This is a genomic window from Micromonospora sp. DH14, from assembly GCF_029809455.1.
GTDB lineage: Bacteria > Actinomycetota > Actinomycetes > Mycobacteriales > Micromonosporaceae > Micromonospora > Micromonospora parva.
On sequence record NZ_JARVKT010000023.1, the window covers coordinates 1 to 57,671 of the forward strand.

At 71.6% G+C, this 57,671-nt stretch carries 42 protein-coding genes (1 of these 42 running past the window's edge); 20 read left to right on the forward strand and 22 right to left on the reverse strand.

Annotation, left to right across the window (positions count from 1 at the left end):
• Positions 1 to 15 precede the first annotated feature (15 nt).
• Positions 16 to 2,721: a glucosidase gene (locus QCZ28_RS24640; RefSeq protein ID WP_279518880.1), complete on the reverse strand. Its 2,706-nt coding sequence runs from the start codon at positions 2,719 to 2,721 to the stop codon at positions 16 to 18.
• Positions 2,722 to 2,763: 42 nt separating this feature from the next.
• On the opposite strand from QCZ28_RS24640, the gene QCZ28_RS24645 reads away from it, so the two are divergent.
• From QCZ28_RS24645 to QCZ28_RS24700, 12 genes are all read left to right on the forward strand, one after another.
• The gene (locus QCZ28_RS24645; protein WP_279518881.1) at positions 2,764 to 4,707 is read left to right on the forward strand and encodes an amylo-alpha-1,6-glucosidase; all 1,944 of its coding nucleotides are present in this window, start codon (positions 2,764 to 2,766) and stop codon (positions 4,705 to 4,707) included.
• Positions 4,708 to 4,844: 137 nt separating this feature from the next.
• Positions 4,845 to 6,179, forward strand: coding sequence for a glycosyltransferase family 4 protein (locus QCZ28_RS24650; RefSeq protein WP_279518882.1), 1,335 nt, complete (start codon positions 4,845 to 4,847; stop codon positions 6,177 to 6,179).
• A gap of 83 nt (positions 6,180 to 6,262) precedes the next feature.
• Complete coding sequence (locus QCZ28_RS24655) at positions 6,263 to 7,936, forward strand: serine/threonine-protein kinase (protein ID WP_279518883.1); 1,674 nt, start codon at positions 6,263 to 6,265, stop codon at positions 7,934 to 7,936.
• A 119-nt stretch (positions 7,937 to 8,055) separates the two neighbouring features.
• Positions 8,056 to 9,681: a serine/threonine-protein kinase gene (locus tag QCZ28_RS24660; protein WP_279518884.1), complete on the forward strand. Its 1,626-nt coding sequence runs from the start codon at positions 8,056 to 8,058 to the stop codon at positions 9,679 to 9,681.
• A gap of 103 nt (positions 9,682 to 9,784) precedes the next feature.
• Positions 9,785 to 10,594 carry a metal-dependent hydrolase gene (locus QCZ28_RS24665; RefSeq protein ID WP_279518885.1) on the forward strand — a complete coding sequence of 270 codons (810 nt, stop codon included), beginning with the start codon at positions 9,785 to 9,787 and terminating at the stop codon, positions 10,592 to 10,594.
• Positions 10,591 to 11,499 (forward strand): amidohydrolase family protein, encoded by a 909-nt coding sequence (locus QCZ28_RS24670; protein ID WP_279518886.1) that lies wholly within the window; start codon positions 10,591 to 10,593, stop codon positions 11,497 to 11,499. The genes QCZ28_RS24665 and QCZ28_RS24670 overlap by 4 nt, the downstream gene beginning before the upstream one ends.
• 352 nt (positions 11,500 to 11,851) lie before the next feature.
• Positions 11,852 to 12,901 (forward strand): LacI family DNA-binding transcriptional regulator, encoded by a 1,050-nt coding sequence (locus QCZ28_RS24675; RefSeq protein WP_279518945.1) that lies wholly within the window; start codon positions 11,852 to 11,854, stop codon positions 12,899 to 12,901.
• 84 nt (positions 12,902 to 12,985) lie between these two features.
• Entirely contained in the window at positions 12,986 to 14,290 is a 1,305-nt protein-coding gene (locus QCZ28_RS24680; protein WP_279518887.1) for an extracellular solute-binding protein, read from the forward strand.
• Between the two features lie 67 nt (positions 14,291 to 14,357).
• Positions 14,358 to 15,326 carry a sugar ABC transporter permease gene (locus tag QCZ28_RS24685; protein WP_279518888.1) on the forward strand — a complete coding sequence of 323 codons (969 nt, stop codon included), beginning with the start codon at positions 14,358 to 14,360 and terminating at the stop codon, positions 15,324 to 15,326.
• Between the two features lies 1 nt (position 15,327).
• Positions 15,328 to 16,215: a carbohydrate ABC transporter permease gene (locus tag QCZ28_RS24690; RefSeq protein WP_210857897.1), complete on the forward strand. Its 888-nt coding sequence runs from the start codon at positions 15,328 to 15,330 to the stop codon at positions 16,213 to 16,215.
• Positions 16,212 to 18,443, forward strand: coding sequence for an alpha-xylosidase (gene yicI, locus QCZ28_RS24695; RefSeq protein WP_279518889.1), 2,232 nt, complete (start codon positions 16,212 to 16,214; stop codon positions 18,441 to 18,443). Before QCZ28_RS24690 ends, yicI begins: the two co-directional genes overlap by 4 nt.
• Positions 18,440 to 19,849 carry a GH1 family beta-glucosidase gene (locus QCZ28_RS24700; protein ID WP_279518890.1) on the forward strand — a complete coding sequence of 470 codons (1,410 nt, stop codon included), beginning with the start codon at positions 18,440 to 18,442 and terminating at the stop codon, positions 19,847 to 19,849. The genes yicI and QCZ28_RS24700 overlap by 4 nt, the downstream gene beginning before the upstream one ends.
• A 123-nt stretch (positions 19,850 to 19,972) precedes the next feature.
• Here QCZ28_RS24700 and QCZ28_RS24705 read toward each other — a convergent pair whose 3' ends face one another.
• On the reverse strand, positions 19,973 to 20,566 hold the full coding sequence (locus tag QCZ28_RS24705; RefSeq protein WP_279518946.1) for a nucleotidyltransferase family protein: 594 nt from the start codon (positions 20,564 to 20,566) through the stop codon (positions 19,973 to 19,975).
• 244 nt (positions 20,567 to 20,810) lie between these two features.
• On the reverse strand, positions 20,811 to 22,520 hold the full coding sequence (locus QCZ28_RS24710; RefSeq protein WP_279518947.1) for a bifunctional 3'-5' exonuclease/DNA polymerase: 1,710 nt from the start codon (positions 22,518 to 22,520) through the stop codon (positions 20,811 to 20,813).
• A gap of 120 nt (positions 22,521 to 22,640) precedes the next feature.
• Here QCZ28_RS24710 and QCZ28_RS24715 point away from each other — a divergent pair, with 120 nt between their 5' ends.
• Together QCZ28_RS24715 and QCZ28_RS24720 are read left to right on the forward strand one after the other, a co-directional pair.
• Entirely contained in the window at positions 22,641 to 24,416 is a 1,776-nt protein-coding gene (locus QCZ28_RS24715) for an ABC transporter ATP-binding protein (RefSeq protein WP_279518948.1), read from the forward strand.
• Between the two features lie 50 nt (positions 24,417 to 24,466).
• Positions 24,467 to 26,164: an ABC transporter ATP-binding protein gene (locus QCZ28_RS24720; protein WP_279518949.1), complete on the forward strand. Its 1,698-nt coding sequence runs from the start codon at positions 24,467 to 24,469 to the stop codon at positions 26,162 to 26,164.
• A gap of 47 nt (positions 26,165 to 26,211) precedes the next feature.
• On the opposite strand, the gene QCZ28_RS24725 is transcribed toward QCZ28_RS24720, so the two are convergent.
• The 5 genes from QCZ28_RS24725 to QCZ28_RS24745 all read right to left on the reverse strand — a co-directional run bounded on the left by QCZ28_RS24725 (position 26,212) and on the right by QCZ28_RS24745 (position 31,291).
• A complete protein-coding gene (locus QCZ28_RS24725) occupies positions 26,212 to 27,015 on the reverse strand; it encodes a carbohydrate ABC transporter permease (RefSeq protein ID WP_347815128.1) in 804 nt (267 codons plus the stop codon).
• Positions 27,016 to 27,180: 165 nt separating this feature from the next.
• Positions 27,181 to 28,122, reverse strand: a complete 942-nt coding sequence (locus QCZ28_RS24730; RefSeq protein WP_279518891.1) for a sugar ABC transporter permease — start codon at positions 28,120 to 28,122, stop codon at positions 27,181 to 27,183.
• Positions 28,123 to 28,153: 31 nt separating this feature from the next.
• On the reverse strand, positions 28,154 to 29,566 hold the full coding sequence (gene ngcE, locus QCZ28_RS24735; protein WP_279518892.1) for an N-acetylglucosamine/diacetylchitobiose ABC transporter substrate-binding protein: 1,413 nt from the start codon (positions 29,564 to 29,566) through the stop codon (positions 28,154 to 28,156).
• 25 nt (positions 29,567 to 29,591) lie between these two features.
• Positions 29,592 to 30,341, reverse strand: a complete 750-nt coding sequence (locus QCZ28_RS24740; protein WP_279518893.1) for an SIS domain-containing protein — start codon at positions 30,339 to 30,341, stop codon at positions 29,592 to 29,594.
• Positions 30,338 to 31,291, reverse strand: a complete 954-nt coding sequence (locus QCZ28_RS24745) for a MurR/RpiR family transcriptional regulator (protein ID WP_279518894.1) — start codon at positions 31,289 to 31,291, stop codon at positions 30,338 to 30,340. Before QCZ28_RS24745 ends, QCZ28_RS24740 begins: the two co-directional genes overlap by 4 nt.
• A 206-nt stretch (positions 31,292 to 31,497) precedes the next feature.
• Here QCZ28_RS24745 and QCZ28_RS24750 point away from each other — a divergent pair, with 206 nt between their 5' ends.
• The gene (locus tag QCZ28_RS24750; RefSeq protein WP_279518895.1) at positions 31,498 to 32,487 is read left to right on the forward strand and encodes a BadF/BadG/BcrA/BcrD ATPase family protein; all 990 of its coding nucleotides are present in this window, start codon (positions 31,498 to 31,500) and stop codon (positions 32,485 to 32,487) included.
• Positions 32,488 to 32,692: 205 nt separating this feature from the next.
• Here the strand turns inward: QCZ28_RS24750 and QCZ28_RS24755 are convergent, their stop codons facing one another.
• The 3 genes from QCZ28_RS24755 to ngcE (QCZ28_RS24765) all read right to left on the reverse strand — a co-directional run bounded on the left by QCZ28_RS24755 (position 32,693) and on the right by ngcE (QCZ28_RS24765) (position 35,977).
• Positions 32,693 to 33,592: a carbohydrate ABC transporter permease gene (locus tag QCZ28_RS24755; protein WP_279518896.1), complete on the reverse strand. Its 900-nt coding sequence runs from the start codon at positions 33,590 to 33,592 to the stop codon at positions 32,693 to 32,695.
• On the reverse strand, positions 33,589 to 34,497 hold the full coding sequence (locus QCZ28_RS24760) for a sugar ABC transporter permease (RefSeq protein ID WP_279518897.1): 909 nt from the start codon (positions 34,495 to 34,497) through the stop codon (positions 33,589 to 33,591). Before QCZ28_RS24760 ends, QCZ28_RS24755 begins: the two co-directional genes overlap by 4 nt.
• A 64-nt stretch (positions 34,498 to 34,561) precedes the next feature.
• Positions 34,562 to 35,977, reverse strand: a complete 1,416-nt coding sequence (ngcE, locus tag QCZ28_RS24765) for an N-acetylglucosamine/diacetylchitobiose ABC transporter substrate-binding protein (RefSeq protein ID WP_279518898.1) — start codon at positions 35,975 to 35,977, stop codon at positions 34,562 to 34,564.
• Positions 35,978 to 36,166: 189 nt separating this feature from the next.
• Between ngcE (QCZ28_RS24765) and QCZ28_RS24770 the strand changes: the two genes are divergently transcribed.
• Complete coding sequence (locus QCZ28_RS24770; protein ID WP_279518899.1) at positions 36,167 to 37,627, forward strand: acyltransferase; 1,461 nt, start codon at positions 36,167 to 36,169, stop codon at positions 37,625 to 37,627.
• Here the strand turns inward: QCZ28_RS24770 and QCZ28_RS24775 are convergent.
• Both QCZ28_RS24775 and QCZ28_RS24780 read right to left on the reverse strand, forming a co-directional pair.
• Positions 37,599 to 39,086: a CoA-acylating methylmalonate-semialdehyde dehydrogenase gene (locus QCZ28_RS24775; RefSeq protein ID WP_279518900.1), complete on the reverse strand. Its 1,488-nt coding sequence runs from the start codon at positions 39,084 to 39,086 to the stop codon at positions 37,599 to 37,601. The two genes, QCZ28_RS24770 and QCZ28_RS24775, sit on opposite strands and share 29 nt — an antisense overlap.
• On the reverse strand, positions 39,083 to 40,381 hold the full coding sequence (locus QCZ28_RS24780; RefSeq protein ID WP_279518901.1) for an aspartate aminotransferase family protein: 1,299 nt from the start codon (positions 40,379 to 40,381) through the stop codon (positions 39,083 to 39,085). The genes QCZ28_RS24775 and QCZ28_RS24780 overlap by 4 nt, the downstream gene beginning before the upstream one ends.
• 239 nt (positions 40,382 to 40,620) lie before the next feature.
• Between QCZ28_RS24780 and QCZ28_RS24785 the strand changes: the two genes are divergently transcribed.
• On the forward strand, positions 40,621 to 41,517 hold the full coding sequence (locus tag QCZ28_RS24785) for a glutamate cyclase domain-containing protein (protein ID WP_279518902.1): 897 nt from the start codon (positions 40,621 to 40,623) through the stop codon (positions 41,515 to 41,517).
• Positions 41,518 to 41,621: 104 nt separating this feature from the next.
• On the opposite strand, the gene QCZ28_RS24790 is transcribed toward QCZ28_RS24785, so the two are convergent.
• On the reverse strand, positions 41,622 to 42,617 hold the full coding sequence (locus QCZ28_RS24790) for a hypothetical protein (protein ID WP_279518903.1): 996 nt from the start codon (positions 42,615 to 42,617) through the stop codon (positions 41,622 to 41,624).
• Positions 42,618 to 42,647: 30 nt separating this feature from the next.
• Entirely contained in the window at positions 42,648 to 43,520 is an 873-nt protein-coding gene (locus QCZ28_RS24795) for a hypothetical protein (protein ID WP_279518904.1), read from the reverse strand.
• 89 nt (positions 43,521 to 43,609) lie between these two features.
• Here QCZ28_RS24795 and QCZ28_RS24800 point away from each other — a divergent pair, with 89 nt between their 5' ends.
• On the forward strand, positions 43,610 to 44,578 hold the full coding sequence (locus QCZ28_RS24800) for a hypothetical protein (RefSeq protein ID WP_279518905.1): 969 nt from the start codon (positions 43,610 to 43,612) through the stop codon (positions 44,576 to 44,578).
• A gap of 100 nt (positions 44,579 to 44,678) precedes the next feature.
• On the opposite strand, the gene murD is transcribed toward QCZ28_RS24800, so the two are convergent.
• Positions 44,679 to 46,025: a UDP-N-acetylmuramoyl-L-alanine--D-glutamate ligase gene (gene murD / locus QCZ28_RS24805; protein WP_279518906.1), complete on the reverse strand. Its 1,347-nt coding sequence runs from the start codon at positions 46,023 to 46,025 to the stop codon at positions 44,679 to 44,681.
• Between the two features lie 81 nt (positions 46,026 to 46,106).
• Here murD and QCZ28_RS24810 point away from each other — a divergent pair, with 81 nt between their 5' ends.
• On the forward strand, positions 46,107 to 47,456 hold the full coding sequence (locus QCZ28_RS24810) for a hypothetical protein (RefSeq protein ID WP_279518907.1): 1,350 nt from the start codon (positions 46,107 to 46,109) through the stop codon (positions 47,454 to 47,456).
• Between the two features lie 452 nt (positions 47,457 to 47,908).
• Here QCZ28_RS24810 and QCZ28_RS24815 read toward each other — a convergent pair whose 3' ends face one another.
• From QCZ28_RS24815 to QCZ28_RS24825, 3 genes are all read right to left on the reverse strand, one after another.
• Positions 47,909 to 49,627: a PucR family transcriptional regulator gene (locus QCZ28_RS24815; protein ID WP_279518908.1), complete on the reverse strand. Its 1,719-nt coding sequence runs from the start codon at positions 49,625 to 49,627 to the stop codon at positions 47,909 to 47,911.
• A gap of 65 nt (positions 49,628 to 49,692) precedes the next feature.
• Positions 49,693 to 51,144: an argininosuccinate synthase gene (gene argG / locus QCZ28_RS24820; RefSeq protein ID WP_030337757.1), complete on the reverse strand. Its 1,452-nt coding sequence runs from the start codon at positions 51,142 to 51,144 to the stop codon at positions 49,693 to 49,695.
• A gap of 47 nt (positions 51,145 to 51,191) precedes the next feature.
• Complete coding sequence (locus tag QCZ28_RS24825; protein WP_279518950.1) at positions 51,192 to 52,040, reverse strand: RNA methyltransferase; 849 nt, start codon at positions 52,038 to 52,040, stop codon at positions 51,192 to 51,194.
• 92 nt (positions 52,041 to 52,132) lie between these two features.
• On the opposite strand from QCZ28_RS24825, the gene QCZ28_RS24830 reads away from it, so the two are divergent.
• Positions 52,133 to 53,980, forward strand: a complete 1,848-nt coding sequence (locus tag QCZ28_RS24830) for a thiamine pyrophosphate-requiring protein (protein WP_279518909.1) — start codon at positions 52,133 to 52,135, stop codon at positions 53,978 to 53,980.
• A 134-nt stretch (positions 53,981 to 54,114) separates the two neighbouring features.
• On the opposite strand, the gene QCZ28_RS24835 is transcribed toward QCZ28_RS24830, so the two are convergent.
• From QCZ28_RS24835 to QCZ28_RS24845, 3 genes are all read right to left on the reverse strand, one after another.
• Positions 54,115 to 56,313: a transglycosylase domain-containing protein gene (locus QCZ28_RS24835; protein WP_279518910.1), complete on the reverse strand. Its 2,199-nt coding sequence runs from the start codon at positions 56,311 to 56,313 to the stop codon at positions 54,115 to 54,117.
• Between the two features lie 198 nt (positions 56,314 to 56,511).
• Entirely contained in the window at positions 56,512 to 57,279 is a 768-nt protein-coding gene (locus QCZ28_RS24840; RefSeq protein WP_279518911.1) for a hypothetical protein, read from the reverse strand.
• Between the two features lie 152 nt (positions 57,280 to 57,431).
• Positions 57,432 to 57,671, reverse strand: partial view of an SPFH domain-containing protein gene (locus tag QCZ28_RS24845; protein ID WP_030337791.1) — the end only. It continues 867 nt past the right edge of the window; 240 of the gene's 1,107 nt are visible here — the last part of the coding sequence; the start codon falls outside the window, past its right edge — the gene reads right to left on this strand; its stop codon occupies positions 57,432 to 57,434.

Consider the following 57,671-nt stretch of genomic DNA (forward strand, 5'->3'; position numbering starts at 1 on the left):
GGGGGCGGGTGGGGGTCAGCGGCGCAACGTGAGGATCAGGTCGGCGACCAGGGCCGTCCAGCCGGTCTGGTGCCAGGCACCCAGGCCCGCGCCGTTGTCACCGTGGAAATATTCCGGGAAGGCAATCAGGTCCCGCCAGTCCGGGTGGGTCTGGAACAACTGCGCGGCGCCGTAGATCGGGCGTCGACCCCAGTCGTCCTGGGTGAAGAGGGCAATCAGCCGGGCCGAGAGGTCGTCGGCGATCTCGTCCAGGGTGCGCTTCACACCGGAGCGGGTCGGGTACTCCACCTGGAGGTCGTCGCCGAAGAACGCCGCGTAGTCCCGCAACGCGCTGATCAGCAGGAAGTTCGTCGGCATCCAGATCGGACCGCGCCAGTTCGAGTTGCCCCCGAACAGCCCGCTGGTCGACTCGGCCGGCTCGTAGCCGACGGAGAACTCCTGCCCGCCGAGGGTGACCGAGAACGGCTTGTCCAGGTGCGCGCGGGACAGCGTACGGAGGCCGAACTCGGAGAGGAACTCGTCGGGGTCGAGCATCCGGGCGAGCAGCCGGACCACCTGCTCCGGGCCGACCATCGACAACAGCCGCTGCTGCCGGCCGTCGGGGCCCAGCCGGCGCACGCCGATCACCTGGGCGTACTCCGGGCGGTTGGTCAGGAACCAGCGCAGCCGGGCTCCCAGCTCCGGTAGGCGGTGCAGGGTCGCCGCGGTGAGCCGGGTGGTGGCGGCCAACGGCAGCAACCCGACCACCGAACGGACCTTCAGCGGCACCTTCGTGCCGTCGGCGAGGCGCAGCACGTCGTAGAAGAAGGCGTCCTCCTCGTCCCACAACCCCTGCTCGTACGCGGCGGCCGCGATGTAGGCGAAGTGCTCGAAAAACTTGGTGGCGGTGTCCACCCAGGTCCGGTCGTGTTCGGCGAGCACGATCGCGATGTCCAGCAGGTTGAGGGCGTACATGCCCATCCAGCCGGTGCCGTCGGACTGCTCCAGCACACCGGCCACCGGCAGTGCCGCCGAGCGGTCGAACGGCCCGACGTTGTCGAGCCCGAGGAATCCGCCCTCGAAGACGTTGTTGCCGCCGGTGTCCTTGCGGTTGACCCACCAGGTGAAGTTGATCAGCAGCTTGTGCATCACCCGGGCCAGGAAGTCGTGGTCCCGGCTGCCGTCGATCTCGAACACCTTCAGCGCCGCCCAGGCGTGCACCGGCGGGTTCACGTCACCGAACGCCCACTCGTACGCCGGGATCTGGCCGTTGGGGTGCAGGTACCACTCGCGGAGCAGGAGCAGCAGCTGATCCTTGGCGAAGCTCGGGTCGACCCGGGCGATGCTCACGCAGTGGAAGGCCAGGTCCCAGGCCGCGTACCAGGGGTATTCCCACGGGTCGGGCATGGAGATGACGTCGAAGCTGGTCATGTGCCACCAGGCGCTGTTGCGCCCGTGCCGACGCCCGGCCGGCGGAGTGGAGCCCGGGTCGCCTTCCAACCACCGCTTGACGTCGAAGTGGTAGAACTGCTTGCCCCACATCAGCCCGGCGATGGCCTGCCGGGCGACCAGCGCCTCGTCGGGGGTGGCGGCCGGCGGGATCACCCCGGCGAAGAACCGGTTCGCCTCGGCCCGTCGCGCCCACACCACTGCCTCGAAGCCCTCGCTGAGGTCGGCCGGGGGCGGCGGCGCGGCGGCCGGCGGCGACGCGGTACGGGTGAGTCGCAGCCGGATCTGGCGCTGCTCGCCGGCCGGCACGTCGAGCACGTAGTGCAGCGCGCCCTTGGTGCCCTCCCGGGCCGGGTTGACGGTGGCCGCGCCGTTGACGACGTGGTCGTTGATGCCGTCCTTCGGGTACTTCGACCGGCCGGGCAGGCCCCACAGCCGTTCGGCGTTGGTGTCGTTGTCGCAGAGCAGCGGCACGGGGCCGCCGTCGCCCTCCAGCAGCAGTTGGCCGAGCACCCGGTGCTCGCCGACGAGCCGGGTGCCCTGGCCGGTGAGCCGGGGGATCCGGTCGCCACCGGGCAGGCCCCAGGACCAGGTGTTACGGAACCACAGGGTGGGCAGGACGTGCAGGGTCGCCGCCTGGTCGCCCCGGTTGGCGACGGTCACCACCATGCAGAGGTCGGTCGGGGACGCCTTGGCGTAGTCGACGGTCACCGCCCAGTACCGGTCGTCGTCGAAGATCCCGGTGTCGACCAGCTCGTACTCGGTGTCGTCGCGGCCGCGCAACGCGTTCACCGCGACGAGTTCGTCGTACGGGAACGCGGCCTGCGGGTAGTGGTAGCGCCAGCGCATCCAGGAGTGGGTGGGCGTGGAGTCCTCGTACCACCAGTACTCCTTGACGTCCTCGCCGTGGTTGCCGCCGTCGCCGCCGAGGCCGAACATCCGCTCCTTGAGGATCGGGTCCTTGCCGTTCCAGAGGGCGAGGGCGAAGGCGAAGGTCTGCCGGTCGTCGCAGACGCCGGCCATCCCGTCTTCATTCCACCGGTAGGCTCTGGACCGCGCGTGGTCGTGCGGGAAGTAGTCCCAGGCCGTACCGTGCTCGCTGTAGTCCTCCCGTACCGTCCCCCACGCCCGTTCGGACAGATAGGGACCCCATGCACGCCAGTCCTGCTCCCCCGAGTCGGCCTGGGCGAGCCGGAGCCGCTCAGCGTCGGGTGGCGAGGCGTCGGAGGACGATCGGTCAGTGATCACGTGCACATCTTTGACGTCGCCGCGGTACTTGACCACAGCGGCCATTCTCGTCGTGGCGTGTTACACCTTGCCGCCGGTGGAGGAAACTTGATCGACATTCACTTCGGCCCGCAGGTCTGCGGCGATCTGACCAGCGCCGCGAGCCGGGAGTGGCTGGTCCCCGACGGTCTCGGCGGCTACGCGATGGGCACTGTCGGCGGGCTGCGGACCCGTCGCTACCACGGTCTGTTGGTGGTTTCCGGCGAAACGCCGGCGTCCCGCCAGGTGGGACTGGCCAGTCTCGATCCGGCGGTCACACTGCCGTCCGGCACGCGGGTGCGCCTCGGCGCGCACGAGTGGGCCTCGGGTGACGTCGACCCGCGCGGCTTCGAGCTGTTGGAGCGCTTCGACCTGGTCGACGGGCTGCCCCGGTGGCGGTGGCGGATCGGCGACGTGGTGATCGAACGGGAGCTGGCCATGCTGCCCGGCCGCTCCTGCGTCGCGGTGGTGCACCGGCTGGTCGCCGGTGGCCCCGTCCGGCTGGAGCTGTCGGCCGCCTGCACCTGGCGGGACGCGCACGGCGAACGGCGGGCCGACGGCCCGATCCCCCAGGTCGAGGCGGTTGCCGACGGCGCTGTGGTCGAGGGCGCGTACCGGCTCGCCGGCCCGGGTTGGGCCCCCGAGGGGCAGTGGTGGCTGGGCGTGCACCACCGCGAGGAGGCCAACCGGGGGCTGCACCCGGACGAGGACGTCTGGTACGCGGGCCGCTTCTTCGGTGAGCTGGAACGCCCCGGTGACACCGTGTCGGTGCGGGCCTGGGCCGGTCGACTCGACGAGGAGCCGCCCCCGGCGACGGAGATCGTGGCGACGGCCCGACGGCGCAACCGGCAGGTGGTGGCGGCGGCGAAGCCCACCGACGACGTGGCGGCGACACTGACGCTGGCCGCCGACGCGTTCGTGGTGCGCACCGAGCACGCGGCGGTGGACGTGGTGGCCGGGTACCCGTGGTTCGGGGCCTGGTCGCGGGACACAATGATCTCGTACGAGGGGTTGTTCCTCTGCACCGGGCGCGCCGACGAGGGGCGGGACCTGCTGCGGGCGTACGCGGCGACGCTGTCCGAGGGGATGCTCGCCAACACCGCCGACACCGGTCGGGTGGAGTACAACACCGTCGACGGCACGCTGTGGTTCCTGCACGCGGTGAGCCGGCACGTCACCGTCACCGGCGACACCGACCTCGGCGACGAGTTGCTGCCCGCCCTGCACACGGTGATCGACGCTCATGTCGCCGGCACCCGGTACGGGATCCGCGTCGACCCGACCGACGGTCTGCTCACCCAGGGCGCCGCCGGCACCGCGCTGACCTGGATGGATGCCCGGGTGTACGGGGTGCCGGTCACCCCGCGTACCGGCAAGCCGGTCGAGGTCAACGCGTTGTGGATCAATGGCCTGGCCGGGCTCGCGGAGCTGACCGAGCTGGCCGGGCGGAACGCCGACGGGCTGTGGCGACTCCACGCGCAGGCCACCGCCTCGTTCCGGGAGCGGTTCCCGGCGCCGACCGGGTGGTTGCACGACGTGCTGGACGCGCCCGCGCCGGCGTACCCGTTGGGTGGGGCGGCCCTGCACGACGACGACGCGTTGCGCCCCAACCAGTTGCTGGCCTGGTCGCTGCCGTACGCGCCGATGGAGCCGGACGAGGCGACGCTACGCCGGGTCGCGGGCGGGTTGCTCACCCCGCTCGGGCCGCGCAGTCTCGCCCCGGATTCCGCGGAGTTCGTGGGTCGGCACCGGGGGGGCCCGGCCGACCGGGACGGGGGCTACCACCAGGGCACGGTGTGGCCGTGGTTGCTCGGCCCGTACGTGGACGCCGCCCGCCGGGGGAAGATGTCCGTCGATGACGTGTTCGTCGGCATTGAGTCCCATTTGATCGAATATGGGATAGGCTCGGTAAGCGAGACGGCCGACGGCCTCGCGCCGCACACCGCTACCGGGTGCCCGTTCCAGGCGTGGTCGGTGGCCGAGCTGCTGCGGGTACGACGAAAGAGCCAGTAGCGCTTTACACGACCGCAACGGTGGTGTCGCCGCTGGTTATCGCGATCCCGGCAGGATTGGCCCCGATCCAGACGCGACGGCGACATCGACTCCGGTGTCGGTCGGCGCGCGCCCGGGGACAACTCAAAGGGGGCCGCATGTCACTCGATGCCCACGTGATCGACATCAACCCCGCCCGACAGCTGCGGGTGCTGATGCTCTCCTGGGAGTACCCGCCGGTGCTCGTCGGCGGTCTCGGCCGACACGTGCACGCCCTGTCCGTCGCCCTGGCCGCCGCCGGCCACGAGGTCACCGTGGTCACCCGGCACAGCGAGGGCGCACCCCTGGAGGAGTACGCCGAGGGCGTGCGCATCCTGCGCGCCCCCGAGGACCCGGTCACCTTCCCCCTCGCCACCGGCTCACTGCTGGCCTGGACGATGGCCTTCAACCACACCCTCACCCGCACCGCGCTGCGCGCCACCGAAGCCGGCACCTACGACGTCATCCACGCCCACGACTGGCTCGTCGCCCACACGGCCGTCACCCTCGCCGAGCACCTGGACCTGCCCCTGGTCACCACCATGCACGCCACCGAGGCGGGTCGGCACCAGGGCTGGCTGCCGGAGGAGATGAACCGCACCATCCACGGCGTCGAGCACTGGCTCAGCAATTCCTCCGTCCGGGTGATCACCTGTTCCGGGTACATGCGCGAGCAGGTGACCACGCTCTTCGACATGCCGGCCAGCCAGGTCGACGTGGTACCCAACGGGGTCGACGACCGGGCCTGGCGGGCACGCCCCCGAGCTGTCGCGTCGGCCCGGGCGCGCTTCGCCGGGGACGGCCCGCTGGTCGGGTACGCCGGACGGCTGGTCTACGAGAAGGGTGTCCAGCACCTGGTGCACGCCGTACCCCGGCTGCGGGAGCGGCATCCGGGGCTGCGCGTGGTGATCGCCGGCGACGGCCCGTACCGCACCGAGTTGGAGGCGGAGGCCCGGCGGCTGGCGCTGAGCTCGACGGTCCGGTTCACCGGGTTTCTCGACGCCACCCAACTGCCGGCGATGCTCGGCGCCACCGACGCGACGGTGGTCCCCAGCCTCTACGAACCGTTCGGCATGGTGGCGCTGGAGGCGGCGGCCGCCGGAGCGCCACTGGCGGTGGCCCGGACCGGGGGTCTCGCGGAGATCGTCGAACCCGGCGTGACCGGGGTGACGTTCCCGCACAGTGATCCGGACGCGCTCGCCGGCGCGGTCGGCCAACTGCTCGGCGACGAGGTCTTCGCCCGGCGGCTGGCCCGCCGGGCCCGCACGATGGTCGGCGAGCGGTACGGCTGGGCCACCATCGCGGCCCGCACCGCCGCCAGCTACGCCACCGCTCGGCGCGAACACGGCCCCGTCCAGGCCCGCCGCGCCGCCGCCCGGCTGGCCGGCGGACGGACCCGGATCGCCATCCCGGAGGGGAATCTGCTGACCCGGGCCGACCCCGCCGCGTGCTGACGTACGTCGGATGACCTATAGGTGACTTCCGATCCGCTGGTTAGGGTGTAGCCCGAACAGCGGCTGAGGAGGAGCGTGCACAGGTGCTGATCGCCGGTCGGTACCGACTGCTCGACCTGGTGGGTCGCGGGGGCATGGGTCGGGTGTGGCGCGCCCGCGACGAGATGCTGCACCGCGAGGTGGCGGTCAAGGAGATCGTGCCACCGAGTTGGCTTGACGATCGTGGCCGGGCCGACGTGCGCCTGCGCACCATGCGGGAGGCGCGGGCCGCGGCCCGGCTCAACCACCCCGCCGTGGTCCGGCTCTACGACGTGGTCGCGGTCGACGACAGCCCCTGGATCGTGATGGAGTACGTCCCGTCCCGCACCCTCCAGGACGTCGTGGACGCCGAGGGGCCCCTGGAGCCCGCCCGCGCGGCCCGGATCGGTCTGGCCGTGCTCGACGCGTTGCAGGCCGCGCACAGCGCCGGGGTGCTGCACCGCGACATCAAACCGCAGAACGTGCTCGTGGCGCACGACGGGCGGGTGATGCTCACCGACTTCGGGCTGGCCACCTTCGACGGTGGCGACGGCGCGATGACCCGCCCCGGCATGGTCCTCGGCTCCCCGCAGTACGTGGCCCCGGAGCGGGCCTCCGACGGGGTGTCCTCGGTGGCCGCCGACCTCTGGTCGCTCGGCGCGACACTGCACGCCGCCGTGGAGGGGCAGTCCCCGTACGCCCGCAGCACCGCGATGGCCACCCTGAGCGCGCTGGCCGCCGGCCCGCCGGACCCGGCCCCGCACGCCGGCGCGCTCGCGCCGGTGCTGCACGGGCTGCTCCGCCGCAACCCGGACGACCGCCTCGGCCACGACGCGGCCCGTCGGTTGCTCAGGACGGCAGCGGGCGGCCGTGCCGACCCACCGGCGGTGACCGACCGCCCCTCGGCCGACGGGCCGGCGCCGGGGGTGCTCGACCCGGGCACCGCCGCCGACGACCTCGACCCCACCATTCCGCTGCCCGACCCGGCCGACGAACCGGCCGCCCCGTCCGCAGCCGGTGCTGCCTCCCCCGCACCGGACCCGTCCGCCGCCGGGCGTACCGCGCGTCGGGTGGCGGTGGTCGCCGTGGCGCTGCTGGTGGCCGTGGTGGCCGGTGTCGGCACCGCACTGACCGTCACCGGTGACAAGCCCGGCGACACCACCGGGTGGTCCTCTCCGACGCCGGGTGCCGGGCCGCTCGGTCCCGGGCCGCTGCCGAGGGGACGCGGCGTTCCCCCACCCCCGTTCGCCTGTGTGCGCCCGGACATCGTCGGGACGCCCGTGCCGGCCGGCACTCCGAGCGCGGGCGACGGGCTCCAACCGCCGCCCGGCTGGATCTGGTACGCCGACGTCACCGGCTTCCGGGTCTCCGTACCGGCGACGTGGTGGACCTCCCGCGACGGCACTGTGGTGTGCTTCCAGGACCCGGCGACCGGCCGGGCCTTCAGCGTCGCCGAGGGTGGCGCTGTCGACCCGCTGCGGCGGCTGCGGGCCCTTCGCGACAAGGCAGCCGCGGCGGGGGCCCTGCCCGGGTACGACGAGATCCGGCTCGCCACCGGCGACGGCGCCGCCGAGTGGGAGTGTCGCTGGCAGACACCGCACGGGCGGTGGCTGCGCGCCCGCCAGCAGACCCTCGGCGCCGACCGCTGGACGCTGGGTTGGATCACCTTCGACGAGGACTGGGCCGGCGCCGCCGGCGACTGGGAAATGGTGCGAAAGAGTTTCCGACCACCCCGCTGAGCTGCACCGTATGGCCATGATCCGGACTACCGTCCGGTCTGGATCGAGGCCGCACAGTGGATGAGAAAGCCGACATTGGTGGCTATCGTGGATCCCGGGGTGACCGAGGGGGAGCGACCGTGCATCAGTTGCTGATCGCGGGTCGGTACCGGCTGCTCGACCTGGTCGGCACCGGCGGAATGGGCCGGGTGTGGCTTGCTCGCGACGAGATGCTGCACCGCGACGTGGCGCTGAAGGAGGTCGTGCCGCCGTCCTGGCTGGCCGAGACCGAGCGTGCGGAGTTGCGGCTGCGGACCCTGCGGGAGGCACGCACCGCCGCCCGGCTCAACCATCCCAACGTGGTCCGCCTCTACGACGTGGTGCACGACCGGGACAGCCCCTGGATCGTGATGGAGTACGTGCCATCCCGGTCGGTGCAGCAGATCATCAGCGCCGAGGGGCCACTGAGTCCGCCGCGCACCGCCCGGATCGGGTTGGCGGTGCTCGCCGCGTTGCGGGCCGCGCACGCCGCCGGAGTGCTGCACCGCGACGTGAAGCCGCACAACGTGCTCGTGGCCGACGACGGGCGGGTGATGCTCACCGACTTCGGTCTGGCCACCTTCGACGGCGGCGACGGCACGATGACCGGGCCCGGCACGGTGCTCGGCTCACCGCAGTTCGTCGCGCCGGAGCGGGCCCGGGAAGGAGTGTCCGACGCGCGTACCGACATGTGGTCGCTGGGCGCGACGCTCTACGCGACGGTCGAGGGGCAGTCGCCGTACGCGAGGTCGAGCGCCATGGCGACGCTCAGCGCACTGGCCACCGAACCACCTGACCCGATGCGTCGGGCCGGCCCGTTGCGTCCCGTCCTCACCGGCCTGTTGCAGCGTGACCCCTGGCGGCGGCTGACCGCCGTCGAGGTGGAGCCGCTGCTGCGCAGCGCCGCGGCGAGCCCCGACGAGCCCACCGGGCCGGCCCGGTCGGCGGCGGTCGCGGCGGTGCGCAGCGCCGGCCGGGCCAGCACGCCTGACCCGGTCGAACCGGCGCCCCCGTCGGACGAACTGGCGACGCCGACCCCGCGCCCACCGCGCCGGCCCGCCCGGCGACGCCGCCTGATCGCCCTGGGCGGTGCGGTGGCCGCCCTGCTCGTCGCGGGCGGCGTCACGCTGGCCCTGGTCGATCGGCACGATGAGCGGACCCCGCCGTCCGGCTCGGGTGGCGGCGCACCGACCCACCGGCCGGTGGCGTTCGCCTGTGCGTCGTCCCCGCCACCGTCGGCCACCCCGGTGGTGTCGGTGTCCCCGCCGGCCGACGCGAGATACCGGCTGCCCGAGGGGTGGACCTGGCACGACGACCCGACCGGGTTCCGGATCGCCGCGCCGGTGGGCTGGGCGCGCTGGACCGAAGGTCCGGTGACCTGCTTCCGCAGGTCCAGCGGGTCCCGGGTGCTCAGCGTCGAGGCGGGTCCGGCCCGCGCGGATCCGGTGGCCTACTGGGAGGCCGAGGAGGCGCGGTTGACCACGAGCGCGGCGTTGCCGGGTTATCGCAAGGTGGACATCTCCGCGATGGACATCTTCGAGGGCGGCGCGGTGTGGGAGTGCGGCTGGCTGAACGCCCTCGGCGTCGCGGTGCACAGTTTCCGGCTGCTGATCAACACGTCGGCGGGCCGCTCCTACACCGTCTCCTGGTTGACAGAAGAGTTCGACTGGCAGGTCAACGCGGCATACTTGCCGATGATCCGGCAGAGCTTCACCCCCACCCCGTAACTTCGTCCGATGTGGACCTGACGGGTGATGCCCCTGCGGCGCTGAGGCTGACTACAGTGGCGTAGTTTTGGGCGCTCAAGATCCTTGGGGAGGGTGAGCCGAGATGATGGGACCGCAACACGCGCTGTCCGGCGCGGCGGTGTGGTTGGCTGGCTCCTGGGCACTGGAGCAGTTCGCCGACTACCACCAGTCGCCGCTCGCGCTGGCGGTGGGCACCGCGGTGTGCGCCGGTGGCGCGCTCTTCCCCGACCTCGACATGTCGGGCAAGGTGACCAAGAACCAGGGTGGGGCCACCGTGGCCCGTACCTTCGGGGTCTTCTCGCTCTTCGCCGCCGAGGTGATGGAGAAGATCTCCCTCGGGGTCTACTACGCCACGAAGCTCAGCAAGGATCCGCGCCGCAACAACGGGCACCGGACGCTGACCCACACGCTGCCGTTCACCGTCCTGGTCGGCTGGGGCACCACCGCGCTCTGCGCCGCGTACGGCAAGTGGGCGGTCATCACGATCCTGTTCTTCATGTTCGGCCTGGCGCTGCGCGGGCTGTTCGACGAGTGGGCCGAGCGGGCCGGCTGGGTGATCATCACTCTCGCCTCGGCCGGGGCGGCCTGGTTCACCTACGCCAACCTGCCGGGCGGACGCGGCTATCCGCTGATCGGCACCGCGCTGGGCGTGGGCTGCTTCGTGCACATCCTCGGCGACATGATCACCCGCGCCGGCGTGCCGATCCTCTGGCCGATCCCGATCAAGCGGCGCATGTGGATGATGATCGGCCTGCCGAACCGCATCGCCCTGCGCGTCGGCAGCAAGGCCGAGGTGGTCGGCATGCGCATCGCGCTGACCGTCGTCTCGGCGCTCGCCACCGTCGGCCTGATCGCGCCCTCGGTGCTGAGCCGATTCGACATCGAGATATGACCGGTCCGGCGCCGGTCGTCCCGCCGGTCGCCGACGAGCGCGTACCGGAGTTCTGCCGCGCGCTGGGGCTGCCAGGTCTCGCCGACGTGCACGTGCACTTCCTGCCACCGCGACTGCTGCGTCGGGTGTGGGCCTACTTCGACGCCGCCGGGCCACTGGTCGGCACCGAGTGGCCGATCCGCTACCGGTGGAGCGACGCCGACCGGGTCGCGCACCTGCGCCGGCTCGGGGTGCGGGCGTTCAGCGCGCTGGCGTACGCGCACCGGCCGGGCATGGCGGCCGACCTCAACCGCTGGACGCTGGACTTCGCCCGCGACACCCCGGGCTGCCTGGCCTCGGCCACGTTCTACCCGGAGCCGGAGGCCCCCGGGTACGTCGAGGCGGCCCTCGCCGAAGGTGCCCGGCTGTTCAAACTGCACCTGCAGGTCGGCGGCTTCGCACCGACCGATCCGGCACTGGACCAGGTATGGGGGACGCTGTCGGACGCGGGTGTGCCGGTGGTGGTGCACGCCGGACACGCCCCGGTGGGCACCGCCCACACCGGCCCGGACCCGTTCGCGGCCCTGCTCGCCCGCCACCCCCGGCTGACCGCAGTGGTGGCGCACCTGGGCGCCCCGGACTACCGGGCGTTCCTGGACCTCGCCGAGACGTACGAGCGGGTCCGGCTGGACACCACGATGGCGTTCACGCCCTTCTTCGACCAGTTCGTCCCCTTCCCCGCCGACGAGTTGCCCCGGTTGCGGGAGCTGGGGCTGGCCGGAAAGGTGCTGCTGGGCAGCGACTTCCCGAACATCCCGTACCCGTACGCCGACCAGGTGGCCGGGCTGACCCGGCTGGACCTGGGCGACGACTGGCTGCGCGCGGTCTGCTGGGACAGCGCCGCAGCCCTCTTCGACCTGTCCTGACCCGCCGCACCCTCCCGCCGCGCCCGCCGCACCCGCCGCCCCGCCGCCCCGCGGCCCCGCCGCCCCCGCCGCGCCCGCCGCGCCCTCAAGATCGTGCTCGATCCTTGTTGTAGTGGCTTCCGCGGACGGCCCGAGGGGACTACATCCAGGATCGAGCGCAATCTTGAGGCGTGCCAGGAGCGCAGCCCTGGGGCCCGAGGGCCGGACACGGACTGAATTCTTTTCGACATCGGCTATTGACGTCGCCGTAACAGGTGGCCTAGCGTCCTGTCGAACCGCTTCGTCGAAGCGCTTCGACGAAGTCTCCGGGAGCGGTTCCACAGCAGGCCAGAGGAGGTGCGCGGTGGCCACCATGCATGACGTCGCCCGCCTCGCGCAGGTCTCGGTCAGCACCGTCTCGTACGTGCTCACCGGCGCCCGGCCGATCTCGCAGGCCACCCGCAACAAGGTGCTCGCCGCGATGGCACAGCTCGACTACCAGCCCAACGCGATGGCCCGAGGGCTGGCCAGTCGCCGCAGCCGGATCCTCGGCCTGCTGATGCCGATGGACGAACGGGGCCTCGGTGCCACCGAGACCGCCTTCGTCACCGGTGCCGCCGCCGCGGCCAGCGTCGCCGGCTACCACCTGGTGCTCTCGCCGGTCGGCGGGGGCAACCTCGACGACCTGCGCCGGCTGGCCAGCCAGCGGATGCTCGACGGGGTCGTGCTGATGGAGGTGCAGCTGGCCGACGAGCGGGTCACCGTACTCCAGGAGGCGGGGGTGCCGCTGGTGCTGATCGGCCGTACCGCCGACACCAGCACGCTCTCCTACGTCGACATCGACTTCGACCAGACCGTCCGGGAGGCCGTCGCGCACCTGGTCGGTCTCGGGCACCGGCAGATCGTCTACGTCAACCACTCGGCCGCCACACTGACCAGCGGTTACGGGCCGGCGCTGCGTACCCGGGACGCCTTCACCTCGGCGATGACCGGGCACGGTCTGGAGCCGGTGATGATCGCCGCCGAGGACAGCGCCGCCGGCGGGCGGGCCGCCCTGGCCGCCGCGTTCGCGCAGGCCCCGGAGCTGACCGCGGTGCTGGCCATGAACGAGACGGCGATCTTCGGCATCCTCGGCGAGCTGACCGGCCGGGGGTTGTCGGTGCCCGACGACGTCTCCGTCGTCTCGATGGTCACCTCGCCGCAGGTCGCCGAATTGGCCACCCCCGCGCTGACCGCGATGACGTCCCCCGGTTCGGCGCTGGGCCGGATCGCGATCGAGGCGCTGACGCGCCACCTGGACGGCCCCGCCGACCTTCGTCACCAGCAACTGCTGCCGTGCACGTTGGAGATCCGGGGATCGACCGCCGCACCCCGGCGGCCGGCACTGGCTACCTCTGGTCCGGCGTCGAACGACGGCGGCTGACCAGCCAAGACGGCCCGCCATCGCGCTGCAACGCGACGACGGGCCCCGTGAAGTACCGGCTAGTACTCAACGAGGAGGATAGTAATGCAGCGATTCCACCGGCTCGTCGCCGCGATCGCCCTGGCGGCGACCGCGACGACCACCGTGGCCGCCTGCGGCGGTGGTGACAACGGGGACAGCAGCGACGCCAAGGTTCTGAAGCTCTGGCACTACGAGAGCGAGAACAGCGCCATGGGGATCGGCTGGGACCGGGCGATCGAGATCTTCAAGTCCGAGCACCCGGGCGTCGAGGTGCGCTTCGAGCGCAAGGCGTTCGAGCAGATCCAGCAGAACGCCGGCATGATCATCAATTCGTCCGAGGGCCCGGACATCATGGAGTACAACAAGGGCAACGCGACCGCCGGGCTGCTCTCCTCCCAGGGCCTGCTGGCCGACCTGAGCAGCGAGGCCGACAAGCGCGGCTGGGCCGGCAAGCTCAGCCCCAGCCTGCAGACCACCGCCCGGTACAGCGACAAGGGCGTGATGGGCTCCGGCAACTGGTTCGGTGTGCCGAACTACGGCGAGTACGTCACCGTCTACTACAACAAGGACCTGTTCCAGCAGAACGGCGTCAAGGTCCCGACCACCATGGCCGAGATGACCGCCGCGATGGACACCTTCGTCGGCAAGGGGATCACCCCGCTGGGCATGGCCGGCGCCGAGTACCCGGCCGGGCAGCTCTTCTACCAGCTCGCCCTCTCCAAGGCCGACCGGCAGTTCGTCGACAACTACCAGCTCTACAAGAACCCTGTCGACTTCAAGGCCGACCCGCTCAAGTACGGCGCGGAGACCTTCGCCCAGTGGGTGCAGAAGGGCTACGTCGCCAAGAACTCGGCCAGCCTCAAGGCCGAGGACATGGGCACCGCCTTCATCGGCGGCAAGGTTCCGATGATCGTCTCGGGTAGCTGGTGGTACGGCCGGTTCAAGGCCGAGATGAAGGCCAACTGGGACACCTTCCTCTTCCCCGGCAACACCCTCCAGGCCGGCTCCTCCGGCAACCTCTGGGTGGTCCCGGAGAACAGCAAGGCCAAGAGCCTGGCGTACGACTTCATCGACATCACCCTGCGCCCGGAGATCCAGGATCTGATCGGCAACAACGGTGGTGTTCCGGTCGCCGCTGACGCGTCGAAGATCACCGACCCGAAGGACCGCAAGCTGATCGAGGACTTCAACACGGTCAGCAAGTCCGACGGGCTCGCCTTCTACCCGGACTGGCCGGTCCCCGGCTACTACGACGTGCTGGTCTCCGGCTTCCAGGGTCTGATCAACGGCTCGAAGTCGCCCGACCAGGTCCTCGACACGATCGCCAAGCCGTACGCCGATGGCGTCAAGGAGATCACCGGCAAGTGACACGGCGAGCGGCGGGCGTGACCGGCACGACCGGCGCGCCCGCCCGCCCCGCCGGGAAGGATCTTCCATGGCAGTCTCCGAGACGGTCGCCGCCACACCGCCGGCCGCGACCCCCACACCGCCCGCGCCCCGCCGCCAACGCCGCGGCCGCAACGCGGCGTACTGGCTCTACCTGCTCCCCGGAGCGGTGCTCTTCCTCCTCGTCATCGGCGCGCCGCTTCTCGGCACCCTCTACCTGTCGCTGACCAAGTGGTCCGGCATCGGCGACCCCCGCTGGGTCGGCCTGGACAACTACCAGCAGTTGCTGCACGACGACGTGTTCTGGGCGTCGTTCCGCAACACCGTCTGGATGCTCGTCGCGATGGTGGTCGTGCCCACCGTGCTCGGTCTGCTGCTGGCCGCGGTGCTCTTCGACGTCATCGGCCGCCGGTTCAAGCCGCGTACCGCCGCCGCGCTGCGGGCCGCGTTCTACCTGCCGCAGGTGCTGCCCGTGGTGGTGGCCGGCATCGTCTGGGGCTGGATCCTGCGCCCCGACGGGGCGTTCAACAGCCTCCTCGACGCGGTCGGTCTCGGCGCGCTGCGCCACGACTGGCTCGGCGACCCGGGCACCGCCCTGCCGGCCGTGATGGCCGTGATGATCTGGGTGCAGATCGGCTACCCCGTCGTCGTGTTCATGGCGGCGTTGCAGCGGGTCGACCCCGAGCTGTACGAGGCGGCCGAGGTCGACGGCGCGAACTGGCTGCACCGGTTCCGGGCGATCACCCTCCCGCAGATCCGGCCGGAGACCTTCGTGGTGGCCCTGACCTGCACCATCGCCGCGTTGAAGGTGTTCGGGCCGATCTTCGCCCTGACCCGGGGCGGCCCGGACAACGCCACGAACGTGCCGTCGTACTTCGCCTACTACACGTTCTTCAAGAAGCTGCAGGTCGGCTACGGCTCCGCGATCTCCATGGTGCTGACCCTGATCATCGTGGTGGTGGCCGGGATCTTCATCTGGATGCAGGCCCGCAGCGAGCGCCGGGACCGGGGGTTCTGACATGGCCGTCATGCTCACACCGAGCACCGCGCCGGTGAAGCCGGCCCGGCCGGTACGCGACCGGCACCACCGCGGCGTCAGCCGCTGGGTGGTGCTCGTCCTGGTCCTCCTCGGCGCCCTCGTCATGCTGGTGCCGTTCGCGTTCATGCTGCTCAACGCGTTCAAGTCGCCCGGCGACTACTCGTCGAGCGGGCCGCTGAGCTGGCCGACGGAGTTCTACACCAAGGGTCTGCGCACCTACTGGACCACTGTGAACTTCCCGCTCAAGTTCTGGAACTCGGCGATCATCGCCGGCTCGGTGGCGGTGCTCGGCGTCGCCGTGTCGCTGCTCAACGCGTACGCCCTGGGCATCGGCCGGGTCCGTGGCCGGCTGTGGATCGTCGGTCTCTTCCTGCTGGCGAACATGCTGCCGCAGGAGGCGCTGATCTACCCGCTGTACTACGTGGCGAAGCAGGTCGGCCTCTACAACACCCAGCTCTCGGTGATCATCATCTTCACCGTGATCCAGAGCGCGTTCGGCACCTACCTGCTCGCCTCGGTGATGAGCACGTTCCCGCGCTCGCTGCTGGAGGCCGCCGCGTTGGACGGCGCCGGCAAGTGGACGGTGCTGTGGCGGGTGGTCTTCCCCAACCTGCGGCCCACCCTCGCGGTGCTGCTCATCTTCTTCTTCATCTGGACGTGGAACGAGTTCCTCATCCCGCTGGTCATGCTGATCGACAACCAGACGCAGACCATCCCGGTCGCGCTCGCGTCGTTGCAGGGCGACCGGCTGATGGACGCCCCGACCACCAACGCCGGCGCGCTGATCAGCCTGGTGCCGGCCATCCTCTTCTTCCTCATCTTCCAGCGCACCCTCGCGCGCGGTATCACGGCAGGAGCCGAGAAGTGAAGTTCACCGACGGGTACTGGCAGCTGCGCCCCGGCGTCAGCGTCCTGCGCCCCGGCACCGTGGAGTCGGTCGAGCCGGACGAGCGCGGCTTCACCGTCTTCGCGCCGACCGGTCAGATCACCGGACGCGGCGACACCCTCAACCGTCCCCTGGTCACCGTCCGGTTCTTCTCCCCCGCCCCCGGCGTCATCGGGGTGACGATCGCCCACCACACCGGAGGGCTGCCCCGTGAACCGCACTTCGGGCTGAGCACCGACGAGACGCACCCGGTCACCGTCGACGTCACCGGGCTCAGCGCGACGCTGACCACCGGCGAGCTGACCGCCCGGGTCGCGCTCATCGACGGGTGGCGGGTCGACTTCCTGCACGGCGATCGGCTGGTCACCGCGTCCACAGGGCGCAGCATCGGCGTCGTCACCGACGCCGAGGGCCGCCGGCACGTGCACGAACGGCTCGCCCTGGGCGTCGGTGAGACGGTGTACGGGCTGGGCGAGCGCTTCGGCCCGTTCGTCAAGAACGGGCAGACCGTCGACATCTGGAACGCCGACGGCGGCACCGCCAGCGAGCAGGCGTACAAGAACGTGCCGTTCTACCTCAGCAGCGCCGGCTACGGGGTCTTCGTGGACCATCCGGAGCACGTGTCGTTCGAGGTCGGCTCCGAGGTCGTCACGCAGACCCAGTTCAGCGTCGAGGGCCAGTCGCTGACCTACTACGTCATCGACGGGCCCCACCCGAAGGACGTGCTGCGCCGGTACACCGCGCTCACCGGCCGGCCGGCCCGGATCCCCGCGTGGTCGTACGGCCTCTGGCTGTCCACGTCGTTCACCACCTCGTACGACGAGAAGACGGTGACCGAGTTCGTCGACGGGATGGCCGAGCGGAACCTGCCGCTGTCGGTGTTCCACTTCGACTGCTTCTGGATGCGCCAGTTCCACTGGGTCGACTTCGTCTGGGACCCGGCGACCTTCCCCGACCCGGAGGGGATGCTGCGCCGGCTGCACGAACGCGACCTGAAGGTGTGCGTCTGGATCAACCCGTACATCGCGCAGCGCTCGTACCTCTTCGAGGAGGGCCGCGAGGCCGGTTACCTGGTGCGCAACCCCGACGGCTCGGTCTGGCAGTGGGACAAGTGGCAGGCCGGCATGGCGCTGGTCGACTTCACCAACCCGGACGCGGTCGCCTGGTTCACCGGCAAGCTCAAGGTGCTGCTGGACATGGGCGTCGACTGCTTCAAGACCGACTTCGGCGAGCGCATCCCGACCGACGTGGTGTGGCACGACGGCTCGGACCCGCAGCGGATGCACAACTACTACTCGTACCTCTACAACAAGGCGGTCTTCGAGCTGCTGGAGACCGAGCGCGGCAAGGGCGAGGCGGTGCTGTTCGCCCGCTCGGCCACCGCCGGCGGGCAGCAGTTCCCGGTGCACTGGGGCGGCGACTGCGAGTCGACGTTCGTCGCGATGGCCGAGTCGCTGCGCGGCGGGCTGTCCCTGGCGGCGTCCGGCTTCGGCTACTGGAGCCACGACATCGGCGGCTTCGAGGGCACCCCCGACCCGGCGGTGTTCAAGCGGTGGGTGGCCTTCGGGTTGCTCTCCTCGCACTCCCGGCTGCACGGGTCCGGCTCGTACCGGGTGCCGTGGGCCTTCGACGACGAGGCCGTCGACGTGCTGCGGCACTTCACCCAGCTCAAGCTCGGCCTGATGCCCTATCTGGCGGCCGCCGCCGAGGACGCGCACCGCGACGGAACGCCGATGATGCGGCCGATGTTCCTGGAGTTCCCGGACGACCCGGCGACCGCGCACCTGGACCGGCAGTACATGCTCGGCCCGGACCTGCTCGTGGCGCCGGTGCTCAGCGCCGACGGCGACGTCACGTACTACGTACCCGCCGGCACCTGGACGCACCTGGTCACCGGCGCGCAGGTCACCGGCCCGGCCTGGGTGACCGAGAAGCACGGCTTCGACAGCCTGCCGGTGCTGGCCCGACCGGGTGCGGTCATCCCGTTCGGCTCGCGCACCGACCGACCGGACTACGAGTGGGCCGACGACGTGCGGCTGCGGCTGTACGCACCGACCGACGGGCAGCGGGTCCGGGTACGGGTACCGTCACCCGGCGACGGACCGGGCGCCGAGTTCGACGTGCGCTACGAGGGCGGGACAGCCAGTGCCGAACTGGTCGCCGGCACCTCGACGGGCTACATCTGCGAGATCCAGGGGACGGAACGATGACGCAACACCACTTCCCGGAGAGCTTCATCTGGGGCTCCGCGACGGCGGCGTACCAGATCGAGGGTGCGGCGACCGAGGACGGGCGCGGCCCGTCCATCTGGGACACCTACAGCCACACCCCCGGCCGGACCCTCAACGGTGACACCGGGGACGTCGCCGCCGACCACTACCACCGGTGGGCCGACGACCTCGGGCACATCGCCGACCTCGGGCTCAGCGCGTACCGGTTCTCCATCTCCTGGCCCCGGGTGCAGCCGGGCGGTTCGGGCCGGTTCAACCAGGCGGGCATCGACTTCTACTCGCGGCTGGTGGACGGGCTGCTGGAGCGGGGCGTCCGCCCGGTGGCCACCATGTACCACTGGGACCTGCCGCAGGAGCTGGAGGACGCCGGCGGGTGGGCGGCACGGGAGACCGCGTTGCGCTTCCAGGAGTACGCGGCGGGCATCGTCGGTGCGCTGGGCGACCGGGTGCACACCTGGACGACGCTGAACGAGCCGTGGTGCTCCGCGTACCTGGGCTACGCCTCCGGGGTGCACGCGCCGGGTCGGACCGAGCCGGCGGCGGCGCTGGCGGCGGTGCACCACCTCAACCTCGCGCACGGCCTGGCCGGCCGGGTGGTGCGGGAGCTGGCCCCGTCCGCCGAGCTGTCGGTGACGCTGAACCTGCACGTCGTCCGGGGCGCCTCCGACTCGGCCGCCGACCAGGACGCGGTCCGGCGGATCGACGCGTTGGCGAACCGGGCGTTCCTCGGCCCGATGCTGGACGGGGCGTACCCGGCGGACCTGCTGGCCGACACCGCCTCCGTCACCGACTGGTCGTTCGTCCGCGAGGGTGACGAGAAGCTGATCGCGGTGCCGCTGGACGTGCTCGGGGTCAACTACTACTCCAGCACCCTGGTCCGGGCCTGGGACGGGGTGTCGGCCCGCTCCGACGCCGACGGGCACGGCGCGTCGACCTCCACGCCATGGGTCGCCGCCGACGACGTCGACTTCCTGCCGCAGCCCGGCCCGTACACGGCGATGGGTTGGAACATCGACCCGCCGGCGCTGACCGAGCTGCTGCTGCGCCTGCACCGCGAATACCCGAACCAGCCCATGATGATCACCGAGAACGGCGCGGCGTTCGACGACGTGGTGTCGGCCGACGGCCGCATCCACGACGAGCGGCGGATCGACTACCTGCGTCGGCACATCGGCGCGATGGCCGACGCCCGTGCCCAGGGTGCTGACGTCCGCGGCTACTTCGTCTGGTCGTTGCTGGACAACTTCGAGTGGGGCTACGGCTACGACCGTCGCTTCGGGATCATCCGGGTCGACTACGACACCCAGGTACGCACCTGGAAGGACAGCGCCCACTGGTACCAGCGCCTCGCCGCCACCGGCGAGCTGGACCAGGCGCCGGAGTAGACCCCAACCCCCGGGCCCCGGCCCGCCGACCTCCGCCGTGTTGATCATGGAGTTGTGGTGGGCGACAAAGTCGCCAAAGAGCCAAAGATGGGCACCACAACTCCATGATCGACGCGGGTCGCGCTAGACGCCGACCCGTTGTGGCGGGACGGTAAGGCCGTAGAGATCCATCAGCTCCGGGGTGTCGATCCGGCTGCCGTCGGCCACCGAGTCGCAGGCGATGTCGACGATCTGGTCCTTGTGCGCCAACAGGTACGGCCGGGCGCCCACGTCCGCGCTGGCCAGGGTGGCGATGCCGGGCCAGTGCCGACGGCCGAACAACATCGGATAGCCGCGCAACCCGTCGTAGGTGGCGCAGACCAGCACGTCCGGGTACGGCAGCGCGGCGACCCGCCGGACCGCCGTGGCGGTCAGGCCCGGCATGTCGACCGGGACCACCACCACCGCCTCGATCCCGTCGTCGTCCATCGCGGCCAGACCGGCCCGGATGGACGAGCCGACTCCGGTGCCCCACGCCTTGTTGATCACAACGGTGGCCCTGCCCAGGTCAGCGGTCTCCTGGACCTGATCCGCGGCGGCACCCAGGACGACCACGATCCGCTCGCAGCCCGCCTCGGTCATCGTGTCGATCATCTGATTGACCAGGGGCTTTCCTCCCTGGTGCAGCAGCGCCTCGGGACCACCGATCCGTCGTCCCCCGCCTGCGGCGATGATCATTCCTGCGATCCGGTTCAGCTGCGCCCCCTCCAGCACGGAACGGACCGTGACAGATCCGTCCCCTCCTACGGACACTGCAACGAGGACGGCCAGCCGAGGGTGGCGGGGCGAAAAGGAGAAATAGCACAACCGTTACACGCCCGGCATCTCCCGCCGCAGCGGACGGTGCCGGCCGTTGGGGGTGCGACGGTCGCCCGACGGCGCGGACCCGTGCGGGGTCCGACGGTAGGCGTACGCTCGCGGGTCAGGCGGCGTCGGCGTAGCAGTCGACGATGGACAGATCCAGCGGAAACCGGACCGGCGTCGCACCGAAGAGAAGCGCTGACGCCCGCTCGCCGCAGCGGCTGACCGCCTCGGCGACCGCGTCGGCCTGACCGGCCGGCGCGTGCACGACCACCTCGTCGTGCTGGAAGAACACCAACTCGGCGTCGGTGCCGGACAACTCCGTGCGCAGCGTGGCCAGCAACGTCGAGGCCCACTCCGCAGCGGTGGCCTGGATGACGAAGTTGCGGGTGAAGCGCCCCCGCGACCGCGCGGCACGCGCCCGTGGACTCTGCGGATCGGCAGGCCCCTCCGGATCGGCGGTCTCGTCGCCCAGCTCACCGAACCCGGCCGAGCCGGGCGGGCACGTCCGCCCCAGCCACGACCGCACCAGCCCACCCGTCTCACCGGTGCGCGCCGCCGCCTCGACGTAACCGAACGCCGTCGGGTAACTGCGCTTCAGCACCGCCAGGGCGGGCACCGCCGCCCCGCCGGTCTGCCCGTACATGGCACCGAGCAGTGCCACCTTGGCCTTCGCCCGGTCGCCACCGAACGAATCCCGGGCCAACGCGGCGTAGAGGTCGCCGGCACCGCCCGCCGCCGCCAACCGCGCGTCGCCGGAGACCGCTGCCAGCACCCGGGGCTCCAACTGGCCGGCGTCGGCGACCACCAACCGCCAGCCCGGATCGGCCACCACCGCCCGCCGGATCACCTTGGGGATCTGCAACGCGCCACCACCCCGGGTGGCCCACCGGCCGGAGACGACACCACCCGGCACGTACTCCGGTTGGAACCGGCCGCCCCGCACCCACTGGTCGAGCCAGGCCCAGCCGTGGGCCGTCCAGATCCGGTAGAGCTCCTTGTATTCCAGCACCAGCGGCACCGCCGGATGGTCCACCCCGCGCAGCACCCAGGCCCGGGTGTTCGGCAGCTCCACCCCGGCCCGGGCGAACGCCTTCAGCAGCTCGGCCGGCGAGTCGGCGTGCAGGCCGCGTACGCCGAGGGCGTCGGCGATCCGGGCGGCCAGCTCGGCAAGTCGACGGGGCGGCCCGCCGACCGGGGACGCCTCACCGAGCAGCTCGTGCAGGATCTCGTTGTGCACGTCGGCACGCCACGGCAGCCCGGCGACGCCCATCTCCGTGGCGACCAGCGCGCCGGCCGACTCGGCGGCCACCAGCAACCGGAACCGGCCGGGGTGCTCGGTCCCGGCGACCCGGGCGAGCTGGTCCGCGTACACCCGGGTCAGTGCCTCGATGCCCGGCCCCGGCGGACCGGGAAGGGTGTCGAAGAGCGCGCCCTGACCATGCCCGGGTGGTGCGGCGGCGCGCGGCGGCGGGTCGGGCGGCACCGCCGCGCCGGTCAGCCGGGCCCAGGCGGCGGCCAGCGAGCGGGGCTCGCCCCAACGGCCCGCGTGGCCGAGCAGCAACGCCTCGGTCAACTCCACGTCGTGACACCGGTCGACCCGGACGCCGGCGCGCAGCAGCGTCGGATAGACCGCCGAGGCGGTCGCCCAGACCCAGCGGGGGTGCTCGGCGGCCTCGCGCGCGGCGACCGCGGCGACCAGATCGGTGACGGTCTCCGCCGGGCCGGACGGCTGGCCGGTGGCGTCCAGCGGGCACAGCACTCCCCCGCCTCGTTCGTCGGACACCACCGCCACCAGCACGAACGTGATTCTGCCTCTCTCGTCCGACAGAAACGGAGGCGCACCTCACCGGATTCGGGTCGGTGCGGTGTCGGAGCCGGTCGGTAGCGTGATCAGGTGCCTCCGCAGATCCCGCATCCCGATCCCGGCACCCCCGACACCCGTGGTCCGATGCGCTACCTGTGGTGGCTGGTCCGCTGCCAACCCTGGCGGGTCCTGCGTGGCAGCCTCCTCGGCACGGCCTGGATGATCGGGCTCTCGGCCCGGCCCTATCTGATCGCCCGGGCCGTCGACGACGGGCTGCGCACCGGCGACACCCGCGCGCTGGCGCTCTGGGTCGCGGCGATCGTGGTCGCCGGCGTGGGCCTGTCCTACCTGGGCATCATGCGGCACCGCACGATGACCTTCATCCGGGAGGACGCCAAGGCCCGCTCGGCGGAGGTCCTGCTGCGCCACCTGTCCCGGATCGGCGCGGTGCTGCCCCGCCGGGTGGGCGCGGGCGAGGTGTCCACCATCGGCGGCTCCGACATCGACTGGACGGCGCAGGTGCTGACGCTGACCGGGCCGGGCGTCGGCGCGGTCGTCGCGTACGGGGTGATCGCCGTGGTGCTCTGGTCGATCTCCCCGATGCTCGCGCTCTGCGTGCTGGTGGGGGTGCCGGTGGTCGGTCTGGTCGTGGGGCCGCTGCTGCGTCGCCTGGAGCGGGCCGAATCGGTCTACCGGCGGCAACAGGGCGCGCTCACCGCCCGGTCCGGCGACATCGTGGCCGGGCTGCGGGTGCTCGCCGGGGTCGGCGGCCGGGACCTGTTCGCCCGGCGGTACGCGGCCCGGTCCCAGGAGCTTCGCGCCGAGGGCTACCGGGTCGGCGCGGTCAACAGCTGGATCGACGCGGCGACGGTCGCCATCCCCGGGTTGTTCCTGGCGGCGGTGGTGTGGCTGACCGCCCGGATGGCGGTGACCGGTGACGTCACGATCGGCGAGCTGGTCGCCGTCTACGGCTACGTGGCGACCCTGATCGTGCCGGTCTGGTTTCTGCTGGAGGGCAGTCACCAGCTGATCCGGGGTCGGGTCGCCGCCCGGCGCATCGCCGACCTGCTCAACGTGACACCGGACGACGTCGGTGGCCCGGGTCGCCACTGGCCCGATCCCACGCCCGAGGCACGCCGGTCCGATCCCACGCCCGAGGCAGGCCGGTCCGAGGCACGCCGGTCCGGCTCCGTGCCGGAGGCACGCCGGCCACCTGGCCCGGCCGCGCCGGACGGCCCGGCCGACCTGCACGACCCGGTGACCGGGCTGACAGTGCGCGCCGGGTGGCTGACCGGCGTGGCGGTGGACGACCCGGCGACGGCCGTGGCGTTGGCCGACCGGCTCGGCCGGTACGTGGTCAGCGGTGTCACCTGGGGCGGTGAGCCGCTGCGCGACGTCGCCCTGGACGAGGTCCGCGCCCGGATCCTCGTCGCCGACCACGACTCGTACCTCTTCGCCGGCACGCTGCGCGACATCCTGGGCGCCGGGGCCGACGACGATGACGAGCGGATCGGCGCGGCCCTGCGAACCGCCTCCGCGCAGGACGTCGTCGACGCCCTGCCCGCCGGGCTGGACACCCCGATCGACGCCCGCGCCCGGACGCTCTCCGGCGGCCAGCGCCAACGACTGCGCCTGGCCCGGGCGCTGCACCGCGAGCCGGAGGTGCTGATCCTCATCGACCCGACGTCGGCGGTGGACGCGCACACCGAGGCGCGGATCGCCGAGCGGCTGCGGACCGCCCGGGCCGGGCGGACCACCGTGCTGATCGCCACCTCACCGCTGCTGCTCGGCCGGGCCGACCTGGTCGCGCACCTGAGCGCCGGCCGGGTCACCGCCACCGGCAGCCACACCGACCTGTTCGAGAGCGACCCGGCCTACCGGCACCTGGTGGCCCGGGGCAGCGAGGAGGCGTACCGGTGAGCCGTCTGCCGGTGGCCGACCGCGGCACCGTACGCCGGGCCCTGCGCGACATGATCAGCCGGCACCGGCGCGCCGTCGGGGTGGTGCTGGCGCTGCACAGCGCCGCCGCGGTCGCCGGGCTCGCCCCGCCGTGGCTGCTGGGCACCATCGTCGACCGGGTCGCCGTGGGCGCGGACGTGGCCACTGTGGACCGGCTGGCACTGGCCATCGCCGGCTGTGTCCTGGTCAGTGCCCTGCTCTCCCGATACGCCCAGTACGCCGGTCACCGCTTCGGCGAACGGGCCGTCGCCGAACTGCGCGAGCAGTTCGTCTCCCGGACTCTCGGGCTGCCGGTCTCGGTCGTCGAGCGCGCCGGCTCCGGTGACCTGGCCACCCGCAGCTCCGTCGACGTGTCGACGGTCGGCAGCACGGTGCGCGACGTGGTGCCCACCATCGTCATCGCCACCGTGCAGCTGACGTTGCTGTTCGGTGCGGTCTTCCTGCTGCACCCGCTGCTCGGGCTGGCCGCGCTGGCCGGGCTGCCGTCGATCGTGGCGGTGACCCGTTGGTATCTGCGCCGGGCCAGTTCCGCGTACCTCACCGAGGGCGCGGCGGCGGCCGAGCTGACCGAGACGCTGACCACCACCGCCGAGGGCGCCCGCACGGTGGAGGCGCTGCGACTGGCCGACGAGCGGGTCCGCCACGGCACCACCCGCGTCACGCTGGTGTGGCGGGCCCGCCGGGCGACCCTCGCGCTGCGTACCGTGTTCTTCTCGGTCGTCGAGGCCAGCTACCCGCTGCCGGTCGCCATGGTCCTGCTCGTCGGGGGTTACCTGCTGGCCCGGGACATGGTGTCGCTCGGCGCGGTAGTCGCCGCCGCGCTCTACCTGCAACAGGCGATCGACCCGTTGGACCGCCTGTTGCAGTGGACCGAGCAGGCGCAACGCGGCTTCGCGTCGTACGCCCGGGTGCTCGGTGTCGGCATGGTTCCGCCGGAACCGCCCGGCACGACGGCCTCGTCCCGGGGTGAGCGGCTCGTCGTGCGGGGGGCACGGTTCTCCTACTCCGACGGGCCGGACGTGCTGCACGGCATCGACCTGGAGGTGCAGCCCGGCGAGCGGCTGGCCGTCGTCGGCCCGTCCGGCGCCGGCAAGTCCACCCTGGCCCGGCTACTGGCCGGGATCGACGCGCCACGGCAGGGCGTCGTCAGCATCGGCGGCTGCCCGGTCACCGACCTCGACCCGGCCGAGCGACGCCGCCGGATCGCCCTGGTCACCCAGGAGCACCACGTCTTCATCGGTTCGGTACGCGACAACCTCTCGTTCGCCGCGCCCGACGCCTCCGACGACCAGATGCGCGCCGCGCTCGCCACGGTCGGCGCCGACTGGTTCGCCGCGCTCCCCGCCGACCTGGACACCCCGCTCGGCGACGGGGCCCGTCAGCTCGGTGCGGCCGAGGCCCAGCAGCTCGCGCTGGCCCGGTTGGTGCTCGCCGACCCCCACACGCTGATCCTGGACGAGGCGACCGCGGCGCTCGACCCGTCCACCGCCCGACGGACCGAGCGCGCGCTGGCCGCGGTGCTCTCCGGGCGGACCGTCATCGCGATCGCGCACCGGCTCAACACCGCGCACGACGCCGACCGGGTCGCCGTGCTCGCGGACGGCCGGATCACCGAGATCGGCAGCCACGACGAGCTGGTGGCGGCCGGTGGCGCGTACGCGGCCCTGTGGCGCTCCTGGCACACCCGGGTCGACGAGCATCCGAGATGACGAAGGGGCACCTCGTTGCCGAGGCGCCCCTTCCGGTCGGGTGCGCGCTACTTGCCGACGCCCGCCGTGAGGCCGGACTGCACCTGCCGCTGGAAGATGATGTAGACCACCAGCACGGGCAGCATCGCCATGGTCACCCCGGCGAAGAGGCCGGACCAGTCGGACTTGTAGCCCTGGTTGACCGAGAGCTCGATCAGGCCCTGGGCGATCACCTGGTTCTTCTCCTCCCCCGAGACCGACTGCATGAGCAGGGTCGGCAGGTACCACTGGTTCCACTGGCCCAGCACGTTGAAGATGCCGATGCTGATCAGGCCGGGCTTGGACATCGGCAGCATGACGCTGAAGAAAAGTCGGCTGTGTGATGCGCCGTCCACCATGGCCGCCTCGGCGATGGTGTTCGGCAGCGTCCGGAAGAACGAGTGCATGAAGAAGACCGTGAACGACAGCGACCAGGCGACGTAGACCAGGATCAGCATGAGGTGCTTGTTCGGGCCGAGCAGCGGTAGGTAGACGCTCGTGTTGTAGACGCCCTTGAACAGTGGAACCGCAGCCAGGTAGACCGGCAGGGTCAGGCCGGAGAGGAACACGTAGTAGATCAGCCGGTTGCCCCGGAACTCGTAGCGGGCCAGCGCGTACGCGGCCATGGAGCCCAACAGCATGGTGAGGGTGACACTGCCGGCCAGCACGAGCACGGTGTTGAGGAAGAACGACCCGAGGTGCCCCGCGCCCCAGGCCCGGGCGAAGTTGTCCCAGTTGAGCTTGGCCGGGATCAGCGACAGCGGCTGGCGGATGACCTCCGAGTCGGTCTTCAGCGCCGACATCACCACCCATAGCAGCGGGTAGATCACCATCACGGCCCAGACCAGCAGGAAGACGTGGGAGAAGCCGTTGAAGAACTTGCCGCCGACCGCGGCCGCGGCCGACCCGCCGCCCGTGTCACGCGCTGGTGGCGTGGCCGGACCGTTTTCGGGACGGGTCAGATCATCGTGAGTCGCTGTGCTCATCGTCCAGCCTCCTCAGTACTCGATACGCTCACGACGGGTGATCCTGAGCTGCGCTGCCGCGAGCAGGATCGTGAAGATCGCCAAGGCGACACCCATCGCGCAGGCGTAACCGAACTGGCCCTTCTGGAACGCGGTGAAGTTCAGCACCGACGCGAAGATCTCACTGGCGTGGTTTGGCCCACCCTGGCTGGGCGTCATGACGAAGACCAGGGCGTACATGTCCAGCGCGATGAAGCCCAGGTAGACCCAGGCGACCGAGACGGTGTCCCGCAGCAGGGGCAGCGTGATCCGGAAGAAGGTGTGGAAGCGACTGGCCCCGTCCAGGAGCGCCGCCTCGTAGATGTCCTTCGGGATGGACTGCATGGCCGCGCTGAAGAGCACCATGTAGAAGCCCGCGCCGCTCCAGACCGCGATCAGCAGCAGCCACCACAGCACGGCGGGCACGCCGAGGAACGGCTCGGGGTCGGAGGTGAAGGCGATCGGGTTGTCCGCGTCGACCAGACCGATCTTGATCATCAGCCCGTTGATCAGGCCCTGGCCGTCGCTGCGGTAGATCTGCTGCCACATCACAGCGATGACCACCAGCGACAGCACCTGCGGGAAGAAGAAGATAATCTTGTAGATGCCGGAGCCGAACACCCCTCGGATGCCGGCCCTGTCCTCGCGTCCACCCACGTTGAGCAGGAACGCGAGGAACAGGGCCAGCGCGATGGTGAACAGCGGCACGGTGATCAGGAAGAAGACGTTGTGCCAGAAGGCCTTCCTGATCAACTCATCCGACAGGAGCCGGACGTAGTTGTCCAGACCGACGAAGTTCTGGGTGTCCGAGTAACCACCCCAGTCGGTCAGCGAGTATCCCGCCGCCTGCACGAAGGGCCACACCACGTAGAAGAGGTACAGCGCAAGCGGCAAGGCCAGAAAACCCGTGACGAATCGCGCAACACCGTGCCGCATGGTCACTCACTTCTCTAGCTGATAAGGCCGGTCAGGCGGTGCGGGTCTGCTTCTTGACGGAGGAGTCCTTGGCGACCTTGTCCGCGGCGGCCTGCATCTTGTCGACAAACTGCTGTGCGGTGAGGCGCCCCGCCATCAGCTCCTCGGCCAGGTTCTGGCTCTCCTTGTCCAGGTCGGCGTAGAAGTCCGGGAACTTGACCGAGATCAGGTCCTGGCTGCCGCTCTTCATCAGCGTGTTGGCCGACGCCAGCGCGGAGTCCTGCACGTTGTCACCGGAGCCCTTGGTGGAGGCCAGCGACTTGGTCAACTCGGCGAACTTGGCCGAGCCGGCCTTGGACAGGATCGCCCGCAGGAACTCCTTCGCGGCCTCCTTGTTCGGCGCCTTGCTCGGCACCACGAAGCCCTCGCCGGAGGAGGCGAAGACGTCCTTGGCAGCCTTGTCGCCGGGCTTGCTCCAGTAGTCCGACAGGGTCATCTCGAAGCCCGGCGGGATGGTCGCGGCCATCTCGTTCTTCAGCCAGGTACCGACCTGGATGAAGGCCGCCTTGCCGTCGAGCCAGGCCTGCTGGGACTGGGTGTGGTCCAGCTTGCCCGGCAGGAGCAGCTTGTCCTTGACCAGCTTCTCCCACGGCTCCAGCGCGGCGACGATGCCGTCGGCCTTCCAGGCGTTGTCCTTCAGGTTGTCGATGTCGATGATCGGCTGCTTGCCGACGGCCTTCCAGATGCTGGCGAAGAGCGCCCAGCGGGGGTAGTAGCCGTGGGCCGCGTCGTGCACGTACGGGGCCATGCCCTTGGCCTTGATCTTCGGTGCGAGGGCGAAGAAGTCGTCCCAGGTGGTCGGCGCCTGCCACCCCTCCCGCTTGAACAGGGCGGCGTTGTACCAGTTGCCCCAGACGGTGTAGGCGACGTTCACCACGTAGAACTTGCCGTTCTGGGTGCCGTCGGTGACAGTGCCGGGCAGCAGCGAGTCGGCGACCGTGCCCTCACTGTCCCAGGCCGGTGCCGTGAGCAGGTCGTCGAGCGGCTCGATCGCGCCCTCGTTGATCAGCGTGCTGCGGTCCATGATGTCCGCGCCCGAGTTCATCACCAGGTCACTCGGCTGGGTCGCCATCTTCGGCTGTTCTTCGGTCTTGATCTTCTGGGTGGAGCTCATGTTGACGGTGATGTTCGGGTGCTTGGCGTTGAAGATGACCTTGTCTTCCTTGGCCCACTGGTCACCCAGACCGCCGTTGAAGACGACCACCTTCACGGCACTGCCGTCCTTGACGCCGAACGGGTTGTCCTTGCTCTTCGCCGCACCGCTGTCGGCGGACTTGGTCGGCTCGCTGCCGGCACAGGCACTCAACAGGCCTGCGGCCGGCACGGCGAGCAGACCAGCCGCCGCGGCACGCTGCAGCAAGGTCCGGCGGCTCAGGTCACCGATGTTCTCGGGGGAATCCGACATCTTTGGCTCTCCTTGTGGTGTCGGGTCAGGCGGTACGCCGGAGACGCCCGGCGTACCGCGACTCGAGGGCGAGGTTGTGCTCGTCCCCTCCGGGGACGTTGGCGGAGAGGTAGATAGGGGGTACCTCTCCGGCCTGGTGGAACCGTCGTACGACCTCCGCGGTCAACAGCTGCGCCAGCAGCGCCGTGGTGACCGAGGAGACCGCACAGACCGCGCCGCCGCCCTCGAGCGGCAGCAGTGCATCGCCGTACGGCGCGCCGTTGTCCAGCACGACGTCGGCGAGGTCGGCGAGCCGATGCCCGGACGGGTGCCGTGGCGCCACCCGTGCGGTGTGCTCGACCGAGGTGACCGCGATCAACGGGTGACCGCGCTCGGTGACCAGCGCCGCCAGCTCGACCACCGAGCCGTTGATGCCGGACTGGGACGCCACCACGAACACGTCGCGCGGCTGAGGCGCCGCGAGCGCGTAGATCTGGTGGGCGATGGAGGGATCACGTTCCAGTTTGGGGTCGGCGAGCACGTCGCGCGGGGCGTCACCGTGCATCACCAGGTCCCGTACCGAGAGCCGGTTGGTGGGGACCAACCCGCCGGCACGGGCGACCAGTTCGGCGGCGAACGCCTCCGAGTGCCCGGCGCCGAACGCCTGGAGCACGCCGCCGTCGCGCAGGCTGGCGGCGATCAGGTCGGCGGCCCGGGTGATCCCGTCGGCCTCAGAGTCGAGCAGCCGGTCGAGCACCGGGCGGACGGCGTCCGCGTACCCCTGGGCGCTGATCATGAATGGGCTCCCTTCGCCGCCTTGTGGCCGTCGACGGCCTGTGCGGTCCGCCGGAAGGCCGCGTGCGCGCGGTCGTGCGTGCGTTGGGCGACGGCGATGTAGAGCAGGTCGAGCACCACCAGCTGGGGGTGCCGGGCGGAGAGCGCGTCCGGCCGGAAGGTGGTCGCCTGGCTGGCCGTGAGCAGCACGATGTCGGCCAGCTCGGCCAGTGGCGAGCGGGGGAAGCCGGTGAGTGCGAGCGTGGTGGCGCCCCGGCTGCCCGCCTCGGCGAGCATCTCGATGGTCTCCCGGGTCTGCCCGGTGTGCGAGATGCCGAGCGCCACATCCCCCGGTCGCAGCAGGGCGGCGCTGGCGAGCCCCTCGTGCACGTCGTTCCACGCCCACGCCGCCACCCCGATGCGGTGCAGGCTGAACTGCATCTCCTCGCCGACCAGGGCGCTGCCGCTGGCGCCGAAGATGTTGACCCGGCTGGCGCCGGCGATCGCCACCGCGGCCCGCTCCACCTCGCCGAGGTCGAGCAGCGTGGCGGTGTCGTGCATGGCTCGGGTGTCGGCGGCCATGATCTGGTCGAGCACCCGGGCGAGCGGGTCACTCGGCTGGATCTCCCGTCCGATGTCGACCGTCCAACCGGCCGAACGCGCCCGCCCGGTCTCGGAGGCGATGCCCAGTCGCAGGTCGGCGTACCCCTCGAAGCCCATCGCCCGGCAGAACCGGGTGATGGTCGCCGGTGAGGTGCCGCTGCGCTCGGCCAGCTCGACGATTGTCGATCGGGCGGCGGCCTCCGGGTCGCTGAGCACGTGCTCGGCGACCCGGTGCAGGGCGCCGGTCAACTCGCCGAGCCCGTTGCGCACCCTTGCCAGCACCCCGTCGGAGGGTGAGTTTCTGCGGTCGATCACGTCGGCGTCGACCACCGCGGTCCCAGCGGCGGTGTCCACCTCGTGATCAACCATGAGTCGCCTCAGCTTTCCGAAAAGACTGTTAACCGTTAGTGGTAAAAGTTCTTACTAGACGCCCCTCTATGTCAAGACCGTGGGCGAAGTTTTCAAACTGTTACCCGGCGCACAGCCCCGCACGGCCCTCACGACTTGCCCCGCACCACGCCGCCGACCAGCATGAACAAGCCAGATCGCCGTTCCACGCAAGGAGACCCGTGCCGATGTCCGACACCGTCGTGGTGGGGCTCGACGTCGGCGGTACGTCCACCCGGGCGACCGTCCTCACCCTCACCGGGCACCGCGTCGGCACCGGCCGCGCCGGCGGCGGCAACCCCACCAGCCACGGCGCCGAACGCGCCGCCGCCGAACTGCTGACCGCACTGCGCGAGGCGCTCACCGACGTCGACCCGGCGCGGGCCGCCGCCGGCACCATCGGTCTCGCCGGGGCGGGCCGGCTGCTCGCCGACCCGGCTGGAAGGGCCGCCTTCGACCAGGCCTGGCACGATGCCGGCCTGCGCTGCCCGTACGAGGTGCACGGCGACGCCCTGGTCGCCTACGCCTCCGGCACCGCCGCCCCGGACGGCACCATCCTCATCGCCGGCACCGGGGCGATCACCGCGCAGGTCCACGACCTGCGGCTCGACCGGATCGCCGACGGCCACGGCTGGCTCCTCGGCGACGCCGGCTCCGGCTTCTGGCTCGGCCGGGAAGCGGTACGCCGGCTGCTCGCCGATCTCGACGCGGGGCGTGCCCCTGGCACGCTGGCCACGACCGTCCTCACCGACCTGCTGGGCAGCGCCGACGTCGCCGCCCGCCCCCGCGACACCGTCGACGCCACCATCCAGACGGTGACCCGTCGACCCCCCGTCGAACTCGCCCGGCTCGCACCGCTGGTCGTCGACGCCGCCACCCACGGCGACCCGGTCGCCACCGCGCTGATCACCGAAGCCGCCGCGCACCTGACCGAGAGCGTGAGTCGCATCCGCACCTCCGGGGCGGTGACGCCCGTCGTGCTCGGCGGTGGTCTGCTCACCGCGGACACCCCGCTCGCCACCGCCGTCCGGGCCGAGATCGCCCGCCGCTGGCCGGACGCGCCGGTGCGTACCGCCGGAGACGGGGCCGCCGCCGCGGCCTGGCTCGCTGCCCGCGGCCTACCCGAGGTCACCGACCCCGCCGCCCTGCACGCCCGCCTCTTCCCCGCCCCGGCATGACCAAGATCCGCGCAACTTCGGTGAAACTGCTGCCTCACGACGCGGCGAGGGAGCAGTTTCACCGAAGTTGCGCGGATCTTGGGACTCGGGGTGGGTCCGGCGAGGCCGGGGATCGCGGCGGGTCGCCATGGACGGCCGAGGGGCGAGGGGCGAGGCGTAGCCGGTTACTGAAAGTGGTGATCGGGATCGGTCAGGGTGGCGGGCGCTACTTGAGTTGGCCGGCGGTCAGGCCAGCCTGCACCTGACGCTGGAACGCCACGTACACGGCGAGCACCGGGAGCACCGCGATGCTCAGGCCGGCGAAGAGCCGCGCGTAGTCACCGGCGTAACCCTGACTGACCGAGAGCGCGAACAGCCCCTGGGCCAGCATCCACTTGGACTCGTCGCCCTGCAACAGCACCTGCGGCAGCAGGAACTGGTTCCAGTGGCTGAGGAAGTTGAAGATCGCCACGCTGATCAGTCCCGGACGTGCCATCGGCAGCATCACCCGGAAGAAGAGCCGGAAGTGGCCGCAGCCGTCGACCAGCGCGGCCTCCGCCACCGACGTCGGCAGGGTGCGGAAGAACGCGGTCAGGAAGAACACCGTGAACGGCAGCGAGTACGCCGCGTAGACGAGGATCAAACCGAGCCAGGTGTTGAAGAGGCCGGCGTTGCGGACCACGAAGAAGAGCGGCACCAGGGCGAGGAACACCGGGAACATGAGGCCGCCGACGAACAGGTAGTAGACGACCTGCCGGCCCCGGAACTCGTAGCGGGCGAAGACGTACGCGGCGGTGGCCCCCATCAGCATGGTGAGGCTGACCGAACCGGCGACCACCACCATGCTGTTCAGGAAGTACCGGCCGATGTGCGCGCCGGTCCAGGCCCGCGCCCAGTTGTCCAGGTGCAACGCGCCGGGGAGGCTCCACGGGTCGGCGAGGATCTCACCGTTGGTCTTGAACGAGCTGATGAACATCCACAGCAGTGGCAGGACGGTGAGCAGGCCCCAGACCAGCAGGAAGCCGTGCGAGAGGGTGTTGGCCACGCCGAGTTCCCGGCGCACCGGGCGGTCCCGGCGGACGACCGGGGTCGGGGCGGCAGCGGTGGGCTGATCCAGAGTGGTCACGAGTACTCGATCCGTTCGCGCCGGCCGATGCGCAGCGACAGCACCGCCACCGAGAGGGTCAGGAAGAACATCACCACGCCGATCGCCGAGGCGTAGCCGAACTTGGTCTCGCTGCCGAAGGCGGTGTCGTACATCCGTACGCCGATGACGTCGGTGGAGAAGTTCGGGCCGCCGTTGGTCATGAGCTGCACCAGGATGAACCCGTCCAGGGCGAAGATGGCCAGGTAGACCCAGGCGACCTGGACGGTGTCCCAGAGCAGCGGCAGGGTGACCCGGCGCAGGGTGGTGAACCGGGACGCGCCGTCGAGCAGCACCGCCTCGTAGATCTCCCTCGGCACCGCCGACATCGCCGCGCCGAACAGCACCACGTAGAAGCCGACGTTGCTCCACACCATCACCGCCAGGACGCACCAGAAGGCGGTCGCCGGGTCGCCGAGCCAGGTCGGCGAGGGCAGGCCGAGACCGTGCAGGGCGCTGGTCAGCAGCCCCTTGTTGGGGTGGTACACCTCCTTCCAGAGCAGGGCGATGATCACCACGGAGAGCACCTGCGGGAAGAAGTAGACGGTGCGGTAGAGCGCGCCACCGCGTACGCCGGTCACGCCGGCGCTGCCCTTGCGCCCGCCCATGGCGAGCATGGTGGCGAAGAAGAGCCCCAGCACGATGGTCAGCACCGGCACGAGAGCCAACAGGATCACGTTGTTCTTCAGCGCGTTCCACACGTAGTCGTCGTGCCAGAGGGCCTTGAAGTTGGCCAGGCCGACCGGGTTGGCGTCGGCCGAGTAGCCGAGCCAGTCGGTGGTGGAGATCTGGAACGCCTGCAGGTACGGCGAGACGACGAAGAAGACGTACAGCAGCACCGGCGGCACCAGGAACGTGACGATCAGCGGCCACTTGCCATGTTTCACGAGTTGGACCTCTCCGAGGGGGTACGGCCGGTGGGGAAGGGCGTCTCCCCCACCGGCCGGGCGGTCAGGCCGCTCGCTTGTACTTCTTGATCGAGCTGTCCTGGGCGATCGAGTCGGCGCCCTTCTGGCACTGCTCGAGGAACTCCGCGGGGCCGATCCGGCCGCTGAAGAACTCGCCGCACGCGGCGTCGACGAGGTTGCGCTCCAGCTTGCGGTAGAAGTTGTTGTAGACCCAGTTGAAGCCGTTGGCGCCGGACGCGTCGAGGGCCTTGACCACGGTGCTCAGCCCGTACGGCAGCTCGACGCCCTCGCTGGCGCCGGCGACCACGGTGAGGCTGGCGACCTTCCTCGTGAAGTCCTGGGCGCCTTTCTTGGAGAGCATGGTCCGGAAGTACTCCAGGCCGCCGGCGACGTTGCGGGCCTTGGCGGGCACCATGAACGGTTCCCCGGCGGTGCCCCGGATCGCCTCGAACGGCAGTTTGTCGCCGCTGCCCAGGCTCGGCGTCGGCGCGATGGTCATGTTGAACCCGGCCGGGGTGACGTCCTTCTGTTCGCTCTCCAGCCAGGATCCGCAGGAGATGAAGGCGGCCTTGCCCTGACACCAGGCGGTCTGCGACTGCTTGTGGTCCAGGCCGGACGAGCCGTCCAGGATGTACTTGTCCTTCACGATCTGGTGCCAGGCGTCGGCGGCGGTCCGCATCGAGTCGGACTTCCAGGCGTTCGGCTCCAGGTTGTCGATGGCGGTCGCCACCGACGGGCCGCCGAGCTTGATGGCGGTGGAGATCAGCGGCCAGCTCATGTAGCGCGGGTGCAGGCCGGCGTACGTCCAGGGGGCGATGCCGGCGGCCTTGATCTGCTTGCAGAGCGCGATGTGGTCGTCCCAGGTCTTCGCGTACGACCAGCCGCGGTCGGCGAAGAGCTTGGCGGAGTGCCAGATGCCGTAGGCGGTGTAGGTGTAGTTGAGCACCAGGAACTTGCCGTCGTAGGAGCCGACCTCGACGGCGCCGGGCAGCAGGGTGTCCTTGACCGTCTTGCCGGGGATGTCGAGGCTCGGGGCGGCCAGCAGCTCGTCGAGGCCGGCGAGAGCGTTCTGGCTGACCAGGCCGTTGAAGTCGATCTGGCCGGAGCCGGAGTTGTTGACCACGTCGGGCGGGGTGCCGTCGACGAAGCGTGGCTGGAGAGTCTTGCTGATCTCCTGGGTGGAGGAGTGCCTGATCTTCGCCTTCGGGTACTTCTCGGTGTACATGGCCTCGTGGGCCTTGGCGTACTCCTCACCGAACCCGCCGCCGAAGATCACCACCTCGAGTGGGGCGTCCTCCTTCACGCCGAGCGGGTTCTGGGCGCTCTTGGTGCCCTGGTAGGTCTCGGCATCGTTCTTGTCACCGCCACCGCTGGTGGCGCAGCCGGACAGCAGGCCGGCGGCGGGGGTGGCCAGGAGGCCGGCGGCGGCGCTGCGCCGCAGGATGTCACGCCTGTTCATGGGTTCTCCTCGGGTCGGGTCGGGCGGTCGCCGGTGTGGGGGAGGCGTCCGCCGCGCGAGGCGCGGTGATTCTCTTCAGTTCATGCTCTGTTGCTGAAGAATTTCTACGACAGCCGGGCCCGGACTTCAAGTCCTGACTGTCGAACCGTTATCACCACCAGCCGTCGCCGGGTCGCCTAGCCTGAGGCGATGCGCCGTCTGCGCCAGCTGGCCGAGCACACCCCGGCTGGGCGGGAACGGTACGTCGACCTGCTCCGCGCGCTCGCCATCACCATGGTCGTTTTCGGACACTGGAGCGTCACGGTGATCGGGCGCGACGCCGCCGGGCAGGCCACCGGGCACTCCGCACTCGGTGACCTGCGCTGGGCGTACCCGCTGACCTGGCTGGCCCAGGTCATGCCGGTCTTCTTCCTGGTCGGGGGGTACGCCAACGCGGCCTCACTGACCCGGCTGCGGGCCCGTGGCGGCGACGCACCCGGCTGGCTGATCGACCGCAGCGCCCGCCTGGTCCGCCCCACCAGCACACTGCTGCTGGTGCTCACCGCCGCGGCGGCGGCCGCCTGGCTGCGTGGTGCCGAGCCGACCCGGATCCGCGAGGTGTTCTGGTTCGCCACCATTCCGCTCTGGTTCCTGGTCGCCTACCTGGCAGCGGTCGTGCTCACCCCGGCGATGTACGCGCTGCACCGCCGTCTCGGCCTGGCCGTGCCGCTGGTCCTGGTCGCCCTGGTCGGCCTCGGCGACCTCGGCCGGCTGATCGGGCCAGAGGAGCTGAGCTACGGCAACTACCTGTTCGGATGGCTCGCCGTCCACCAGCTCGGCTTCGCCTGGCACGACACCCGCACCGTGCCACCCGCCGGTCGGGCCGTGCCACCGCAGCCGGCGACCGGCCCGGCCGGCCAGACCGCGTCCCCACCCGCCGAGGCCGACACCGCCGGGCCGTCGACACCCGACCGTCCCGGGGTACGCCGACGACGGCTGCCCATCTCCCGCCGGGCCGGCCTGGTGTTCCTGACGGCCGGGACGGGTGCGGCCCTGCTGCTCACCGTGCTCGGCCCGTGGCCGGTGGTCATGCTCAAGGTGCCCGACGAACGGTTCGACAACAGCGCGCCGCCCAGCCTCGCGTTGCTGGCCGTCGCCGCCGGCCAGCTCGGGGTGATCCTGCTGCTGCGCGGCCCGGCGGAGCGGCTGCTGCGGCGCACCGGGCCGTGGCAGCTGGTGATCGGGGTCAACCTGGTGGTGCTGACCGTCTTCCTCTGGCACCTCACTGCCGCGATCCTGCTGATCGGGATGCTCGACGCGGTCGGGACGCTGCCCGCCCCGGGGGTCGACACGGCCGCCTGGTGGGCCTGGCGGGTGCCCTGGCTGCTGCTGCTCGGCGCCGTCCTGGTGGTGCTCGTCGCCATCTTCGGCCCGGTGGAGGCGCGCAGCGCCCGGCACCGCACCGGACGCCGGACCGGTCGGGGCAGCCCCGCCCGGGCGGGGTTGGCGGTGGCCGGCTATGCCGGCGTGGTGGCCGCGCTGCTGATCAACAGCGCCACACCGCAGCAGGCCCCGGAGCCGCTCGGCACGCCCGTCCCGGCGCTGGTGGCGTACCTGGCCGGGGCGGGCGTGCTGCGACTGCTCAGGTCTGGGTGGGGAACCCGAGGTTGACCCCGCCGTGCCGGGGATCCAACCAGCGACTGGTGACGACCTTGCCCCGGGTGAAGAACCGCACCCCGTCCTCACCGTGCGCGTGCAGGTCACCGAAGAGCGACGACTTCCAGCCGCCGAACGAGTGGTACGCCATCGGCACCGGAATCGGCACGTTGATCCCGACCATGCCCACCTCCACCTCGTGCTGGTAACGGCGGGCCGCCCCGCCGTCGTTGGTGAAGATCGCCGTGCCGTTGCCGTACGGGCTCGCGTTGACCAGCTCCACCGCCTCGTCGTACGAGCCCACCCGGACCACGCTCAGCACCGGTCCGAAGATCTCGTCGGTGTAGATCGACATGTCCGGGGTCACCCGGTCGAACAGCGTCGGGCCGAGCCAGAAACCGTCCGGGTCGCCGTCCGGCGTCACGTCCCGCCCGTCCACCACCGGCACCGCGCCGGCGGCCACCCCCGCGTCCACGTAGGAGCGCACCTTCGCCGCGTGCGCGGCGGTCACCAGCGGGCCCATGTCGCAGCCCCGTCGGCCGTCGCCGGTGCGCAGACCGGCCATCCGCTCGGCGATCCGCTCGACCAGCGCGTCCGCCACCGGCTCCACCGCCACCAGCACCGAGATGGCCATGCACCGCTCCCCCGCCGAACCGAACCCGGCGTTGACCGCCGCGTCGGCGGCCAGGTCCAGGTCGGCGTCCGGGAGCACCACCATGTGGTTCTTCGCCCCACCGAGCGCCTGCACCCGCTTACCGGCGGCCGTCCCGCGCTGGTAGACGTACCGGGCGATCGGGGTGGAGCCGACGAACGACACCGAGCGCACCTCCGGGTGCTCCAGCAGCGCGTCGACCGCCTCCTTGTCACCGTTGACCACGTTCAGCACCCCGTCGGGCAGGCCCGCCTCGGCGAACCACTCCGCCAGCAGCAGCGCCGCGCTCGGGTCCTTCTCGCTCGGCTTGAGCACCACCGCGTTGCCGCAGGCCACCGCGACCGGCACGAACCACAGCGGCACCATCACCGGAAAGTTGAACGGCGAGATCACCGCCACCACCCCGAGCGGCTGCCGGATCGTGTACGAGTCGACCTCGGTCGACACGTTCTCGCTGAACGCGCCGCGCAACGCCGACGGCAGGCCACACGCGTACTCGATGACCTCCAGGCCGCGCTGCACCTCGCCCGCGGCGTCGGCGAGCACCTTGCCGTGCTCGGCGGTGATCACCTCGGCGAGCCGGTACCGGCGGGCGTGCACCAGCTCCCGGAAGGCGAACAGCACCGCCGACCGCTTCGCCAACGACGCGTCCCGCCAGATTCGCGCCGCGCGGGCGGCGGCCTGCACCGCGACGTCGACGTCCGCGGTGCAGGCCAGCTCGACCTCGGCGGTACGCCGACCGGTCGCCGGATCGAACACGTCGCCGCGCCGCGCCGACGTGCCGCCGACCCGCTTGCCGTCGATGAAGTGACCGATGCTCATGCCGCCACCGCCGCGCACGAGCGGATCGCGTCGACGAGGATCGCCAGGCCCTCCCGGGCCTCCGCCTCGGTGAGCGTCAACGGTGGACCCATCCGCAGCACGTTGCCGTGCAGGCCGCCCTTGCCGGTCAGCAGACCGCCCTCCCGAGCGGCCTCGAAGACCCGGTTGGTCAACGCCGGGTCCGGTTCGCCGGTGCCCGGCCGGACGAACTCGACGCCCAGCATCAGCCCCTTTCCGCGTACCTCGGCGACGCAGTCGAGCCCACCCACCGCGGACCGCAGGCCGTCGGCGAGGATCGCGCCGACGCGCGCCGCGTTCGCCTGGAGGTCGTGCTCCAGGAGATAGTCGAGCACCGCGTTGCCGGCCGCCGTGGAAATCGGGTTGCCGCCGAAGGTGGAGAAGCTGATGGCCGCCACCGACTCCAGCACCTCGGCCCGGCCGACCACCCCGGCGAGGGCGAACCCGTTGCCGATGCCCTTGGCGAAGGTGAGCAGGTCCGGTGTGACGCCGTGCGCCTGGTAACCCCAGAAGTGCTCCCCGGTACGCCCCCACCCGGTCTGCACCTCGTCGGCGATGAACAGGATGCCGTGCTCGTCGAGGACCTTCTTCCAGCCGGCGAAGAGCCCGTCCGGCGGGTGCACGAACCCGCCGACGCCCTGGATCGGCTCGGCGATGAGCGCGGCCACGTCACCGGCGGTCTGGGTGGCCAGCACCTCACGCAGGTCCTCCACCGCCGCGTCGACCTGCTCGTCGGGGCTGAGCCGGGCCAGCAGCCCGCGCACCCGGTCACCCGAGTGCAGCCAGGCCACCTGGAGCGGGTTGAGGCCGCTGGCCGACCAGTTGCGGTTGCCGGTGACCCCCATCGCCGCGTACGACCGGCCGTGGTAGCTGTTGCGCACGGCCAGGACCTGGTGCGACCGGCGGTGGTTGGTGGCGACCAGCAGCGCCGCCTCGTTCGCCTCCGTGCCGGAGTTGGTGAAGAACACCCGGGCGTCCGGGATGCCGGAGCGCTGGGCGATCTTCTCGGCCAGCTCCACCTGTTGGCGGATCAGGTACAGCGTCGAGGTGTGCACGATGCCGGTGGCCAACTGCCGCTCGACGGCCTCCCGGATCTCCGGGATGTCGTACCCGATCATGTTGGTCAGCACCCCGCCGAAGAAGTCCAGGTAGCTGCGACCCTGCGCGTCGGTGACCCGGCGGCCCGAGCCGGACACCAGCTCGATCGGCTCGGCGTAGTACAGCGGCATCCAGGACGGGAGCACGGCCCGGTGCCGGGCCAGCAGGTCGTCGGTCATCGTGGCAACCCTTCAGCGGCGTTCGTGGATACCGCACGCTCCCACCGCCGGCCGAGGCGAACAACTGCCAGCGTGTAGCCCATGGCTGCCTCGACCTGACAGCACGTCAACGATTTTCGGGGTGAAGCTTCCCCTTGGCCACCGATTTGGGCGGTCTTCTTGCGCTCGCTCCACTCGATCCGCAGCGTGGTGGCACACCGCTACCCTGGGTCGGTCCACTGTGACCGGGGAGGCACGCGGTGCGCATCGAAGAGACGATCGCCGAACTGGAACGCGTCGCGGCGCGCGAGGTGGGCCGGGGCAGCGAGGCACTGGCCGCGCCGGCGGCCGGTGGACTGCTCGCCGCCGCCCGGTCGCTCGCCACCGCCGGGCCGCCCGACGCCGCCGTCTTCACCGGGTTCTTCATCCCCGGCGCCGACCCACCCGCCGCGGAGACCGACGGCCCGCTCGGCGCGGTGCAGATCGCCGTCGCGCTGCGCCTTCTCGGCGGCCGATGCCGGCTCGTCACCGACGAGCCCTGCGCCCCCGTGCTCGAGGCGGCCGTCACCGCCACCGCGCCCAACCTGCCGGTGGACGTCGCGCCACTGCGCGGGTACGAGGACTGGGCCGCCGCCCGCATCCCCGAGTACGGCCAACTGACGCACCTCATCGCCTGCGAACGGGTCGGGCCCGGGGTGGACGGTCGGCCGCGGAACATGCGCGGCGAGGACATCGGCGCACACACGGCACCCCTTGACCAGCTCTACACCTCCGGGTCTGCCTTCCGGATCGGCATCGGCGACGGCGGCAACGAACTGGGCATGGGCCGCCTGCCGGCGGACCTGGTCGGGCGGGTGGTCGCCGCGGGCGAGCGGATCCGGTGCGTGGTGGGCGCGGACGCCCTACTCGTCGGTGGCACCTCGAACTGGGCTGCCGCCGCCCTGGTCGGCGCGCTGTCTCTGCTCCGCCCCGAGGTGCCCGAGCTTCGTACGCTGCTGGAGCCGGCCTGGTCGTACGACCTGCTGAGCGCGGTAGTGGGCGCGGGCGCGGTGGACGGCGTACGCCGCCGCCCCACGCTCAGTGTCGATGGCCTCGACTGGCCCGCGTACGCCGAACCCCTCACCCGCATCGCCGAACTGGTCGGAACCAGCCGCTAGGACGTGTTTCGGGCCGCTCGCCGCCGATGACGTGCGGGCCAAGACGTGTCGGTCGAGCGCGCCGGGTTCCGGCCAGCACCTCCGGGACCGCTCGCCGGGTGTCCTCATCGGACGGAAGGGGGTTCGGTCGCCGGCCGGAGTGGCCTCGGCGGGCGTACCTGCGCGGCCCTCCGCGCCACCGCCGGGCCGCCGCCCGTCAACGTGGCGGGGTCGCGACGGCGCGCCGACTCACCGGGAGTCGCCTCGTCGGCGGGCGGCGTGGCCGGTCGCCGGTCCGGCAACTGCTGGTGCGGCGGCGACGCGATGGTCGGGCCCGCCGTCGAAGGGTCCGGTGCTGCCGGTCGTGGGCGCAACGGCAGGTGCAGGGCCACAGCAACCACCGCGAAGGCGGCCCAACCGGCACCCAGCGCCACGGCCGACGAGGCGTCCTGGAGGTAGTGGTATGCGGTGAGGAAACCGACAAGCGCGAGACTGTTGCGGGCGAAGTGACGACTGAATTCGCGCAACTGGTGGCGGGCCTCGACGGCGACCAGCACCCCCGAGTACGGGAAGGTCACCACCATGCCGCGCAGCACGGCACCGAGCAGCGCGGTGAGAATCGCCCCGACGAAGATCACCACCAGCTTGAGCAAAGCCGGCAGCCCGTCCGGGCGTCCTCCGTCCGAGGTCTCGGCGACGGCGGCACGCTCATCGGCGGGGGCCGCCGGGGCATCAGCGGGGGCGGCGCTCGGGCGAGCGCGGCGGTGCAGCAGCAGCATGGCCCCCGACCAGAGCACGAGCGTGCCGACGAGCGCCGCCTCGAACGGGACGACGACGGCCAGCAGGCCGGCGCTGAGCGCCACGTAGACGGCGATCCCCGCAGCGTCGGCGAGCAGGATCGGCCAGCGCAGCCGGTGGTAGGTGACCGCCACCGTGACGAAGAAGAGGTTGAGCCCGAGCACGCCGAGCAGTTGCGCGCCGCCCACCCGGTAATCGGTGCTGAGCAGGGCGAGCGTCATCGGCAACGGCAGACTGTAGACCAGCGCTCGGAGCCGGACGGAGCGGATCACGCTGACCGCCCAGACCACGGCCGTCACCAGCAGGACCGCACTCCACGTCATGGCTCACCCGTCTCCGCCCCGGTGGGGCCGTCAGTCCTGGAAGGTCGCGGCATTCGAGCAGAGGTCGAACACGCGGGTGAGCCGGTTGACGTCCGTCCGGTTGACCGAGAACTGGTTCTCGCCGATCTCGCCGTGTGCGGTCATGTGGGCCTCCCAGCAGCTCGACCCGTCCCAGAGTGCCAGATTGACGTGTAGCTGGGGACTGACCACACCGTAGGGCAGCAACCCCACCCGGGCCCCCGCCGCACGCTGCTTCTCCACCAGGGCGGACAGCTCGTCGCTCATTCTGGCGTAGATGAACACCCGGGTAATCTGGACGCCCCGCTGCAGGGCTTCGAGGTTGACCTCCCAGTAGCGCCGGCCGATCTCGCTGCGCCACCAGCTCAGCTCCCCGCTCGCCCGGGGCATCACGTTGGTCAGGGCGTCCAATCGTTGTACGCAGGTGCGGGTCGCGCCGATCAGGTCCTCGTCCTCGTCGCCGCGCCGGATGATGCGACCCTCCGCGAGTTGCTCGGCCTCCAACCGGAACTGCTCGTACCGCCTCTGCGCCTCCGCGGCGACCCTGGTGCCCGCGTGCTGCTCGGCCGCGTCCCGCATTGCCCCGGCGAGCTCCGTGGTGGTGCGGACGAGCCAGGGCGGGCCATCCAGCAGGGTTCGCAGGTGGAACCGGCGCTCCGCGCGGGCCAACGAGTCCACCAGGAGCGAGATGGTGATGCCCATCAGGCCGGCCAGCAGCGACTCCACCCCCGATGCGGCGTTGCTGAGGTCGAGCGTGATGCTCAGGGTGATCGACAGGGTGATGCCGACCAACGCCACCGGGTCGGTGTGCGCCACCAGACGGACGAAGCCGCCACTGGAGCTGCCCTGCCCGCGTATCCGCTCACTGGCCATGTCACGGGCCATCGACATCCCCCAATCAGCCGCTCCCGCCAGCGTAGACAGCTGCCACAACCGCCGGGGTTCCGCCGCAGCGGACCGGTAGCATCCGGCAGGTGCAGAGCGCGGACGCGGCGTCGTCGACCGGAACGGACGACGAGCGGATCACGGCGGAGATCCGGGCCTGGGTCTGCTCACCCCCGGTCCGTGGCCTGGTCGCCCACTTCGGCGGCGCCTGGCCCGACGGCGACCTCACCGAGGTGCTCCGGTTCCTGGACGAGTTCTCCGCCCGACACTGGGACTTCCGGGGTGGCCGGGAACGGCCCGACGCGCGCGAACCCGACCTCGATCCGGCCACCGCCGCGCTGGTGCTCGACGCGGCAGCCGCGCTCGGGCTGGTCCATCCGGTGCCGCCGACCCGTGGCGCGTACGCCCACCTGGTGGTGCTCGGCGGCCTGGCGCACGCCTGCGTACGCCGGGTCGGGTACGCCGCGCACCTGCTCCGCGCCGGCCTGCCGGTGAGCGGCGAGGTCGCCGTCCTCGGCAGCTTCCGGCCGCTGTCGGACTGGGAACGCCGCACGCTCGCCGACGCGGGCCTGCCGGCCGACGAGACCGAGGTGGACGTGCTGGACACGGCCGTCCGCCGGGTGTTCGGGGTGGCCGCCCCGGCGGAGCAGGAGGGCGTGGACGCCGGCCACCCGCACCACTCCTGGTCGTCGCGGACCTACCGGCCGGACGGACTGCCCCCGGTCCGGGTGCTGGCCGCGCCGTCCAGCGAACCGGACCAGCGGCGTGCGCACACCGCGGACACCCAACGGTTCTGGGCCGGCCACGTCCGGCTCGCCCCGGGCGACGAGGTGCTGATGGTCACCGCGCCGATCTACGTGCCGTTCCAGCACTGCGACGCGCTGCGCACCCTCGCCGTGCCGTACGGCTGCGCCATCGACACGGTCGGGGTGGACCCGACCCTGGCCGACCTGGCGGTGCTGCCCGAGCAGACGCTCACCCCGGGGCGTTACCTCCAGGAGATCCGGTCGGCGATCCGGTCGATGCGGGCCCTGCACGCGGCGCTGGTCGCCGGCTGACCCGGGCCTGGTCGAGGGCCGGCGCACGGCGGATCGCCCGTGCACCGGCCCGTCGCCCGTGGTGCCGACGGTAAGCCCAGCCCGGTCGACCGGGGCTGAGTCAGCGGACGGTGTCGGCGACGGCCTGGGCGAAGACCTCGGAGCGGTGCTCGAAGTTGCGGAACCGGCCGTAGCTCGGTGCTGCCGGCGACAGCAGCACCACCCCGCCGGCCGGGGTCACCTCGCGGGACAGCCGGACCGCGTCCACCAGGTCGTCGACCAGCTCGGTACGCACCTTCGGAAGGCCGGCGAGCACCTCGACGATGCGGGCGCCGCTGTCCGGGATCCCGATCACGGTCAGCTCCCGCTCGGCCAGGTGCTCGGCCAGCGGCGTGTAGTCCAGACCCCGGTCGTTGCCCCCGACGATCACCGTCAACGGCCGCCCGTCGTACGCGTCGATGGCGTGCATGGCCGCGTACGGGCTGGTGGCCAGGGTGTCGTCGACGAACGTCAACCCGGACGGGTCGGTGATCTCGGTGAGCCGGTGGGCCAACCCCTGGAACTCGGCGACGGCGACGGCGAGGTGGTCCTTGCCGGCCAGCACGTCCACGCCGAGCGCGTCCAGCACGGCGAGCGCGACGCAGAGGTTGCCCTCGTTGTGCCGGCCGACCAGCGGCAGCACGGCGCGCGGGAAGAGCGGCTGGTCGCCGACGTGGAACCACTGCGTGCCGTCGGCGCCGGTGGCGACGTGGAAGGTGTCGGGGCGACCGGCCCGGATCGCCGGCAGCTCACCCAGCTCTGCGGCCAGCCGGGGGTCGGCACCGTTGACCACGATCGTCTGCGGGTCGTGGGCCAGCAGGTTCAGCTTGTCCCGGTAGTACTCCCGCTCCCCACCGTGCGCGTCCAGGTGCTCGGGGAACAGCGCGGTGACCACCGCCACCCGGGGCGAGTCGGTGAGGTCGCTGCACTGGTAGCTGGACAGCTCCAGCACGTACAGCTCCGCCTCCGGCAGGTCCAGGGTCGGCACCCCGATGTTGCCGCCGAAGACGTTGGGCCGGCCCATCGCGGTGAGCAGATGACTGATCAGGCTGGAGGTGGTGCTCTTGCCCTTGCTGCCGGTGACCCCGACGGTACGCGCGGCGTGGTCGGCCATCCACAGCGCGGTGCCCTGGGTCACCATGATCCCGCGCCGGCGCAGCTCGACCAGCCACGGGTGGGTCTGCGGCACGCCCGGGGAACGGACCACCACGTCCGCGGCGGCCAGCCGTTCGAAGCCCGCCTCACCGGTGACCAGCGGCGCCGCCTCGGCCAGCGGGCCGTCCCAGGGCAGCGACAGGAAGTTCGCGCTGTCGTCGACGGCGACCAGCTCGGCCGGACCGTGCGCGGCGATGGCGGTCACAGCGGCCCGGCCCTCCCGGCCGGTGCCCCAGACGGCGACGGAACGACCGCGCAGGTCAGAAAGGCGCACGAGGATCTCCTCGGGGTCACGGCGGCGGCTGGCAGGGCCCGGTCCGGACACGGCCGGACGAACCAGGGCCTAGTATGGCGTGTGCCCAACGAGCAGCTCCGGCGGATGGACGCCTTCACCTTCCCGTCCTACTCGATCGACTTCGCCACCGGCGAGGTGTTGTTCGACTACGCCCTGACCGGCCCGGCCGGTGAGCAGCGGTTCACCGAGGCGATCACGCTTCCACTGCCGGCGGAGCCGCCGTCCGACGAGACGGTGGCGACCCTCAACCGGGTGCTGGAGGTGCTGCACCTCGTCGCAGGGGTCAGTTACTACAAGGCCGCCGCGCCCCCCCGGCTCGTGCTGCCGGCGCCGCTGGGCGCGGCCACCGTCGACTACGTCACGGCCATCTACACCAAGGGCCTCGCCGAGTACGCGTACCGCAACCAGCTGCCGCACGTGCTCCAGCTGCGCCCGGAGGTGCCGGCCGGCACCCCCGAGTCGCCCCGGGTGTACGACGACTCGGACCGTCGCCCGCTCTCGGCCGTCGGCGGCGGCAAGGACTCGATCGTCAGCCTGGAGGCGCTGCGCCGCGCCGAACTGGACCCGGTGCCGTTCTCGGTCAACCCGAACCATGTGATCGTCGCCGTCAACGAGGCGTCCGGGCTGGTCCCGCTGGCCGCCCGGCGGCGCATCGACCCGGTGCTGTTCGACCTGAACGCGGCGGGCGCGCTGAACGGGCACATCCCGGTCACCGCCATCAACTCGCTGATCGCGGTGGCCACCGCCGTGCTGCACGGGCTGGGCCCGGTGGTGATGTCCAACGAGCGTTCGGCGTCCGACCCGAACCTGGTCTGGAACGGCCATGAGATCAACCACCAGTGGTCCAAGGGTGTCGAGGCGGAGGGGCTGCTGCGGGCGTCGCTGGCCGAGCACGCGGGCCTGACCGAACCGTACTTCTCGCTGCTGCGGTCGCTGTCCGAGCTGCACATCGCCCGGCTGTTCGCCGAGTTCACCCGGTACGACGACGTGGTGACCAGCTGCAACCAGGCGTTCAAGCTGCGCGACGCGAGTGAGCGCTGGTGCCGTGACTGCCCGAAGTGCCGGTTCGTCTTCCTGGCCATGGCGCCGTTCATGCCACGGGAACGGGTCACCCACATCTTCGGCGGCGACCTGCTGGCCGACGAGTCGCAGATCCCCGGCTACCGCGAGCTGCTGGGCGTGGACGGGCACAAGCCGTTCGAGTGCGTGGGCGAGGTCGAGGAGTCGGTGGTGGCCCTCGGCCTGCTCGCCGAGCAGGACCAGTGGCGCGACGCCCCGGTGATCCAGGCCCTGGTGGACGCCGTGCCGGCGACGGCCTGGTCCGCGGTGGCCACGTCCGACGTCTTCACCCCCGGCGGCCCCAACCACATCCCCGCCACCTACGCAAAAGCCCTGAGCCAACTTATGTGACGCGCTAGACGTTCAGGCCCGCGCTCCGGTGTTGCGAACCCTCCCCCCGTGGATCGCATGATCGCGGCGGCTGGCCGGTGGAGTGTGTCTGGCGCTGCCCCTTTGGAGCTGATGTCGTAAACGAATCGAGCGAGGCAGGCCGAGCCGCGGCCGGGACACGCCAAGATCAGCACGTCAGGGCGGCCCATGGTCGAGCGGACCAGGGCCGGCCCATGACCGGGCCGGACCTAAGGCCGAACCAAGACGGGCCGGACCCAGGGCCCAACCAAGACGGGCCGGACCTAAGGCCCAACCAAGACGGGCCGGACCCAGGGCCCAACCGACGTGAGCGCCCGGCCGAGTAAGGCCAGGGGATGATTCGTTTACGACATCAGCTCCAAAGCGTGCCCGGCCCAGACGTTCACCCCGACGCCGAGCCGTCCGCCGTCGAATCGGCAACACACGGAGCCACGTCAGGGCGCTCGGACCGCTTCCAGTGCCAGGAGAGCTACGTGGAGGGAGAGGGCGGCCTCTACCGAGTCGAGGTCCACGTCGAGGATCCGGGCGATGCGGGCCAGGCGTTCGTAGAAGGCCGGCCGGGACAGGTGGGCGGCGGCGGCCGCGGCGGACTTGTTACGACCCTGCTCCAGGTAGGCGCGCAGGGTGTCGAGCAGCTGCTCCCGGGGGTGCCGGGCGTCGTACTCCAACAGCGTCCCGAGTTCGCGCTCGACGAAGGTCTGCAACCGGGGCTCGTCGCGCAGCAGGTGCAGCAGCCCCGCCAGACCAACGTGCGGCAGGCGGAAGATCGGCAGGTCACGCCGGTCACGCCGGGCCGCCTCGGCGATCTGCCGCGCCTCGACGAGCGACCTTCGGGCCTCCCGCAGGCTACCCACACCCGATCCGGCGGCGACGATCACGGCAGCCGGGCCGGCACCCCGGGCCGGGTCGACACCGGCGGTGGACACGCGGCCGGTGCCGGCGTCGAGGCGTACCCGATGAAGCGCGCTGGCGAAGGCGGACAGCGCGCGGTCCTCGGCGGCCGGGTCCGCCAGAGCCAGCAGCGCGCCCACCGAGTGGTCGTCGACGGCGCTGGTCAGTGCGGTCAGCTTCGCCTCCCGCACCGCCTGCCCGACGGCCTCGGCGAGATCCCGCAGCCGGGCCTGGGCACCCTCGGGGCCGACCTCCCCGGCGGCGTCGTCGGCGCGGTGCCGGACCATCACGCCGACCAGGTGGCGCCGGTCGAGCACCACACCGAGCGCCTTGGCGCGCAGCCCCACCTCGTCCACCGGGCGGGAGTGGTCGAGCAGCGCGGTGAGCAGGGTGCGGTGGATCTGCCGTTCCAGGCCCTCGGCGTCGCGGCGGATCAGCCGGCCCAACGCGAGGGTGGACGCGGCCCGCTCGATCAGGATGGTGAGCCGCGTCGGTGGGCCGGCGGTCGGTTCGCCGGCCTGGGCGCTGGGCACGTCCCCGCTGGCCGGCCAACGCAGCAGCAGCCGGCCCCAGTCCTGCCCCCGGGCGCCGACGGTGGTCACCAGCCAGCCGCTGTCCAGGTCGTACGCGGTCCGCCCGGCCGGACGGATCCGCCGGGAGTGCTGCTCCCAGCCGTCGAGCAGCAGTTCGGCGCTCTCGCCCGCCGGGTCGTACCCGAGCACCTGCCGGGACAGGTTCTCCAGCACGACCGGGCAACCGGACAGCTCGGCGGCCTGCCTGATCACCTCGGCGGTGTCGGCGCCCTCGACGGAGAGGTCGTTGAACCGTTGGTGGATCTCCTCGGTGGCGCGCAGCTCGGTGAGCTGCGCGTCGACGATCAGCGCGTGCACCGCCTCGGTGATCCGGACGAACGGGGTGGCCCGGCGCAGCTCCACCAGGGGCAGCCCGCGCCGGTCGGCGGCAGCGGCCATCACCCGGGGCACCCCGCTGAGGTAGCGGCGGCCCAGCTCGACGACGAGCCCGGACACGCCGACGTCGGCGAGGTCGCCGATGAACGCGCGCAACCCGGCGTCGTCCGCGGGCAGGCCGATGCCGGTGGTGAGCACCAGTTCCCCGCCGCCGAGCAGGGTGGCGATGTCCGGTACCTCGGCCACGTGCACCCAGCGGACGGGTCGGTCCAGCCCGTCGTCCCCGGCGACCACGCGTGGCGCGCCGTGGCGGACCGGGTCCAGGGCGAGGACCTCACGGACGGTAGGGAACACGGCCGACACGCTACCGTCCGTGACGCCGGAACTCGACTTGCCGTCGCGGACCGGGCCCGCCGGGCTCAGTCGACGCCGAACTCCATCGCGGCGCGGTCGAGCGCCTCGTCCTCCGGCGAGGCGACGCCCCGGGAGGCGATGGCTTCCGCGCCGCCCTGGGGCATGGCACCGATCAGGCCGGTCGAGGCGGCCTGCGCGGCCCCGATCATGCGCTGCGGGTTGCCGCCGCCGACCAGGCCGAGGGAGGCGTACTGCTCCAGCTTCGACCGCGAGTCGGCGATGTCCAGGTTGCGCATGGTGAGCTGGCCGATCCGGTCCGACGGGCCGAACGCCGAGTCCTCGGTACGCTCCATCGACAGCTTGTCCGGGTGGTAGCTGAACGACGGGCCGGTGGTGTCCAGGATCGAGTAGTCCTCGCCCCGGCGCAGCCGCAGCGTCACCTCGCCGGTGACCGCCGTGCCGACCCACCGTTGCAGCGACTCGCGCAGCATCAGGGCCTGCGGGTCCAGCCAGCGGCCCTCGTACATCAGCCGACCGAGGCGGCGGCCCTCGTTGTGGTAGTTCGCCAGGGTGTCCTCGTTGTGGATGGCGTTGACCAGCCGCTCGTACGCGTAGTGCAGCAGCGCCATGCCGGGCGCCTCGTAGATGCCCCGGCTCTTGGCCTCGATGATCCGGTTCTCGATCTGGTCCGACATGCCCAGGCCGTGCCGGCCGCCGATGGCGTTGGCCTCCAGCACCAGGTCGACGGCGCTGCCGAACTCCTTGCCGTTGATGGTGACCGGGCGGCCCTGGTCGAAGCCGACGGTGACGTCCTCGGTCGGGATCTCCACCGACGGGTCCCAGAACCGGACGCCCATGATCGGGTTAACGGTCTCGATGCCGGTGTCGAGGTGCTCCAGGGTCTTCGCCTCGTGCGTGGCGCCCCAGATGTTGGCGTCGGTCGAGTACGCCTTCTCGGTGCTGTCCCGGTAGGGCAGGCCGCGCTCCAGCAGCCACTCCGACATCTCCTTACGCCCACCCAACTCGGTGACGAAGGCGGTGTCGAGCCACGGCTTGTAGATGCGCAGCATCGGGTTGGCCAGCAGGCCGTAGCGGTAGAACCGCTCGATGTCGTTGCCCTTGAAGGTCGAGCCGTCGCCCCAGATCTGGACGTCGTCGGCGACCATCGCGCGCACCAGCAGGGTGCCGGTCACGGCCCGGCCCAGCGGGGTGGTGTTGAAGTACGCCCGCCCGCCGGTGCGGATGTGGAAGGCGCCGCAGGTCAGCGCGGCCAGGCCCTCCTCGACCAGGGCGGCGCGGCAGTCGACCAGGCGGCCGAGTTCGGCGCCGTAGCTGAGCGCGCGACCGGGCACCGACGCGATGTCGGGCTCGTCGTACTGGCCGATGTCGGCGGTGTAGGCGCAGGGAATGGCGCCCTTGTCGCGCATCCACGCGACCGCGACGGAGGTGTCGAGGCCGCCGGAGAAGGCGATGCCGACACGCTCGCCCGTGGGCAGGGAGGTGAGAACCTTGGACACGGGGAAAATTATGCAATAGAACGCATGGCCATGCAAGCCGAAGGGGTCTACTCGCCGCCGAGGGGCGGGTCGTCGCGGCTTAGCTCCCAGAACGCCACCGCCGCCGCGGCGGCGACGTTCAACGAGTCGACGCCACGGCGCATCGGAACGACCACCCGCACGTCGCTGGCGGCCTGGGCCGCCGCGGTGAGGCCGGGGCCCTCCGCGCCGAGCAGCAACGCCGCCCGCTCCCGCTGCGCCGGGGTCAACAGTTGGATCGGTACGGCGTCCGGCGCGGGCGTCATGGCGAGCACCGTGAAGCCGGCCTCCCGTACCTGGTCCAGGCCCCCGGGCCAGCTGTCGAGCTTGGCGTACGGCATCGCGAAGACCTCACCCATGCTGACCCGGACGCTGCGCCGGTAGAGCGGGTCGGCGCAGGTCGGTGAGAGCAGCACCGCGTCGACACCGAGCGCGGCGGCCCCCCGGAAGATCGCGCCCAGGTTGGTGTGGTTGTTCACGTCCTCCAGGACGACGACCCGGCGCGCGGTGGCGAGCACCTCGGCCGCCGTCGGCAACGGCCGGCGGTGGAACGACGCCAGCACCCCCCGGTGTACGTGGAAGCCGGTGGCCCGCTCCAGCACGTCCTGGGTGGCGGCGTAGACCGGTGCGTCGCCGGCGTCCAGGTCGGCGAGCTGGTCGATCCGCTTGGCGTCGACCAGGTACGACCGGGCCGGGTAGCCCGCGCGCAGCGCCCGGCGCAGCACCAACTCCCCCTCGGCGATGAACAGGCCGTGCGGTGGCTCCCAGCGGGTGCGCAGCTCGACGTCGGTGAGCGCCCGGTAGTCGGCGATCCGGTCGTCGTCAGGGTCGGTGATCTGGTGTACGGGCACCGGACGATTCTGCCGGACGCGGGGCAGCGCGCTCCGGTGCCCGCACGGCGGGGTGTTTTGTCCGAAGAAGAAGGGGAATGACCGGCGGAGCATCGGACTCGACGGGAAGGACCAGCCAGGTGAGCGCAGACCACACGGCACCGGGCGAAGTGGGCGCCCTGCCCCGGCGCCCGACCGTCGCGGACCACATCGTGTCGCGCCTGTTCAGCTGGGGCGTACGCCGCTACTTCGGCTATCCCGGCGACGGCATCAACGGCATGACCTCCGCGCTGCAACGCACCAACGGGCGGGCCCAGTTCATCCAGGTCCGCCACGAGGAGACCGCCGGCTTCGCCGCCTCCGCGCACGTGAAGTACGGCGGGGGCCCGCTGGGCTGCGCGCTGGTGACCAGCGGACCGGGCGCGATCCACCTGCTCAACGGCCTGTACGACGCGAAGCTCGACCACCAGCCGGTGATCGCCCTGGTCGGACACACCGCCACCACCGCCGAGGGCGGCGGCTACTACCAGGAGGTGGACCTGCTCGCCCTCTACAAGGACGTGGCCGCCGCGTTCCTGGCCCAGCTCGACAACCCGGCGCAGGTACGCCACCTGGTCGACCGGGCGTGCCGGACGGCACTGGCCCGGCGTACCGTCACCGCCCTGGTCCTGCCCCTGGACATCCAGGACGAGCCCGCCGTGCCGAACCCGCCGCACGCGCACGGCTACTACCAGACCAGCAACGCGCCGAGCAGCACGCCGACGGTGCCACCCGAGGCGGACGTACGCCGGGCGGCCGAGGTGCTGCGCGGCGGGCAGCGGGTGGCCATGCTGGTCGGCCAGGGTGCCCTCGGCGCGCGCGACGAGGTCCGCGAGATCGCTGACCGGCTCGGGGCCGGCGTGGCCACCGCGCTGCTCGGCTTCACCGCCGTCGACCACCGCGAGCCGTGGGTGACCGGCGCGATCGGGCTGCTCGGCACCCGACCCAGCTGGCAGCTGATGAACGGCTGCGACCGGCTGCTCATCGTGGGCAGCAACATGCCGTACTCGGAGTTCTACCCGCCACCCGGACAGGCCCGCGCGGTGCAGATCGACCTGGACGGCACGCAGCTCGGGCTGCGGTACCCGACCGAGGTGAACCTGACCGGCGACGCCCGCCCCACGCTGCGGGCGTTGTTGGCCGAGCTGGGCCCCGGCCCCGGGCCGACCGCCTGGCGGGCGGAGGTCGCCGAGGCCACCTCGGCATGGCGCCGGGTGCAGCGCGACCTGGCCGAGCAGCGGGCCGAACCGGTCAACCCGCAGTTGCTCTTCCACACCCTGAACGAACGGCTGCCCGACGACGTGCTGCTCGCCGTCGACTGCGGCACCACCACCGCCTGGTACGCCCGGCACATCCAGGTACGCCCCAGCATGCTGGCCAGCCTGTCCGGCACGCTGCTGTCCATGGGCGGCGCCATGCCGTACGCGCTGAGCGCCAAGTTCGCCCACCCGGACCGGCCGCTGGTCGCGCTGATCGGCGACGGCGCCATGCAGATGAACGGTGTCAACGAGCTGGTCACCGTGGCGAAGTACTGGCGCAGCTGGGCCGACCCGCGCTTCGTGGTGCTGGTACTCAACAACCGGGACCTGGCGTTCGTCAGCTGGGAACAGCGCTCCACCGAGGGGACGCCGATGTTCCCGGACAGTCAGCAGTTGCCGGACATCGCCTACCACCAGTGGGCAGAGGTGCTCGGGCTGCACGGCGAACTGATCGACTCACCGGAGCAGGTGCGCGACGTCTGGGACCGGGCGCTGACCACCGACCGACCAGTGGTGATCAACGCCCTGGTCGACCCGGCCGAGCTGATGCTGCCCCCGCACTTCACCGCCGAGCAGGCCCGCAACACCGCTGCGGCGGTGCTGCGCGGCGACACCGACTGGGCCGGCATCATCCGCCGCGGCCTCCCCGCCACCCTGACCAGCTACCGCCCCCGCCGCCGCGAACCCTAACCCCCACCCCGCTCCGCTCCGCTCCGCTCCGCTCCGTGGATCATGGAGTTGTGGTGGCGGATGGAAGCCGCGAGCAGCCGCATAACGGGCACCACAAGTCCATGATCGACGGGCAGGGGCAGGGGCAGGGTGGGTCAGCCTCGGCGGTTGAGCCAGCGTTCCAGCGGCGACAGGCGGTCGTCGTTCTGGTTTTGAGGCCCTTGCGGGACCGCTGGGCGCTCCACCGGGCGGCGGGGGTCGCCGGCCAGTTCCTTGCTCGGCGCGGCGAACGCCTTCTCCGGCTGGCCCTTCACGGCGGTGGCGATGACCCGGGCGACCGCGTCGATCACCTTGGTCTGCACCGCCGACCCCACCGAGTCGGCCGGGTCGTCCGGGTTGGCGGCGATACCGGCCACCGCGACCTGCGGGGTGAAGCCGACGAACGTCTCGGTGGAGTTCTGCTCCGAGCTACCCGTCTTACCGGCCACCGGCCGACCGTCGAGGATGTCGTTCACGCCGGTGGCGGTGCCGCCGTTGCACTGCCCGAACGCGGACTGCTGACCCACCGGGCAGCGCGCCGCGTCGGTCGCGGCTCGGGCGACGTCGGCGTCGAGGACGCGCTTGCAGGAGGGCTGCCCGACCGGCACCTTCGCACCGTCCGCGCCGGTCACCGAAACCACCGGCAGCGGCGTGCAGTAGGTGCCCTCGGCGGCCACCGTCGCGTACGCGTTGGCCAGGTCGAGGGGGGTGGTGGCGGCCACGCCGAGGGTGAACGAACCCCAGTTCCTGGCGTTGTCCTTGGCGAAGGCGGCGTCCGAGTCGGCGCGGAAGGTGATGCCGAGCCGCTGCGCCATCTCGACCACCTTGTCCTGGCCGACCTGTTCGGCCAGCCAGACGAAGTAGGTGTTCACCGAGCGGCCGAAGCCGTCCCACATCATCCGGTACCCGTCCATCCAGTCCGGGTTGGCATTCGCCGGGCACCAGCGGCCGTCACAACTGCCCGGCCCTTCGGCGGCGTACCGGGTGGGCAGCTTGGCGGGCGCGTCGAAACCGGTGGAGAGGGTACGGCCCGACTCCAGCGCGGCGAGCATGGTGAACAGCTTGAACGTGGAACCCGCCTGGTACCCGTCGACGCTGGCGCCACCGGAGATCAACGGGTTGACGGTGTTCGGGTAGTTCGCCTGCCCGCCCGGGTTGTCGGCCAGGCTGTAGTGCCGGTTGACCGCCATCGCCAACACCCGCCCGGTGCCCGGCTGGACCGCCGCGATCGGCAGGGCGCGCTTGTTGTCGTACGAGTAGACCGTGGTGGCCTGCTGCTGCGCGGTGGCCTGGATCTTCGGGTCCAGCGAGGTGACCACGGTGTACCCGCCCGAGCGCAGCGCCTGCTCCCGCTCCGCGACGGTGGCCCCGAAGGCCGGCTGGGTCAGCCACCACTGGCGCAGGTAGTCGCAGAAGAAGCCCCAGTCGTCGTGGCCCTGGGAGACGGCGGTGCAACCGTTGGGCTGGGCGGTGGGGTGCAGGGTCAGCGGCTCCGCCTTGGCCTGGGCGGCCTGAGCGGCGGTGATCGCGTTGGTGGCGACCATCGAGTCCAGCACGTACGACCGACGGGCCAGCGCCTGGTCCTTGTCGCCGTCGATCGGGCTGTACGCGTCCGGGGACTGCACCAGACCGGCCAGCAGGGCCGACTCGGCGAGGGTCAACTGCGCCGGAGGCTTGCCGAAGTACCGCTGGCTGGCCGCGGCGATCCCGTACGCGCCGGAGCCGAAGTAGGCGATGTTCAGGTAGCGGTCGAGGATCTCGTCCTTGCCGAGGCTCTTGTCCAGCGCGCTCGCGTACCGGATCTCCTGGATCTTGCGACCGACGGTGGGGTCGGTCGCGGCGGCGCGCTCCTCGGCGGTGCGGGTGGGGTCGGTCTTCAGCACGTTACGGACGTACTGCATGGTCAGCGTCGAGCCGCCCTGTTCGGTGCCGCCGCCCTTGACGTTGGCCACCAGTGCCCGGGCGAGGCCACGCAGGTCCGCGCCACCGTGGTCGTAGAAGCGCCGGTCCTCGGCCGCCACGATCGCCTGCCGCATCACCGGGGCGATCTCGGACAACGGGACGTCGGTGCGGTTCACGTCGTAGAACGTGGTGATCAGCGTCTTGCCGTCGTTGGCGTACAGGTACGAACGCTGCGGCGTGGCCGGGGTCTTCAGCGAGGCCGGCAACGCGGCGTACGACCCGAGCGCGGAGCGGGCGGTGAGCCCGAGCAGCAGGTTGCCCGGCAGTGCGGCGACGGCCAGGACGAGCCCGGCCAACACGCCGGCGAGCAGCACGGTGAACAGCCGCGACAGCGGCGAGCGGGGGGCGGCCATGCAACCCAGGATTGCCACAAAAAGCGCCAACCGACCACCCCCAGAGCCCGATTGTCAGCAACTTCACGGCCCCCCACCAGCCAACCCCCACCCCCCACCCCGCGTTGATCATGAAGTTATTGCCACGACACGCCGATGCCGAGCGCAATAACTTCATGATCAACGGGGCGGGAGGGTCGGGCGGACGCCTGGGGGCGTTCAGGGGTTGGGGGTACTGAGGCTGGCGGAGGCGGCGTCTCTGGCTGTTTCGCGGGGCATCAGGCGGCCGGAGCGGTAGCCGATGCCGATGCCGGCGATCAGCACGAAGATCGCGCCGAAGGTCTGCAGTGACCCGATCAGCGCCCCGCCGAGGCCGAGCAGCGGCGCGGCGATGATCAGCATGACGCCGTCGCCGAGGCTGAAGGTGCCCGAGCGGGCCACCGCCCACCCGGTGAGGAACCAGCCCGCGCTGTAGAACGTCGCGCCGAGCAGGACCAGCGACCGCGCGGTGGTGCCGAAGACCGGCGTCTGCTCTTCGAACCCGGCGAACGGCAGCATGAGCACGGTGCCGGCGATGCTGACCAGCAGCCCGGCGGCGGCCACCCGCCGGCTGCGGGTCGCGGCCAGCAGCCCGGTGAGGGCCAGCAGCGCGAGCAGGCCGAGCCAGACCGCGGCGACCCAACCGATGAGGTACACCGCCTGGCCGTCGGCCGGATAGGGGTCGTTGCCCACCCCTCCGTCGCTGGCCATCGCCACCGCGCCGTAGAGGATGGCGTACGCGGGCAGCAGCCAGACGGCCGCCCGGGCGAACCGACGCACCGACCAGGCCCAACTGGCGTTCGTGGCGGGGGCGCCCGGGGTCGGTTCGCCGACGAAGGGCAGTACGCCGAACCCGCCGCCGCTGCGCCGGGAGCCCAGCGGGGCGACCGGGTCGTGCGCGCCGGGCACCGGGGCCGAGGACCACATCCGATTCGCCGGATCCTTCATGCGTCACCTCGCTCGTCGTCGAGCGGTGCACCGACGCGCCGGGGCGCCCCGATTGCCTGGTCACCACCCGTCCTAGGACCGATGGTGGCAGGCGTCGGAGCGCCCCATGAGTCTTTCTCGCATTTAGCCGGCCGGGTGGCCGGCGTCCTGCCTCAGCCGCGCTCGCGCTGGTCGGCCGGGTCCTCGGTCAGGCTGGCCGGAGACACCGGCTCCGGGGCGGGCAGCCCCTGCGGCTTGTTGCCGCCGGTGGCCTGCGCCTCGGCGACGCGTACCTCGTCGTGGATCTGCTGGGCGGCGGCCGCCGCGGCCTGCGCCGCCTCCGCGGCCTCGCGCTCCACCTGGCTCGCGTGGTCGGCGGCCTCCGGTGCGGGCAGGTCCCCCACCATCTGGCT

What these genes read in the sequence shown, in the direction of transcription:
- QCZ28_RS24640 (WP_279518880.1), bottom strand. Translation starts at nt 2,721, where the DNA reads ATGGCCGCTGTGGTCAAGTACCGCGGCGACGTCAAAGATGTGCACGTG.
- QCZ28_RS24650 (WP_279518882.1), top strand. Translation starts at nt 4,845, where the DNA reads ATGTCACTCGATGCCCACGTGATCGACATCAACCCCGCCCGACAGCTG.
- QCZ28_RS24665 (WP_279518885.1), top strand. Translation starts at nt 9,785, where the DNA reads ATGATGGGACCGCAACACGCGCTGTCCGGCGCGGCGGTGTGGTTGGCT.
- QCZ28_RS24670 (WP_279518886.1), top strand. Translation starts at nt 10,591, where the DNA reads ATGACCGGTCCGGCGCCGGTCGTCCCGCCGGTCGCCGACGAGCGCGTA.
- QCZ28_RS24675 (WP_279518945.1), top strand. Translation starts at nt 11,852, where the DNA reads ATGCATGACGTCGCCCGCCTCGCGCAGGTCTCGGTCAGCACCGTCTCG.
- QCZ28_RS24680 (WP_279518887.1), top strand. Translation starts at nt 12,986, where the DNA reads ATGCAGCGATTCCACCGGCTCGTCGCCGCGATCGCCCTGGCGGCGACC.
- QCZ28_RS24685 (WP_279518888.1), top strand. Translation starts at nt 14,358, where the DNA reads ATGGCAGTCTCCGAGACGGTCGCCGCCACACCGCCGGCCGCGACCCCC.
- QCZ28_RS24690 (WP_210857897.1), top strand. Translation starts at nt 15,328, where the DNA reads ATGGCCGTCATGCTCACACCGAGCACCGCGCCGGTGAAGCCGGCCCGG.
- QCZ28_RS24700 (WP_279518890.1), top strand. Translation starts at nt 18,440, where the DNA reads ATGACGCAACACCACTTCCCGGAGAGCTTCATCTGGGGCTCCGCGACG.
- QCZ28_RS24705 (WP_279518946.1), bottom strand. Translation starts at nt 20,566, where the DNA reads ATGATCATCGCCGCAGGCGGGGGACGACGGATCGGTGGTCCCGAGGCG.
- QCZ28_RS24715 (WP_279518948.1), top strand. Translation starts at nt 22,641, where the DNA reads ATGCGCTACCTGTGGTGGCTGGTCCGCTGCCAACCCTGGCGGGTCCTG.
- QCZ28_RS24720 (WP_279518949.1), top strand. Translation starts at nt 24,467, where the DNA reads ATGATCAGCCGGCACCGGCGCGCCGTCGGGGTGGTGCTGGCGCTGCAC.
- QCZ28_RS24725 (WP_347815128.1), bottom strand. Translation starts at nt 27,015, where the DNA reads ATGGTGATCTACCCGCTGCTATGGGTGGTGATGTCGGCGCTGAAGACC.
- QCZ28_RS24730 (WP_279518891.1), bottom strand. Translation starts at nt 28,122, where the DNA reads ATGCGGCACGGTGTTGCGCGATTCGTCACGGGTTTTCTGGCCTTGCCG.
- ngcE (WP_279518892.1), bottom strand. Translation starts at nt 29,566, where the DNA reads ATGTCGGATTCCCCCGAGAACATCGGTGACCTGAGCCGCCGGACCTTG.
- QCZ28_RS24740 (WP_279518893.1), bottom strand. Translation starts at nt 30,341, where the DNA reads ATGATCAGCGCCCAGGGGTACGCGGACGCCGTCCGCCCGGTGCTCGAC.
- QCZ28_RS24745 (WP_279518894.1), bottom strand. Translation starts at nt 31,291, where the DNA reads ATGGTTGATCACGAGGTGGACACCGCCGCTGGGACCGCGGTGGTCGAC.
- QCZ28_RS24750 (WP_279518895.1), top strand. Translation starts at nt 31,498, where the DNA reads ATGTCCGACACCGTCGTGGTGGGGCTCGACGTCGGCGGTACGTCCACC.
- ngcE (WP_279518898.1), bottom strand. Translation starts at nt 35,977, where the DNA reads ATGAACAGGCGTGACATCCTGCGGCGCAGCGCCGCCGCCGGCCTCCTG.
- QCZ28_RS24770 (WP_279518899.1), top strand. Translation starts at nt 36,167, where the DNA reads ATGCGCCGTCTGCGCCAGCTGGCCGAGCACACCCCGGCTGGGCGGGAA.
- QCZ28_RS24775 (WP_279518900.1), bottom strand. Translation starts at nt 39,086, where the DNA reads ATGAGCATCGGTCACTTCATCGACGGCAAGCGGGTCGGCGGCACGTCG.
- QCZ28_RS24780 (WP_279518901.1), bottom strand. Translation starts at nt 40,381, where the DNA reads ATGACCGACGACCTGCTGGCCCGGCACCGGGCCGTGCTCCCGTCCTGG.
- QCZ28_RS24790 (WP_279518903.1), bottom strand. Translation starts at nt 42,617, where the DNA reads ATGACGTGGAGTGCGGTCCTGCTGGTGACGGCCGTGGTCTGGGCGGTC.
- QCZ28_RS24795 (WP_279518904.1), bottom strand. Translation starts at nt 43,520, where the DNA reads ATGGCCCGTGACATGGCCAGTGAGCGGATACGCGGGCAGGGCAGCTCC.
- QCZ28_RS24835 (WP_279518910.1), bottom strand. Translation starts at nt 56,313, where the DNA reads ATGGCCGCCCCCCGCTCGCCGCTGTCGCGGCTGTTCACCGTGCTGCTC.
- QCZ28_RS24840 (WP_279518911.1), bottom strand. Translation starts at nt 57,279, where the DNA reads ATGAAGGATCCGGCGAATCGGATGTGGTCCTCGGCCCCGGTGCCCGGC.